This is a genomic window from Maledivibacter sp. (assembly GCA_025210375.1).
Classification (GTDB): Bacteria; Bacillota; Clostridia; order Peptostreptococcales; family Caminicellaceae; genus JAOASB01.
Window position 1 is genome coordinate 1 of record JAOASB010000025.1, and the last position, 57,671, is coordinate 57,671.

51 protein-coding genes, 1 riboswitch and 1 other annotated feature (1 of these 53 running past the window's edge) are annotated in these 57,671 nt (G+C 32.4%); of the genes, 13 read left to right on the forward strand and 38 right to left on the reverse strand.

Features of this window, described 5'->3' with window-relative positions:
* A partial coding sequence (locus N4A68_08535) for an FAD-dependent oxidoreductase (GenBank protein MCT4564348.1) occupies positions 1–246 on the reverse strand: 246 nt, incomplete at its 3' end.
* 308 nt (positions 247–554) lie between these two features.
* Between N4A68_08535 and N4A68_08540 the strand changes: the two genes are divergently transcribed.
* Positions 555–1,214, forward strand: a complete 660-nt coding sequence (locus N4A68_08540) for a TetR/AcrR family transcriptional regulator (GenBank protein ID MCT4564349.1) — start codon at positions 555–557, stop codon at positions 1,212–1,214.
* Between the two features lie 209 nt (positions 1,215–1,423).
* On the opposite strand, the gene asnA is transcribed toward N4A68_08540, so the two are convergent.
* The 11 genes from asnA to N4A68_08595 form a co-directional block, all read right to left on the reverse strand.
* Positions 1,424–2,446 (reverse strand): aspartate--ammonia ligase, encoded by a 1,023-nt coding sequence (gene asnA, locus N4A68_08545; protein ID MCT4564350.1) that lies wholly within the window; start codon positions 2,444–2,446, stop codon positions 1,424–1,426.
* Between the two features lie 129 nt (positions 2,447–2,575).
* Positions 2,576–2,837 (reverse strand) — a binding site (T-box leader).
* A gap of 105 nt (positions 2,838–2,942) precedes the next feature.
* Positions 2,943–4,121, reverse strand: coding sequence for an NAD-dependent malic enzyme (locus tag N4A68_08550; GenBank protein MCT4564351.1), 1,179 nt, complete (start codon positions 4,119–4,121; stop codon positions 2,943–2,945).
* A gap of 12 nt (positions 4,122–4,133) precedes the next feature.
* On the reverse strand, positions 4,134–4,691 hold the full coding sequence (locus tag N4A68_08555) for a Fe-S-containing hydro-lyase (GenBank protein ID MCT4564352.1): 558 nt from the start codon (positions 4,689–4,691) through the stop codon (positions 4,134–4,136).
* An 89-nt stretch (positions 4,692–4,780) separates the two neighbouring features.
* Positions 4,781–5,623: a fumarate hydratase gene (locus N4A68_08560; protein MCT4564353.1), complete on the reverse strand. Its 843-nt coding sequence runs from the start codon at positions 5,621–5,623 to the stop codon at positions 4,781–4,783.
* Between the two features lie 409 nt (positions 5,624–6,032).
* Complete coding sequence (argH, locus tag N4A68_08565; GenBank protein MCT4564354.1) at positions 6,033–7,430, reverse strand: argininosuccinate lyase; 1,398 nt, start codon at positions 7,428–7,430, stop codon at positions 6,033–6,035.
* Positions 7,431–7,488: 58 nt separating this feature from the next.
* Entirely contained in the window at positions 7,489–9,036 is a 1,548-nt protein-coding gene (locus tag N4A68_08570; protein MCT4564355.1) for a Na+/H+ antiporter NhaC family protein, read from the reverse strand.
* Positions 9,037–9,268: 232 nt separating this feature from the next.
* A complete protein-coding gene (locus tag N4A68_08575) occupies positions 9,269–11,335 on the reverse strand; it encodes a sigma 54-interacting transcriptional regulator (GenBank protein MCT4564356.1) in 2,067 nt (688 codons plus the stop codon).
* Between the two features lie 61 nt (positions 11,336–11,396).
* A complete protein-coding gene (locus N4A68_08580) occupies positions 11,397–11,960 on the reverse strand; it encodes a chromate transporter (GenBank protein ID MCT4564357.1) in 564 nt (187 codons plus the stop codon).
* A complete protein-coding gene (locus tag N4A68_08585) occupies positions 11,957–12,517 on the reverse strand; it encodes a chromate transporter (protein MCT4564358.1) in 561 nt (186 codons plus the stop codon). The genes N4A68_08580 and N4A68_08585 overlap by 4 nt, the downstream gene beginning before the upstream one ends.
* A gap of 142 nt (positions 12,518–12,659) precedes the next feature.
* Positions 12,660–13,988, reverse strand: coding sequence for a 4-hydroxybutyrate--acetyl-CoA CoA transferase (locus N4A68_08590; protein MCT4564359.1), 1,329 nt, complete (start codon positions 13,986–13,988; stop codon positions 12,660–12,662).
* Positions 13,989–14,008: 20 nt separating this feature from the next.
* Complete coding sequence (locus tag N4A68_08595) at positions 14,009–15,049, reverse strand: 3-oxoacyl-ACP synthase (GenBank protein MCT4564360.1); 1,041 nt, start codon at positions 15,047–15,049, stop codon at positions 14,009–14,011.
* Positions 15,050–15,783: 734 nt separating this feature from the next.
* Between N4A68_08595 and N4A68_08600 the strand changes: the two genes are divergently transcribed.
* Positions 15,784–17,088, forward strand: a complete 1,305-nt coding sequence (locus N4A68_08600) for a sigma 54-interacting transcriptional regulator (protein ID MCT4564361.1) — start codon at positions 15,784–15,786, stop codon at positions 17,086–17,088.
* Between the two features lie 182 nt (positions 17,089–17,270).
* Here the strand turns inward: N4A68_08600 and N4A68_08605 are convergent, their stop codons facing one another.
* The 8 genes from N4A68_08605 to N4A68_08640 all read right to left on the reverse strand — a co-directional run bounded on the left by N4A68_08605 (position 17,271) and on the right by N4A68_08640 (position 26,552).
* Positions 17,271–17,882: a flavodoxin family protein gene (locus tag N4A68_08605; GenBank protein MCT4564362.1), complete on the reverse strand. Its 612-nt coding sequence runs from the start codon at positions 17,880–17,882 to the stop codon at positions 17,271–17,273.
* Between the two features lie 30 nt (positions 17,883–17,912).
* On the reverse strand, positions 17,913–19,439 hold the full coding sequence (locus N4A68_08610; GenBank protein MCT4564363.1) for a hypothetical protein: 1,527 nt from the start codon (positions 19,437–19,439) through the stop codon (positions 17,913–17,915).
* Positions 19,440–19,892 (reverse strand): hypothetical protein, encoded by a 453-nt coding sequence (locus N4A68_08615; protein ID MCT4564364.1) that lies wholly within the window; start codon positions 19,890–19,892, stop codon positions 19,440–19,442.
* A gap of 300 nt (positions 19,893–20,192) precedes the next feature.
* Positions 20,193–20,351 carry a hypothetical protein gene (locus tag N4A68_08620; GenBank protein MCT4564365.1) on the reverse strand — a complete coding sequence of 53 codons (159 nt, stop codon included), beginning with the start codon at positions 20,349–20,351 and terminating at the stop codon, positions 20,193–20,195.
* Between the two features lie 125 nt (positions 20,352–20,476).
* Complete coding sequence (locus N4A68_08625; GenBank protein MCT4564366.1) at positions 20,477–22,087, reverse strand: HAMP domain-containing histidine kinase; 1,611 nt, start codon at positions 22,085–22,087, stop codon at positions 20,477–20,479.
* Positions 22,084–22,752: a response regulator transcription factor gene (locus tag N4A68_08630; GenBank protein ID MCT4564367.1), complete on the reverse strand. Its 669-nt coding sequence runs from the start codon at positions 22,750–22,752 to the stop codon at positions 22,084–22,086. Before N4A68_08630 ends, N4A68_08625 begins: the two co-directional genes overlap by 4 nt.
* A complete protein-coding gene (locus N4A68_08635; GenBank protein ID MCT4564368.1) occupies positions 22,749–25,340 on the reverse strand; it encodes a transporter substrate-binding domain-containing protein in 2,592 nt (863 codons plus the stop codon). Before N4A68_08635 ends, N4A68_08630 begins: the two co-directional genes overlap by 4 nt.
* A 36-nt stretch (positions 25,341–25,376) precedes the next feature.
* Positions 25,377–26,552: a hypothetical protein gene (locus N4A68_08640; GenBank protein MCT4564369.1), complete on the reverse strand. Its 1,176-nt coding sequence runs from the start codon at positions 26,550–26,552 to the stop codon at positions 25,377–25,379.
* Positions 26,553–26,873: 321 nt separating this feature from the next.
* On the opposite strand from N4A68_08640, the gene N4A68_08645 reads away from it, so the two are divergent.
* Complete coding sequence (locus tag N4A68_08645) at positions 26,874–28,955, forward strand: methyl-accepting chemotaxis protein (protein MCT4564370.1); 2,082 nt, start codon at positions 26,874–26,876, stop codon at positions 28,953–28,955.
* A gap of 182 nt (positions 28,956–29,137) precedes the next feature.
* Here N4A68_08645 and N4A68_08650 read toward each other — a convergent pair whose 3' ends face one another.
* The 7 genes from N4A68_08650 to N4A68_08680 form a co-directional block, all read right to left on the reverse strand.
* A complete protein-coding gene (locus N4A68_08650) occupies positions 29,138–29,560 on the reverse strand; it encodes a zinc ribbon domain-containing protein (protein ID MCT4564371.1) in 423 nt (140 codons plus the stop codon).
* Positions 29,561–29,575: 15 nt separating this feature from the next.
* Entirely contained in the window at positions 29,576–29,995 is a 420-nt protein-coding gene (locus N4A68_08655) for a zinc ribbon domain-containing protein (GenBank protein ID MCT4564372.1), read from the reverse strand.
* Positions 29,996–30,027: 32 nt separating this feature from the next.
* Entirely contained in the window at positions 30,028–30,846 is an 819-nt protein-coding gene (locus N4A68_08660) for a VanW family protein (GenBank protein MCT4564373.1), read from the reverse strand.
* A gap of 77 nt (positions 30,847–30,923) precedes the next feature.
* Positions 30,924–31,451 carry a hypothetical protein gene (locus N4A68_08665; protein ID MCT4564374.1) on the reverse strand — a complete coding sequence of 176 codons (528 nt, stop codon included), beginning with the start codon at positions 31,449–31,451 and terminating at the stop codon, positions 30,924–30,926.
* 395 nt (positions 31,452–31,846) lie between these two features.
* Positions 31,847–32,386, reverse strand: coding sequence for a hypothetical protein (locus tag N4A68_08670; protein ID MCT4564375.1), 540 nt, complete (start codon positions 32,384–32,386; stop codon positions 31,847–31,849).
* A 15-nt stretch (positions 32,387–32,401) separates the two neighbouring features.
* Positions 32,402–33,004 carry a hypothetical protein gene (locus tag N4A68_08675; protein MCT4564376.1) on the reverse strand — a complete coding sequence of 201 codons (603 nt, stop codon included), beginning with the start codon at positions 33,002–33,004 and terminating at the stop codon, positions 32,402–32,404.
* A 258-nt stretch (positions 33,005–33,262) separates the two neighbouring features.
* Positions 33,263–34,024: an MBL fold metallo-hydrolase gene (locus tag N4A68_08680; GenBank protein MCT4564377.1), complete on the reverse strand. Its 762-nt coding sequence runs from the start codon at positions 34,022–34,024 to the stop codon at positions 33,263–33,265.
* Between the two features lie 167 nt (positions 34,025–34,191).
* Here N4A68_08680 and N4A68_08685 point away from each other — a divergent pair, with 167 nt between their 5' ends.
* Positions 34,192–35,271 (forward strand): Fic family protein, encoded by a 1,080-nt coding sequence (locus tag N4A68_08685; protein ID MCT4564378.1) that lies wholly within the window; start codon positions 34,192–34,194, stop codon positions 35,269–35,271.
* A 118-nt stretch (positions 35,272–35,389) separates the two neighbouring features.
* On the opposite strand, the gene N4A68_08690 is transcribed toward N4A68_08685, so the two are convergent.
* On the reverse strand, positions 35,390–36,385 hold the full coding sequence (locus N4A68_08690; protein MCT4564379.1) for a hypothetical protein: 996 nt from the start codon (positions 36,383–36,385) through the stop codon (positions 35,390–35,392).
* A gap of 695 nt (positions 36,386–37,080) precedes the next feature.
* Positions 37,081–37,189, forward strand: a riboswitch (TPP riboswitch).
* A 256-nt stretch (positions 37,190–37,445) separates the two neighbouring features.
* Between N4A68_08690 and thiS the strand changes: the two genes are divergently transcribed.
* From thiS to N4A68_08720, 6 genes are read left to right on the forward strand one after another with little or no spacing between them, the layout of a single operon-like run.
* Positions 37,446–37,637: a sulfur carrier protein ThiS gene (gene thiS, locus N4A68_08695; protein ID MCT4564380.1), complete on the forward strand. Its 192-nt coding sequence runs from the start codon at positions 37,446–37,448 to the stop codon at positions 37,635–37,637.
* A gap of 1 nt (position 37,638) precedes the next feature.
* Entirely contained in the window at positions 37,639–38,445 is an 807-nt protein-coding gene (gene thiF / locus N4A68_08700) for a sulfur carrier protein ThiS adenylyltransferase ThiF (protein ID MCT4564381.1), read from the forward strand.
* A 4-nt stretch (positions 38,446–38,449) separates the two neighbouring features.
* Positions 38,450–39,217: a thiazole synthase gene (locus tag N4A68_08705; protein MCT4564382.1), complete on the forward strand. Its 768-nt coding sequence runs from the start codon at positions 38,450–38,452 to the stop codon at positions 39,215–39,217.
* Positions 39,218–39,229: 12 nt separating this feature from the next.
* Complete coding sequence (gene thiH / locus N4A68_08710; GenBank protein ID MCT4564383.1) at positions 39,230–40,333, forward strand: 2-iminoacetate synthase ThiH; 1,104 nt, start codon at positions 39,230–39,232, stop codon at positions 40,331–40,333.
* 53 nt (positions 40,334–40,386) lie between these two features.
* Positions 40,387–41,700 carry a phosphomethylpyrimidine synthase ThiC gene (thiC, locus tag N4A68_08715; GenBank protein MCT4564384.1) on the forward strand — a complete coding sequence of 438 codons (1,314 nt, stop codon included), beginning with the start codon at positions 40,387–40,389 and terminating at the stop codon, positions 41,698–41,700.
* A gap of 1 nt (position 41,701) precedes the next feature.
* Positions 41,702–42,304 (forward strand): thiamine phosphate synthase, encoded by a 603-nt coding sequence (locus N4A68_08720; protein ID MCT4564385.1) that lies wholly within the window; start codon positions 41,702–41,704, stop codon positions 42,302–42,304.
* Positions 42,305–42,399: 95 nt separating this feature from the next.
* Here the strand turns inward: N4A68_08720 and N4A68_08725 are convergent, their stop codons facing one another.
* Complete coding sequence (locus N4A68_08725; protein ID MCT4564386.1) at positions 42,400–42,729, reverse strand: YerC/YecD family TrpR-related protein; 330 nt, start codon at positions 42,727–42,729, stop codon at positions 42,400–42,402.
* Between the two features lie 346 nt (positions 42,730–43,075).
* On the opposite strand from N4A68_08725, the gene N4A68_08730 reads away from it, so the two are divergent.
* The 3 genes from N4A68_08730 (at position 43,076) to N4A68_08740 (ending at position 47,628) form a co-directional block, all read left to right on the forward strand.
* A complete protein-coding gene (locus tag N4A68_08730; protein MCT4564387.1) occupies positions 43,076–43,279 on the forward strand; it encodes a hypothetical protein in 204 nt (67 codons plus the stop codon).
* Positions 43,280–43,817: 538 nt separating this feature from the next.
* A complete protein-coding gene (locus tag N4A68_08735; GenBank protein MCT4564388.1) occupies positions 43,818–46,316 on the forward strand; it encodes a DUF2339 domain-containing protein in 2,499 nt (832 codons plus the stop codon).
* Between the two features lie 46 nt (positions 46,317–46,362).
* Positions 46,363–47,628 carry a hypothetical protein gene (locus tag N4A68_08740; protein ID MCT4564389.1) on the forward strand — a complete coding sequence of 422 codons (1,266 nt, stop codon included), beginning with the start codon at positions 46,363–46,365 and terminating at the stop codon, positions 47,626–47,628.
* A gap of 38 nt (positions 47,629–47,666) precedes the next feature.
* Here N4A68_08740 and N4A68_08745 read toward each other — a convergent pair whose 3' ends face one another.
* The 9 genes from N4A68_08745 to N4A68_08785 form a co-directional block, all read right to left on the reverse strand.
* The gene (locus N4A68_08745; GenBank protein MCT4564390.1) at positions 47,667–48,839 is read right to left on the reverse strand and encodes an MFS transporter; all 1,173 of its coding nucleotides are present in this window, start codon (positions 48,837–48,839) and stop codon (positions 47,667–47,669) included.
* Positions 48,840–48,936: 97 nt separating this feature from the next.
* Positions 48,937–50,625, reverse strand: coding sequence for an AarF/UbiB family protein (locus tag N4A68_08750; protein MCT4564391.1), 1,689 nt, complete (start codon positions 50,623–50,625; stop codon positions 48,937–48,939).
* A gap of 193 nt (positions 50,626–50,818) precedes the next feature.
* Entirely contained in the window at positions 50,819–51,475 is a 657-nt protein-coding gene (locus N4A68_08755; protein ID MCT4564392.1) for a response regulator transcription factor, read from the reverse strand.
* Entirely contained in the window at positions 51,472–52,431 is a 960-nt protein-coding gene (locus tag N4A68_08760) for a sensor histidine kinase (GenBank protein MCT4564393.1), read from the reverse strand. The genes N4A68_08755 and N4A68_08760 overlap by 4 nt, the downstream gene beginning before the upstream one ends.
* 474 nt (positions 52,432–52,905) lie before the next feature.
* Positions 52,906–54,009 (reverse strand): CoA protein activase, encoded by a 1,104-nt coding sequence (locus N4A68_08765; GenBank protein MCT4564394.1) that lies wholly within the window; start codon positions 54,007–54,009, stop codon positions 52,906–52,908.
* A complete protein-coding gene (locus N4A68_08770; protein ID MCT4564395.1) occupies positions 53,981–54,973 on the reverse strand; it encodes an acyl-CoA dehydratase activase-related protein in 993 nt (330 codons plus the stop codon). Before N4A68_08770 ends, N4A68_08765 begins: the two co-directional genes overlap by 29 nt.
* Before the next feature lie 75 nt (positions 54,974–55,048).
* Positions 55,049–56,035 (reverse strand): acyl-CoA dehydratase activase, encoded by a 987-nt coding sequence (locus tag N4A68_08775; protein MCT4564396.1) that lies wholly within the window; start codon positions 56,033–56,035, stop codon positions 55,049–55,051.
* Between the two features lie 231 nt (positions 56,036–56,266).
* Positions 56,267–56,947 carry a DUF421 domain-containing protein gene (locus N4A68_08780; protein MCT4564397.1) on the reverse strand — a complete coding sequence of 227 codons (681 nt, stop codon included), beginning with the start codon at positions 56,945–56,947 and terminating at the stop codon, positions 56,267–56,269.
* 195 nt (positions 56,948–57,142) lie between these two features.
* Positions 57,143–57,671, reverse strand: partial view of a DUF421 domain-containing protein gene (locus N4A68_08785; protein MCT4564398.1) — the 3' portion only. Its footprint extends 167 nt past the window's final position; the window shows 529 of its 696 coding nt (coding positions 168–696); the start codon falls outside the window, past its right edge — the gene reads right to left on this strand; its stop codon occupies positions 57,143–57,145.

The following is a 57,671-nucleotide window of genomic DNA, read 5'->3' on the forward strand; positions in this document are numbered from 1 at the left end:
TGCATCTGTTTTTCTTTCAGCTCCAAATTCTTCAGCTTGCTCTACCATTCTCGCTATAAGACTTGGTCCAGTGGCTTCTCTAACTGATCCAGGATAGTTAGCTACTTCATTTGTAGTCACAATCTGTCCACCTGTCTTACCTTTTTCTAAGATAAGGGTTTTCATTTTAGCACGGGCAGAATACAATCCCGCTGCAAGACCACCTGGTCCACATCCAATTATTATAATGTCATACAGATTTTCCATAAAGATTCCTCCTTTTTGCTTCATAATAAAAAATCGTTTGCCTGCATATTTTTAAAAAAATATTATAGACTAATTTAAATAGGTTTTATCAATTCGGAATTATTATATCACATTTTCGATTAATTTGTAAATTTGTTTATTATATAATCGTGATTATTTTTAGGAAAACCTTATTTTCCCTATTATATTTTATATTGTAGCGTTAATTATTTAATTATTCAATAACATACTACAATTTAAGCTTTAATATGCTATAATAGTTAAGGACTTTATATAACTAGAACTTATAGCAATAGATGGTGATAGAAATGAGAAAGAAAAAGAAAAAGATACAAAAAAGACGAATGATGGGATATTTTATCGATGCCGCAAATCAAATCATTGAAAATGAAGGCATAGAGTCAGTAACCATTCGGAAGGTAGCTGATATTGCTGGTTATAACAGTGCTACACTTTACAATTATTTTAATGATCTCAATCATTTACTTTTTTTTGCTTCTATGAAATACCTAAAGGATTATGCATTTAGTTTACCTGATTATATAAAAAATTCTAAAGATGATTTAGAGAAGTTCTTAAATATTTGGAAATGTTTTTGTTATCATTCATTTAAGAAACCTAAGATTTATCATATTATCTTTTTTGAAAAATATAGTGATTCCATTAGTGATGTAATTAAGGAATACTATTCAATTTTCCCCGAAGAATTAGGAGACCAGTCAATGGAGACCCTCCCGATGCTTATGGAAAAGAATATTTATGCTAGAGATATGGCTGTTCTTAGATCATGTGTTAATGCAGGATTTGTTAAAGAGGAACATTTAGAACAAATAAATGAAATGATACTTTTAATCTACGAAGGTATGCTTTTAAGGATATTAAATAATCAAGTTAACTATACTACAGATGAAGCAGTTGATAAAACAGTTAAATATATGAAACAAACCCTATGTGCCTTTAGAAATTAGTAATGTATTTATATATTACTAATTTTCTAATTTTAATTTTAAAAATTTGAAAATAATGGCTTTTATTTCTTAAAATTATTTGTGAATATTTTAACTCGAGCTTGATATAAACTACTATAACACATATCGTATTTATATAATATATATACCCATATCTGATTTTCATAAAATAAAATATAAAAAAAACAACAGATAAATCTGTTGTTTTTTTATAATAACATTATGTTCTCTTTTTCACATTCCTTAATCATTTCTTCAGGCCAAATTGCTGCTTGAACTTCTCCTATATGGGCTTTTTGAAGGAAATACATACACATTCTTGATTGTCCTATTCCTCCTCCAATAGTATATGGAAGCTTTCCTTCCAATAGATCTTTATGGTATGGAAGCTCTTTACGTTCCTCACAACCAGCCAATTCCAGCTGTCTTTCCAACGCCTCTTCATCAACCCTAATACCCATAGAAGATACTTCGAAAGCCATTTCTAAAACTGGATACCAGAAAAGTATATCTCCATTTAAAGTCCAATCATCATAATCTGGAGCCCTACCATCATGCTTTATACCTGATTCAAGCTCTCCACCTATGTGCATAACAAATACGGCACCCTTTTCTTTGGCTATTGCATCCTCCCTCTGTTTAGGAGTAAGTTGAGGATACTTGTCTTCAAGCTCCTGGGATGTTATGAAGAATATATCATCGGGTAGCTGTTTTTCAAGGGTTGGATAAAGGCTACATATTTCTTCTTCAGTTGACTTAAAAACACTATATATCTTTAATACTGTATCCCTTAAAGTTTCTTCCGTTCTGTCTTCCTTTGATATAATTTTTTCCCAGTCCCATTGATCAACATATATAGAGTGCAGGTTATCCAGCTCCTCGTCCCTTCTTATGGCATCCATATCGGTGTACAATCCCTTACCCATATCAAATCCATATTTATCCAATGCCATACGCTTCCATTTAGCCAGTGAATGTACCACCTGAACTTCCCTTCCGCCAATTCCTAACACATCAAAGGCAACGGGTCTTTCTACACCATTTAAATCATCGTTTAGTCCCGTTTCTGGTCTAACAAAAAGTGGTGCCGATACCCTTGTTAACTCAAGATTTTTTGCTAGTGTCCTTTGGAAATGATCCTTAATGCTTTTGATTCCAATTTCTGTATCTATTAAATTCATTTTCAATTCATATCCTTTTGGTATAATTAACGCTTTTTCTAAAGATTTCATAATAAAAGTCCTCCCTGATTTCTATTTTCTATTTATATTTTCTTAATAACGAAATTATTTTTCAATTTGAATACTAATTCCCGGTTATTAGCATTCAATGGGGCATATAAAAAAGCCCTTCATCCCTATACAAGGGACGAAAGGCTTGCTTCCGCGGTACCACCCAAATTAGCTAATTATCGCTCACTTTACAAGTACAGACTAGACATGATGCTACTACTCGATACTGTCCAATTGATAACGGTTAGGTGCCGTCTAAATCTACTCACCAATGGGGCTTTCGGTTAGAAACTCAGAGATGTTCTTCAATACAGACTTTGTGTTGGACTCCCACCATAACCAACTCGCTAAAACGCTACCTTGTATCTACTCTTCTCTTCATGGTTTTTGGTTTGTTAACTTGTTGTAATAAATTATAAGACATCTATAAAATGTTGTCAAGTATTTTTTTATATTTATTTATGTATATGCATGGATATTTGGTCATTCAAAAAAGTTACTTCTTTCTTGCAATGCCTGTTTCTATAGCCGCTTTTTTTACAGCTTCGGCTACATTTTCTGCTATCCTCATATCAAATGCCTTAGGTAAGATATTGTCTACATCCAATTCGTCTTCAGATATGGTGTTAGCCACAGCATGGGCCGCAGCTATCTTCATCTCTTCATTTATATCCGATGCTCTTACATCTAATGCGCCTCTAAAAATTCCAGGAAAAGCTAAAACATTATTTACTTGATTTGGAAAATCAGATCTTCCTGTTCCCATTATAAATACTCCACCTTTTTTTGCCTCATCGGGCATTATTTCTGGGACGGGATTAGCCATAGCGAAAACTATGGATTTGTCTGCCATTGTTGATATCATTTCTTTTGTCACAATATTAGGTGCTGATACTCCTATAAATACGTCCTTACCCTTTAATACTTCTTCTAGTGTTCCAGTTTCATTGTTTTTATTTGTTATTTTAATCATTTCTGCTTGTGCCCAATTGATGTCTTCTGACCCTTTATGTAGGGCCCCTTTTATTCCACATAGGACTATATTTTTAGCACCTAGCTTTAAAAGTAATTTCGATATGGCTATACCGGCAGACCCAGGGCCATTAACAACAACTTCAATATCTTCCATTTTTTTATCTGCTAACTTCAATGCGTTAATAAGTCCTGCCGCAACTACAATGGCTGTACCATGTTGATCATCATGGAATACTGGTATATCTAAGGTCTCCTTTAGTCTTGACTCGATTTCAAAGCATCTTGGTGCCGCTATATCTTCTAGGTTGATTCCTCCAAATACGGGTTCCAACAGCTTAACGGTTCTAACTATCTCATCAACATCCTTAGTGTCTAAGCATATGGGAAATGCATCTACATTTGCGAAGCTTTTAAAAAGCACTGCCTTTCCCTCCATTACTGGAATAGATGCAGATGCCCCTATATCTCCTAATCCCAGTACAGCCGTTCCATCACTTACTACTGCTACCAGATTTCCCTTAGATGTATAATCATAAACCGCTTCTTTGTTTTTATCTATTTCTCTACAGGGCTGAGCTACCCCGGGAGTATAGGCTGTGGATAGGTCATCCTTATTTTCAACCTTGACTTTACTTACAACTGATATTTTCCCCATATTTTCTTTATGTAATTTTAGTGCCATTTCATTGTAATTTACCATGATCACAGCCTCCTATTTTTTATACTTTTCTCTTTCTGTTTCATATAAATTATTACCTTCACTATCTATAACTACTATCACAGGGAAATCCTCTACTTCTAATTTCCTTATGGCTTCGGGGCCTAAATCATCATAGGCAATAATTTTTGCCCTTTTTATTGAATCTGCAATGAGAGCCCCGGCACCACCTATGGCGGCAAAATATATTGCTCCATGTTCTTTCATTCCCTCTATTACTTTTTGACTTCTACTTCCCTTCCCAATCATTCCATTCAATCCAAGCTTAAGCAGTGGAACTGTCAAGTCATCCATTCTATAGCTAGTGGTAGGTCCAGCAGAGCCTATGGCTTGTCCCGGCTTTGCTGGAGCTGGCCCCACATAATATATGATTTGATCTTCAATATCAAAGGGGAGTTCTTCTCCTTTTTTAATTGAATCCATTAATCTTTGATGGGCTGCATCTCTACCTGTAAATATGGTTCCACTTATATACACTGTGTCCCCTGCCCTTAAAGCTTTGACTTTTTCTTCGGTCAAAGGTGTTGTTATTTTTTTTATATTCTCAGACATATCCTGTCTCTCCTTATTTTATCCCATATTGTTCATAAAAGTTTTAGAAATATACAAGGGATCTCAAATTTCCCATGGACTATATGGGTTTATATAATCCTTTCTTCATGTCTAGAAGCATGGCAATTTATATTTACCGCTACAGGCAATCCTGCTATATGGGTTGCAAAAACTTCAATATTAACGGCGAGGGCAGTAGTGCTTCCCCCTAGCCCCTGTGGCCCTATACCGAGATTATTAATTTTTTCTAAGAGTCTTTTTTCCATTTCTTTTATATACTGGATCTCATTATGTTCACCAACAGCTCTTGTTAAAGATTTTTTAGCCATATAGGTTGCTTTATCCAAGGTTCCTCCAATTCCTACTCCTACAACTATAGGAGGACATGGATTAGGTCCCGCCTGGGATACTGTTTCAACCACAAAATCCTCTACACCCTTTATTCCATCAGAGGGCTTTAACATTTTGGTTTTACTCATATTTTCACTACCAAAACCCTTAGGTGCTATTGTTATTTTCACCCTATCTCCTGGAACTATATCATAATATATTATTGCAGGTGTATTATCCCCTGTATTTTTTCTTAGCAAGGGGTCTCCTACAACAGATTTTCTAAGATATCCTTCGCTATACCCTTGTCTAACTCCTTCATTTATTGCATCAGTAATATTTCCACCTATAAGCTGAACTTCTTGTCCTAGCTGAACAAATATCACGGCCATACCAGTATCCTGACACATGGGCATTTGGCTTTCCTTAGCTATTTTAGCATTCTTAATCAAGTTCTCAATTATCCCCTTACCTACTGGAGACGCTTCTTCTGCTTTAGATTTTTCAAATGCACTCAAAACATCTTTTCCTAGATTATAATTTGCACTGATACACATTTCCTTCACAGCTTCAACAATTTCTTTTACATTTAATTTCCGCATCCTTTAAATTTTACCTCCTAATTAAGTAATTATCATTATTATAGTATATATCCCTTCATTTTCACAATAGGGGAAATTACATAACTCTGACTTGGCTAAGCCTAATATGGGAATATCATCCTTAATTTAATTACTTAAGATATAAGCATATTTGATGGTATAGCTTTGGAGATTTTAAAATTATATATAGTATATTTTCAAATAAAAACCCCATAAGCTTTCCTTTATAGCCTCATCCATGGGTGGGCCTAAATCGTTTATATAAATCCCAAAATTACTATCATATCTTGAAATTTCCTATAAATGATCTAGGCTTAGTTTTCCCCAGCCATGAAAAAATAAGCTAGGTTTTTCAAATGGGCGAAAAGGATTGTCATAGGGTTCTATGGATATGCTATAAAGATTTGTTTTATAGCGTATTCATGTTTTTTATATTTTGTAAAAATCTTTTCCCTTCATTAATCTGTCTTTCTACTTCTTTCGGAGCTGTTCCTCCAAAAGAATTTCTATTTTTTACACTGTCTAAATATCTGAGACTGCCAAAGGAATCCCTTGATAATGGGCAATCTATTTTAATCAAATCTTCATCCGTTAATTCATCAATCTCAATATGTTGTTCTTCACAGTATTTTACCATCTTACCAACAATCTCATGGGCCTTTCTAAAGGGTATACCATTCTTCACAAAAGTTTCCGCAACATCGGTGGCGTTTAGAAAGCCCTTTATCATATGTTTTTCTATATTTTCATAGTTAAAGGATGTCTTTTCAAGCATTTTTGTAAATATTAGTATACAATTCTTAATCGTCTTAACCGTATCAAACATAGCTTCCTTATCCTCTTGAAAATCCTTATTAAAAGCTAATGGTAATCCCTTAACCACAGTAAGTAGGTTCATTAAGCTTCCATAAACTCTACCTGTTTTCCCCCTAATTAATTCTGGTATATCCGGGTTTTTCTTTTGAGGCATAATACTACTACCTGTACAAAAGCTATCATCGATATTGATGAAACCAAATTCCTGTGAGTTCCAAAGTATAAATTCCTCAGAAAATCTACTTAAATGCATCATACACATAGAAGCAAAACATAAAAATTCTATTATAAAATCTCTGTCACTAACTGTATCCATTGCATTTTCGCTTACATGTTTGAAGTTTAATAACTGGGCTGTTCTTTGCCTATTGATTGGCAAGGTCGTTCCTGCCAATGCACAAGCTCCCAAGGGACAATAATCCACTCTATCATAACATTCTATCAACCTATCTATATCCCGTCTAAACTTTTGAAAGTATGCCATCAAATGAAATCCTATGGTAACGGGCTGAGCATGCTGTAAATGAGTAAAACCAGGTATAATCCATTCTTTATTTTCATCTGATTTTTGAAGAATTGTTTCCTCTAGATCAATTAAAAGCTGTAATATGATTTTAATTTGCTCTCTTAAATACATTCTAGTATCTAAATTGGCTTGATCATTCCTACTTCTAGCGGTATGCAGTTTCCTCCCAACATCCCCTAGCTCTTTAATCAAGACAGATTCCACAGCCATATGTATATCTTCCTGGGCCGTTGTAAATTTTATATCGCCCTTGCTAATACCTTCTTTAATTTTTCTTAAAGCAACAATAATCTGTTTGCTTTCATTCTCTGTCACTATCCCCTGCTCTGCAAGCATTGTGACATGGGCAATGCTTCCATCAATATCATATTCATAAAGATTGATATCAAAGGTAATAGAAGCATTAAATTCCTCAACTAGTTTATCCATGTCCTTGGAAAAACGGCCTCCCCATAGATTAGCCATAATATCCTCTCCTCTCAATAGTCAAATTATTAAAAAACACAATTTATATAAATAAATTTTATAGTTTTTCTCCTTTAAGGGCTTCTATTTCATCTATAGTCAGATTCTTTATTCTTGTCCCTTTAGTCTTAGATAATATAATTATTGAAATAACTAATAATACTATGGAAATAAATAATACAATTACGCTTCCAGTTATTCCTGCAATAATATATCCAATAAAACTTACGGTTCCATTTATCAAAGCATAGGGCAGCTGTGTCTTTACGTGGTCAATATGGTCACATCCTGCACCGGTTGAAGATAATATGGTGGTGTCTGATATAGGAGAACAATGATCTCCAAACAATCCACCGGAAAGAACCGCCCCAATACATACATACATTGGTGAACCCAAGCTAAATGCCATTGGAATAACTAAAGGCATCATTATGGCAAAGGTACCCCAGGATGAACCCGTTGCAAAGGACATAATCCCACCAATAATAAATACGAGGGCAGGAACAGCCCATGCCGGTAAACTACCTTGAGTAATATCAATAATATAGTTTGCAGTTCCTAGACCCTTCCCAACTGTACCCAAGGCCCAAGCCAATACTAGTATTACTGAGACATTCATCATTTTACTCATCCCATAATAATATATCTCTAGACTCTCACTCCAGTTTTTAACCCCATAATACACCATCAAGATCATAAGTATAATTGCTGCAAATAAATACCCTGTACTTAGTGCTGTTCTAAATGCACTTCCTGGTACTTTTTGAAATGGGAAGCCTAGGGGAGCCAATATCCCTACCAATGTTAGGAAAAGTACAATCAATGGCAGCCAAATCAATATGGCTTCACTACTGTTTTCCATAGTATCTGTTGATTTTCTAATTGGATTTGAATGGGGCCAATATATCTCGCCGGTTTCTTGTACCCTCTTTTCGGCCTTTGCCATTGCACTAAATTCAAAACCCGTATATGCCACTATAGGCACCATTAACACTGCCATAATTGGATAAAATTGAAATGGTATTGCTCTAATAAATGCAGTCCAATCGGATTCGGCAATGCTTAATACCTCAAACTCTTTTTGTATTAATCCCATCACATATACTCCCCAACCTATGAAGGGAACTAACACTGCTACCGGTGATGCGGTTGAATCTAAAATCCACGCAAGCTTCTCTCTAGAGACCCTCAGTTTATCCGCTAGGGGTTCAAAGATAGGCCCTACAATAAGGGGTGTTCCCAAATCCGAGAAAAATACGATAATACCTCCGAGCCATGCCGAAAGCTGCACCTTAAATCTGTTATTAATCACACCTGCCACTTTCAGTGCAAAGGCGGCGGCTCCTCCAGATTTCTCCATTAGTCCCACAAATCCTCCGATAAATACTAATAGCACTAGAACCCCTGCATTGTAGCTGTCGGTTAATTGTGTAAATAGATATTCTTTAATCATGGTCGTTATGCCTGTAATAGGATTTCCCCCCACAAGAATTAATACTCCTGTAAATACACCTATAAACAAAGCTGGCACTACATTTTTAGTCTTGATTGCAATAATAATAGCCAATATAACTGGTAAAATAGATAAAATTCCCATATGTTCCATAGATACGCCCCCTTGTCTATTTTTATAATTATCAAAATTACTTAATAAATCCTTTCTACATTTCCACCTCCTTCATCCTACTTTTTATCGAATGGGTAAATTATATATCCTCTATCCTAATAAACAAGCAAATAATATGCCAAACTTTAAATAGCTAAATTCCCTTATTCCTATTAAATAATATATATAAAACATTATAAAAAAGGTATAAATGGGATTAAATTAATCCCATTTATACCTTTACTTCTTTTAAATGATTGAAAACAGTAATACCAAAATCAGTGATTTTTGTACCACCTCTGCCTTTATTGATGATGACCATTCCGTATATTTCTAGCTTTAATAACATTTTCCTAATTTCTTGTTCTGATAAATAAATTCCTCTTTCATCAGCGGCACTAGAAATACTTCTTCGCCCTACTCTTCTACGATTTAAATAGCCCTCATGCAATATCTGCAATATAAATATATAATCCGAAACATTTCCATTGACCATAACCCTATCAATAATTTTCTTTTCTTCACTCTTTAGATCATAATTACTTCTGTTATATAAATCTGTATCAAAGGGAAGATCCTTAGGATAGATGATTTGTTTCCTTAAATTTGCTAAATATTCAACATAATTTTTTAGTTCCCTGATATTACCCTCCCAGCTATGGTTTAAAAACTTATATTTAGCTTCCTTAGATAGTGAAAAATCCGTATTAAACTCTTTTTTGAATTCATCTATTAATAAGAGAACATCTTCTTTTCTATGTTTCAGCCCTGGTATTTTTAAGGGTAGTACATTTAGTCTAAAATATAAATCATTTCTAAATCTCTTCATTTTCACTAATTGTTTTAGATCACGGTTTGTTGCTGCTATGATTCTCACATCTATGTCTATTAAACTGTCTCCACCTATCCTCATGACTTTTCTCTCCTGCAATACCCGTAGCAATCTTGACTGTAGTTTGTTTGGCATCTCTCCAATTTCATCTAAGAAGATGGTTCCCCTATGGGCCAATTCAAAAAGTCCTAATTTTCCTTCCTTTTTTGCTCCTGTAAAAGCCCCTCCCTCATATCCAAACAGTTCGCTTTCCAATAGGTTCTCTGGCAAAGCCGCACAGTTCACTGCCACAAATTGATAACTTCTCCTGGGAGATTCATTGTGTATTGCTTGAGCAAACAATTCTTTTCCAGTACCACTTTCCCCTGTAATAAGAACAGATGAGTTGGATTGAGCCATTCGTTTTGCTATATCTATAGTATTTTTTATTGAGTTACTTTTACCTCTGATATAATCAAAGGTATATTTTGCTTCATGTCCTTTATTAATAAGCTGCTGCCTTAATTTATGTTGATTTTTTTCAATATCCGTAAATCGATTTATAACTGCAACAGCCCCATTTAGAATATCACCATTCATTATGGGAGCTATGGTTAATGCAATATCCTGTCCATTAATATTTACCAGATGGTTTCTTATGGGTTTACATGTTCTTAATACCTGTGAATAGGGAATCTCCGGTAATACCTTAATTGAATTACAGCCAACTACTATCTCTTCCCTATATCCAATTATATTTTCAGCACTTTTATTATACGAATAAACCAAACCGTTAGAATTGGTGATAATAATGCCTTGATTCATAATGCCTAATAAAGCCTCAAACTTACTATTAAGACTATCATTGGTACTTAGTACTTTTTCTAATCCGAAGCTGATAGGAACAATATCGTTAAAGTATTTTCTAATCTTTGAATCTCCCAATTTTTCGTCTATGCCCAGCTTAACCGCAATATCTACTATAGTACTCATATCAAATATTCTTTGTCCAATATCGATGACTTTGTCTACACAATCAGGCACATATCTTGATTCTCCCGGAGTTACGGCTAAGGAAATATCTGGTATATCAGTCAAACCTGGGTATACTGGGATCAAATCTACATTCTTACACCCTAACTGAAAAATTAATGAAATGGTTTCCATGCAAACCTTAGGATTTATGTTTACAAGAATTGCTTTAGTATCCTTAGGCAATCCATTAATTTTATTCATTCCTTTTTTTGTTAAGGTGTAGTTGGCTATTATAATCTCTGCATCACTGCTTACATATTCTTTAACGGCTTCAAAGATAGTAAAGGAAGATATTAATACAATATCTTCCTTTACACCAGCCTCAATAGTACCACTATCAAAGCAATAATTTTCTATCTCAATACTCTTACCGAATAATACTTGAAGCTGTTTACTATAGAACTCTGATATATATTCATTAATGGAAATTACAGCTAACTTTTTTTTAATCATCATAATCACTCCAGTGGCAAATTTAAAACAAATACCCTAAACATATTCAAGTATTCCATGGCTAAAAGATAAATAGTCCAACTAACCCCGCCATAGCTATATAGTATATGGGGTGATACTTCCATTTATTTGTAGCATACATAAAAACTCCAAATAAAATTAGGGCTTTAAAATTAAATAAATCTATTATATTATCTGTGGATTTAAAAAGATCTACATTAAACATGGAAATTAAGGAGATACTAAAGGCCGCTGCGGCAATAAGCCCCGTTACGGCTGGCCTTAGACCTACAAAAATCCCTTGTACTATCCTATTTTCATTAAAATGCCTTAAAAACTTAGCAATAATACAAATAATAATAATGGAGGGCGTTACCATCCCCAATGTAGCAACCACAGAACCCAAAGTTCCCATCTGGTTGAAGCCCACATAGGTAGCCATGTTTATACCAATTGGTCCCGGTGTAGATTGGGAAACGGCAATCATATCTGCAAATTGTCCCTTGGTCACCCATCCCCGGGTCAAAGCTTCATTTTGTAGTAAAGGAAGAGCTGCTAAACCTCCCCCAATAGTAAATAAACCCACTTTAAAGAAAATCCAATAAATCTTAAATAACTCAATCATATCTGCTTTCCCCTCATTCTTAGGGTATTTAACAAGATGCCGATAACTCCAGCAGTGATAATAACATAAATTGGGGATGTATGTAGAAATGCAACTACTATAAATGCCATGATTCCAATAGTCATCCCAATCCAATCCTTAATAGCCTTTTTCCCCATTTTTATGACTGCATTTAAAATAAGTACTACCACTACAACACGTATGCCGGAAAAGGCTTTTTGAATCCACAAATTATCTGCAAACTGTTGAAAGAAAGCCGCTATGGATATTATTATAAACCAAGAAGGAACAACCATACCCAATGTAGCTATTATCCCTCCAATGACTCCTTTTTCTTTAAATCCAATGAATGTAGCCGTATTTATGGCAATGATCCCAGGTGTGGATTGCCCTATGGCATAATAGTCCATTATCTCCTCTTCAGTTGCCCATGCATGTTTTTCCACCACTTCTCTTTGGAGCATAGGGAGCATAGCATAACCACCACCAATTGTAAAAAAACCTATTCTGAAAAATACATTAAACAATTTCCACAATATATTCTTATTGTTTCCCATTGTCATCCTCCAAATTTATTTAGTCATTGGTCTCTAGTATCTATTATAGTTTCTTTTTTTATAAAAAAATTCCTCTTTTAAGCAAATAATTTTTTGTTTCAAAAAATATAGGGAGTGTCTTTTAAAACACTCCCATTACTATTTACCACATCATAAGCCTATCAGCTTCAAACTTCAATTCATCTCTAAAATTTGGATGGGCTATTTTTATAAGTCTTTTTACTCTTTCACCAATACTTTGTCCCCTAAGCCATGCAACACCATATTCTGTAACAATATAATCAACATCGTTTCTAGATAGGGTTACTATAGCTCCTGTCTTTAATGTAGGTACAATTTTTGATACTGTTACCCTTTCACCTTTTTCATTTTTAACCTTCGCGGTGGAATAAAGGGCTATAAAGGATTTTCCTTCTGGACAATTTTGCGCGCCTATTGCAGTATCCGCTTGACCACCGGTTCCCGAGAACTGCTTATGTCCTATTGATTCTGAACAGCATTGACCTGTTAAATCGACTTCTATTGTAGTATTTATAGAAATCATTTTATGATTCTGTCCTACAATATAGGGATCATTTGTCCATTTACCCTGCATAAATAGTACATTAGGATTTTCATCAATATAGTCATATAACTTTTGACTTCCAAGGGCAAATGTACAAACCGACTTATTTTTATAAAGTGTTTTCATAGAATTATCTGCTGCGCCACATTCTATTAGATCCACCATACCATCAGTAAACATTTCTGTATGAATTCCCAAATGTTTTTTTGTCTCTAAGGCTTTGGCCACAGCATTTGGTATTCCGCCGATACCAAGTTGAATAGTTGAGCCATCCTCAATTAGCTCTGCTATATAATCACCAATTTTTCTGTCCTTTTCTGAAAGAGATGCTACTGGTAAGGAAATAATCGGTCTATCGGTCTCAACAATTGCATTAACCTTGCTTATATGGATTTGATTATCCCCAAAGGTTCTAGGGTAATTTCCATTGACCTCTACAATCACTACAGCATCACCGGATTCAATTAATTCCATTTCATAGGTATTGCCTATAGATAAGCTTAGATAACCGTGTTTATCCATCTTTGAACATGTTGTCAATAAAACCTTCCTTCTACCCTTCATAGCATATAATCTCTTATTTAAGGATAGATGTAAATGCTGTGGCTGAAAGGATAAATGTCCCTTTGGATGGTTCTTCCTTAAAAATGGTGTGTAAAACCATCCATTCACATGGATAACCTTTCTATATTCGGGATTCCCCATAAATTCATAATTTCCAAATGGTAAAGTATTACTAAGCTCACAGTCTCTAACTCCATTTTCTTTTATTGTATGGAGTTCATTCAATATATCTAAAGGCTCACTACCACCGAGACCACACAATATAAAATCATTTGACTGTATAAGCTTTAAAGCTTCAGATATTGTTTTTTTCTTACTCTTGTATATTTTATTTATATTCATATATTTTACCTCCTCAACTATTACTGAGTTCTACCCCACCTAATCATTGTGCAGCCAAAGGCATATCCCGTTCCAGCACCTAGTAAAGCACAAATGTTTCCATTTTTTACTTTCCCTTGTACTAATCCATATTTCAATGCTATAAATTGGTCTGCATGACCGCAATGTCCATCATCGGCTAAATATACAGTTTTTTCTTTATCAATGCCTAAATTAGCCATAATAGCATAATGAGCCTTTGGATTTATATGATTTATAGCAATAAAATCTACATCTTTTTCTTTTAAATTAGAATTCTTAAGGGCTTTCCTAACTGTTCCTGTAAAATCTGGCAAAGATCTTGTCGCTAGTCTTTTCTTCATTCCCTTTGGGTCTTCCAAATGAAGTAATCTGGCTTTTCTCAATTTTTCAGGATCTTTTGCTATATCATCAGTTATTGGGTATAAGGTTCCTCCCCATTTTCCGATTACATCATCACAAAATATATGATCTGTTATAATCCCAGTCCCTAATACTTCATTTTCCATATGATCTCTTTTAAGTAAAAGAGCTAGTCCTGCCGGTGACATGTCAAACATAAAAGATTGATTTTTGTCTTTATAGTCTATTAAGTATGCATTTGTATTTCCCCCGGCTATTAATACGGTTTTTAAACTACCATCGGACTTCATCATATCCTTTGCTATCTTCAATGCTAAGGGTGTACCTGCACACCTAAATCCTAAATCCCATGCATATGCATTATCTGCACCTAATTCATTTTGTATTTTTATAGCCGCAGTCCAGCATACATATTCACAGTAAGTTTCACCTGCGAATAGTATCATATCAATATCATTTGGATCTATATTATTTCTTTGCAACAGCTTTTTTGATGCTTTTGTAGCCATCATTGCCGAATGATCCTCAGGTCCTCCTATATGTTTTCTATTAATTCCCATTTTATCTCTCAATATTTCTGGTGGTATATCTACGAGCTTTGATAGTTCCTGGGCAGTTATTGTTTTTTCTGGTAGATATGTCTCAAAGTCTACAATCCCAACATGAAAATCTCTAGTCATTAAAATTCCTCCTTTAAATAGTACTACTTTAATCATCTGAGCAAATTGCATAATTACCTTCTGCAAAAACTATCTACTATATATAGTTAAAAAACCTTAAGAACTATACCATCAAATATGCTTATATCTTAAGCAATTAAATATAGGATGATATTCGCATATGCAATTCTGCCAAGTAAGAGTTATGCAATTTCCTCATCTATATATATTTCTTACTTTAAGTTAATCGCAAAAGTCTTGCCAATTTTTAGGTATTAGGAAAATAAAAGGTGTATTTTGAAAATCAATACAGAACAATATGCTTATATGTATGTATTTCTTAGGGTTTCAAAGATCTTTAAAGCTTGTTTTTTTACTATAATTACTTCTAAAAATAAGGTTTTTAGAATAATTTTAAATTATAAATCTTTTTAAACTAAAATCCTTATTGTATCAATTAGTTACTTTTATAAAAATAGAATTTTATAAAAAATTGAATGAAGCTACTCTTACCAAATGATGTATTCAATAGTTACACTTCGCAAAAATGTTACATATATTTAATCATTTTCTAAAATGACATTAAGTTCATGATATAATAATGAGGAAAATAATAAATATCAGGAGGTGATGATCTGTTTAAATTTAATCATACTAATCAAGTAGATAAATTTTTTAATATCATACCATCTTCTCTATTTAATAAACTACCTCTCCCTATCAATTTCGTAGACAGTGAATGTAAAGTTATTGTTATGAATGAAGCCTTCTTAAACTATCTAGAAACACCATTAACTGAAGTGGTTGGAAAACATCTTTCTGAAATCGATAATACCACTCGACTACCAATAGTTTTAAAAACGGGTATCCCGGAAATAGGTCAAAAGCATGTTTTTCAAAGCGGAAAAGAATCAATTGTAGATAGAATACCTATTTTTGATGGTGATGAAATAATAGGTGCGGCTGGAATAATAGTACTAGATGATATTAAATCCTTAGATAATGCAAATAATATTAGAAACTCCATAATTAATTCTATAAAACCTACAAATCATACTAATCCAAAAAATCTTAACTGTAATTTCAAAGCTAAATATACATTTGATGATATAATTACTCAATCCTCTTTAATAAAACATTTCAAATCTCGCGCTCAATCTTTTGCAGCAACTAATCTACCTGTATTAATTACTGGTGAAAGCGGCGTTGGCAAAGAACTTTTTGCCCATGCAATTCATAATAGCAGTGATAGAGTATATAAACCATTTGTAAGTATCAACTGTGCTACAATCCCTGAAACATTATTGGAATCCGAACTCTTTGGGTATGAAAAAGGGTCTTTTACGGGGGCAAACAAATCTGGAAAATTAGGTAAGTTTGAATTAGCTCAAGGTGGAACAATTTTTTTAGATGAGATTGGAGACCTCCCTCTTAATATGCAATCCAAACTTCTAAGAGTACTTCAAGAAAATCAAATTGAAAAAATAGGAAGTAGTAAATCCATAGATATTGATGTAAGAATTATTGCAGCGACAAATTATGATTTGCTCAAGCAAGTAGAAAGCAAAAGATTTAGAGCTGACTTATATTATAGATTGAATGTTTTAAATCTAAACATCCCATCATTACGTGAAAGATCCGAAGACATTCCTTTATTAATCGATCATTTTATATCTTCCTTTTATCAAAAAAATGGAATATACAAGAAATTTTCCATTGGAATTATATCCGCACTATCTAATTATAGCTGGCCTGGAAATGTTAGAGAGCTTAAAAACATTGTTTACCGTTTGATGGTAATCGCAACCGGTGAAGAAGTGACAAAGGCTTCAATACCCACGAATATACTGGAGAACAGTTATAAAAGTATGGCTAATTCCTACAATATATCAGGACTATTATCTCAGAAATGTTCCCTAAATAATATACTTAAGGAAATTGAAATTAAAATAATTGAAGATACTTTGAATATCTGTAATAATAATAAATCTAAAGCAGCAGAATTATTAGGTATTAAAAGAATGACTCTTTACAGAAAGCTTAAGAATAATGATAAGTAGAGTTTTAAACCTCTTCGACACTTTATTAGAGATATTATTAATTTTCTTAGTCCCATCTCTATATAGAATTTATTATAGTAGAACTTAATTTATACGTATCAAAGTACTCAGTGTTTTAAGGAGTTTTTGATGCGTATAAATTAAAGTTTCTACTTAAATCCCTATGGTTCTTATTTTGTTGCTTATGCATTTAATTTTTTGATTATATGGTTCATGTTTCCTGCTAAATGCTTCATTATGCTTATACCCTCTGTATCTTCATTGGCATTTATACTGCCAGATGTTCCTGCGGAACCAACGGTCCAATAATTTGAACCTATTATAATAAAATCATTTACCGCTGCCCATAAGGCTAACTGTGCGTAGGCAAATGTTTGACCTGTTTTTCTCGCAACAGTTATTGGTGCAAAAACTTTTCTTGAAAAGGGCATTTGACCCCAATCATATTTCCCTTTACTGGTTTTCAAATCATTTTTCATCCAGCGTGAAGAAAATCCTGCTCTATCTAAAAGTGCTTTTAACCTAGGCGTTATTGACCCATTATATACTGGTGACCCAATAATGAGTCCATCTGCCTCCAGCATCTTATTGAAAACACCTTTAAAATCATCATTTACTACACATTTTTTGTTCTCTATGCAACCATAGCACCCTCTGCATTGATCAATATTTTTATCCTTTAATCTTATGAATTCTACTTCAAATTCCTTGTCCTTTAATTCTTTCAAAACAACATTAATATAATATTCTGTATTACCTGCTCTAGGACTTCCACATATCCCTAAAATTTTCATGCATTTCCTCCTCAAGCTGAAAATTGTTTATTATAGATCTATAACCGCCTCAACTCTCTTATCAAGCTCTTTTTCTGTGGCTCCTTTAGTAAATAGTGAAACAACTACTGTTACTACTAGTGCCGCAGCTATTACATTAACATACCAAGGTAAACCTCCAGGCCATTTAAAGCCTGTTCTATTTAAAACTAATGCAGTAACATTTAAGATTAAAGCTGTTATCAAACCTGCAAAAACACCTTGGCTGCTTGCTTTTTTCCACAGTAGTCCTGTTATAAAAACTGGAAAAGTAGCAGACATTAATGTCCCCCATCCAAATGTCCCTAATATAGCTACTGCTTCACCACTGGTTAGTGCAAACAATATTGCCAGTATACCTATTATAAAAGTAATGATTCTTGAAATCTTTATCTGTTTTTTAGAGTCTAATTCTTTACCAAGTGCATTAGGGAGGTCCCTTGAAATGATATTAGAGGAAAGTGTTAAGAACATGCTTGCAGTTGACATTGATGCTGCAAGTATGGCTGCATAAACAAATAATTGAGCATATACTCCAACATAATCAGCAACCGCAAATATAGCATTGTCACCTTTTACTAAGGGAGGTATAATACCTTTACCAACAAGATAAAGTGCTGCATATGCCATTGTTACAGCAAAGAAACCAACAATCATATGTCCTAATGCTGCATATAAGCCAAGCTTAGGCATATCCTTAGGATTTTTTAAAGCATACATCCTTGTTAAAACTTGAGGTTGACCCATTGTTCCTAGAATAGGAATAAACATCCATGTCATAGCAATAGATCCTGGAAGCACTCCCCACGCATTCATCATTTCGGGACTAAATGCTTTAGTTACTTCCTGCCCATTTACTGTAGCAGTTACCTTCCCTACAGTGGACACAACCTCCACTACATTCCCAAAGCCTTTTGTAATAGAGAAAAAGGCAGCTATCATTATTATTCCTGCAACTACCATTACCATCCCTTGAAATGCTTGAGTAAGCACTCCACCAACTTCACCACTTATGGCAGTATATATAGTCAATATACCGAAGATAAAAAATCCTGCTACCATTGGGTCCCACCCTAATAAATGGGCAAATAATGCAGAGGTTGCACTAATCTGCGATGCTAAATAAGCTATAGCTCCTATAAAAAGTACAATAGATAATGTGGCCTTTATACCTCTATGATTGTTATATCTTAAATCTGCAATATCCCCTAGGCTTGCGATGGGAGCAACTTCTGCCATAGCCCTAATCTTTTTACCAATTGCAAAATAAGCCATTGCAAATGCAGCAGAGGATAACATCCACAATGTCATTGTATTCCCAAAGGAATAGATAATACCTGGTACGCCAACTACAGCAAAGGCACTCGCTACTGCTGCAACAGTGGATAAGCTAACTGTAATTGGTCCAAAAAGTGCGGTTCCACCAAAGAATGATTGAGGATCTGAGGCTTTTTTCTTTGCTGTCCAACCTATGAAAAATGAAACAATAATCATTCCTAAAGAAAAAGCCATTATTAAGTACTTAACTCCACTTGCCATCTACAATTCCCCCTTTGCAGTATTAATAGCTTCAATTTTTTTCTTGAAATTATCCCATCCTTCATCGGACAACCAATGATCTGCAAAAATATAAAAACCTAAACTAAGTGTAAGTACTCCTCCTACCCAATAGGTTAATATAGTAAATGCAAAGGAAGGGTGGAAGCCCATAATTGTAAATTCAGGCATTCTCCCGGTAAAAACATCAGCATAATATTTTGAAAAATAGAAACCAACAATCCATAATACTGCCCATGATAATAATGGATATAAAAATAGCTTTTTATTTAGCTTCCCATTCTGTGACGCTCCAAGCATCATATAAAGCAGCATTAATACAACGCTAGATATCAATCCAGCAAACCAATTACCATTCCACCCACTGATAGTAATGAATATCCAAAGCATGGTTATAATAATAATAATACCTGTTCTTTTACTGCCTATCTCCATAATAACCCTCCTCTTAATTTAAATTTCTACATCCTATCCTCCCTTTATTATTAATTATTTATATTAAACAGCAAATTTCATGCCAATATAACATTCAATATAAATAGCTATTCTTATCCATTGCTTTTTCAACCCTATGTAACATTTCATTGTTTATCATGTGAAAATAATCATATGAATACCAGATAAACTTGTTTTCCGAATAATGTATCATATTTGTTACAATTTTTTATTATGTTACATGAATATTAAACCATATAAGTGTACATCTATATTCCTGCTGGAATATATAATACCTTCTTAACCATACTTTCCAACATAAAAAAATTTCCCATATAGAATAAGATTTATCTTATCAGCTATATGGGAAAACTGCTTTTTAAAAATGAAATTAATTTTTACAACCACAAATATTAGATATTTTACAATCTCTAACAACTCATCAAGTTCTCCTTTCATAGGAAATCCTTGGTAATATTTGTAAACTAAGATTAATTGAAGACATATAAACTCTCCTCTCATAATATAGAAATCAAAACCAATGATTTCTATTATTTTATGTTTAGGCACATTCAAAAAATAAGCTATATTCTAATCGTAAATTTAGTATATACTCCGAGTTCAGAATCTATTTCCATATCGCCATCTATTTTGTCCACTATGGTTTTTACAATCGATAGACCTAATCCTAATCCCGATATACTTCTAGACTTGTCTACTCTATAAAAAGGTTCAATAACTTTTGACTGCTGCTCTAAGGACATACCTATCCCATCATCTTCTATGGATAACACAATTCTATGTTTTTCTTTTCCTAAAGTTATTAAAATTTGTCCATATTCATCCGTGTATTTATAGGAATTATCCACAAGATTATAAATCAACCTATTGAGCCAGATTCTATCAATTGGTAGATACAATTCTTCATGACAAAGGTTCATGCTAATTTCTATTTTCTTTTCATTATTTTTAAAATAGCTTACTGTATGCTCTATACAATCTTGTATGCTTGTCTTAAGTTTGTGATCAACATAGTTATCCTTTGAGATATAAGCCGTTAGACTAGATGTCATATTAACAAGATCATTTATTGCCTCCTTTGTGACATGAAGAATCTTACTTTTATTAATCTCACTTTTAAAATCATCTTTTTCAAGTAGCTCTGTGTTAAGCTTGATGGTCGACAGCGGTAAGCGTAAATCATGGCTTACCCCCCTAAGCAAGTCCACTCTCACCATTTTCTCTTTTGAAAAATACATCTTTAGTTTTAAAATACTATTGATTATCATAAATATAGCTACAGCGGTAATAAAAACATCCCTATAATATAATCTAAAAATACTGCATACAATGTCTATTCGAGCCAGTCCAAAAATAAAAACTAAAGCAATCAAGCTTATAATACTTTTTATATTAGGATTTCTAAAGTAATTTATTAAACCTAGTAATGCGAAAATAAAAGAATAGGCAGCAAATAAATTATATGACAATAGAATAGACAATATCATAACTAATGGAAGCATGTATTTTTTTACACGTTTTTTCAGTAGCTGATCAGCCATTGAATAAATCATTATCACGGCAAAAAATATTCCTACTTCAAAGTTATAAATCATGAGCAATGACCCTAATGAAAGCATAATTGTATGGATTTGTTTGCGATTTGTCATTATCATAATCAGGGTACTTATTAATAATAGAAGCATCACCATCACATTAATACACTTTTTTGAAATAATAAGATTATTGACACTGCTATAACTTCCTACAAAGTAGTTATTACCATACTGTAAAAACTCTGGTTTCTCTTCAATACCTTCTACATAGAAATCTACCCTATTGTTAATATAGTCTTCCCTATCTACATAAAATACAATGTGATCTTTGTTTTCATACATAGGATAATTAGGGGACTGATTTTGCATAACAAATTTTTTATTTTTATATAGTGTGAAGCCTTTGTAGGGGTTGATAACAGTAAAAAATATTTCTTTTTTATCCTCTGAATAAATTTGAACTACTTTAGAAAAGCTATGTACCATGGTTATTTTATTGAGGTCTAAATCATCGACATTGATGAAGTTATTCGATTCAATATGATGAACAACTTGATTAGAAATAATTTCTTCTAAGCTTTCCATTCCCATTAATAGGGCAATAATACTTATAACTATGACAAATAGTTTTCTTTTCATTTCATCACCACTAGTCGATAGCCTTTTCCATAAACATTTTCAATTATTACTTTATCACTTTCTAATTCCTTTATGGTTTTTCTGAGCCTAGAAATAAGGGTATGCACCCTAAAATCATGGATTTTTTTAATCTCCTTTAAACCTGACAACTCCGTTTTATATAATATATCCCCTTTTTTATATTTTTCAAAAAGCATTTTGAGAACTATGCCCTGGGAATTCTGTATGATTATGGAATTATAATCCGTAGAAAGAGTTGAATTTTCAAGATTTAATATTAAATCACCTATCCGATACACTGGACTTTCATTGTACTTTCTTTTATTTATTGCCTTTAATTTATATTCAAGTTCAAACAATGTAACGGGCTTTATCATATAGTCATCTGCACCTTTTTTATAAGCAATACGTCTTGTTTCCTCTTTTTCTAAGGCGGATATAATAATAACAATGGCATTTGACTCATTTTTTATGAAAGGAATTATTTCATAACCAAGACCATCGGGTAGCATTATATCTAAGAGTACAACATCAATTTTTTCACTTTTTATGACTCTTTTTACATCCCTCAAATTCTCCGATATCATGATATCAAATATGCTACTTAAAATATTCCTATAGGTGAGCGCCAGTTTTTTATCATCTTCTACAATTAACACCTTCATCTCATATCCCCCTCAATATAATAGTCTGCTTTTTCAAAATGATGGTTTGTAGTAATTATCTTCTTATTGTTTTTAGAGGCGAAATCAACTATAAAATCTAGGACTTCTTCATTCATTTCCAAATCGTCAACTAAGGAATAATCTACTAATAAGTACATAATATCATAATATTTAACCAAGCAATCTACTTTTAAATCATTACCAAAGTTCTTAACCACATAATTAAAATTTCCTTTTTCTTCTAATATGTCCATATTTCTATCCAAAACATCAAACCCAACGATAAAATACAAAGAAATATTATTATTTAACAGCTTACTATCTATCCAGTCGAAAAATCCATCTGCTAAAAGTGTTTGTTCATTTACATCAATAAATATGTTTTCCGTATCATCATGGCTCCCACTAATAACAGCTTTAATAATGATCTTATCCAATTTTGTCATTAGGTTTAATCGATTTATGCTGTGATAAAATGTTGTATGTGACACCCCTTCAATGCAGCCTCTTACATATTTACCAATATCATTTCCATTTTTATCCTTTATATCTTCATATCTTAGTTCAATACGACCTTCATTAACCATGTTCTTTATGTTCTCATCCCTAGCAATTTTATTTTTGTAAAAGTTTTGCATTTTTTCGTCAAAGTAGATTATTTCCCTTCTTTCCTGGGCTAAGTGAAGTCCAAGCTTTAGCCTATTCAAAGCTATATCCAGATTGTTATCTTGATAATCTATATAAGCTATGTCTAAGTCATAATTCAATCTAATATTTCTAAGCAAAACATCTTTTTTAATAGTTTTACAAAAGCCTAACACATCTTCAGTATCTTCTTTTAATATTAAATATCTACCCTCATCCACATAAAATATGGATTCTGTTTCTAATAGGGATTCTTTAACTTTGCGCAAAAAATTTTGTATATATTTAGTATAGATTTTTTCTCCATAGTAATAGCCTATGTCATCACCATTCTTCATTTCTAAGAGAATCAAATAGCCACTTTGCTTTTTGATTTTTTTCTGTAAATATCTTACATTATATAACCCATAGTTATTATCTACATAGTATATTTTTAAAAAATAAACGTACAGCCTTCTTCCACCAATCAACAAACCTAAGGGAATAGCCATGATAAAGGCATAAACATAGGGCCTCTTTTCCGTCTTCGGCTGCTGCATCTCATTATGCAAAACTTTTTGAGTATCTATAATAGATAAGCATTTATTAATAATGTCGATACAATTCTCATCATTACTTACAAAACGGTTTTCATTACTTTCTAATTCCCCACATATTTCTAAGAATTCTGGTGGCACTATACTTGAAAAAAAAAGTTTAGGAAGAATTATGTAATCTAGTTCATTGTTTTTCATAGCTTTAGTTGCTATTTCAAAGTCCATATAATCTGTTACATTGATATTTGGCATCTCCTTGAGGAGGTAATCCGTAATATTTGGTACGCCAAACACTCCTACTTGATAGGGGGCTAATTCATAGACTTCATTTATTATCTTTTTATCAGAAGTGCTTACTACGATTATTTCATCTTCAAACACACTTTTTGAAGCGTAGTCCTTTGTTCTATTGTTATCAATATAAAAATCGATATCGTTTCTAAGTCTAAGATTTTTTAGACTATCAAATAGAAACACAAAATTCCCATCACAAATAAAACCCATCTTTTCTACAATATTGGGAATTACCCCTTCAAAAGAGTTTTCCTCACCATAGGCATATAGAAAGTACTCCTTTGGCAAACCTACTACAATAGTTTCTTTTTCATTTAGATAATCCATTTCACTTTGGCTAAACTCAACTAAACTCTTTTCTAGCTCAAAGCTAAGAATATCAAAAATAATAACGTCAATATTTTGCTCCTTTAAGTAGCTAACTTCTTTATTTAAAATGGAATAAAGAATAGGATAGTTTTTGCTTACCCCTATATGGTTTGTTTCCTTTGTTATGCTATCTATCTTAAAAAAATGTAATCCTCTAACATTATGGTCATAGCTTTTTGTGGATAAAAAACAATCAATTTCACCATTGGCAAAGGCTTTTCTAGTGTCTTCAAATGTATCAAAGGTAACCAACTTATACCCTAGGTTTGGATAATCCTGGGTAAAGGATTCAAATAAAGCAACTTCTTTTTCCACTCCTATTACTTTACCCCTTATGTCTTTAAAGGATCTTACACCATTATGAAGATTAGAATAAATCCCACATGGAATAGGCATAAATGACTCTGTAAAATAAGTATAATCTTCACGTTTTTCTATTCTATTCATGTTCATGACAACAGGCAAAGTCCCCTTTTTCAACATATCCAGGCTATTATTCCAACTTTCATCGTATATTCTTAATTTTAACGAAGTATCCTCCTCTATTTTTTCACACATTTTTTTAGAAAATCTTCTCTCAGCGGGAAAATAGCCAGTCCAAAACACTGTATCCTTATTTTCCCTAATAAATTTTAATTCTTCATCGGTGAATTTCGGCTTTCCATTCTGATGATTCATTTCAAAAAAAGCAAAGGTGATAGGGACTAAGAATATAAGAAATAAAAGTGTTAATTTTTTTTTCACCACGCTTCACCTCAACTCTCTATGCAATGGTTTATTTTATATACCCCCAAAATATCCAGGATTTACGATTCTAATTTTTTGAACCACAGTATCATCTGTAACGTCTTCCATACTATTGATGTTCCCATAATTATCAAAACATAAGCTTAAAGCGGAACCATCTCTAAACTCATATGCACCAAATAAATAATCATCTTCACCTATCCCATGGGGATTTTCAACCTTCTTATAATTGCTATCACAATAATCAAGGGCATCCTTAGCACTATCTCCCACACTCACCTCAAAAGGGCCAGTTACTTTATTAGTAGATATGGTGATATAGCTAACCTTTCCACTATAATCATCAATGGTTAAGTTAACACCATTATAGTCCATGGTCGTATAATTCCCACCATCTTCTTGATTTTCAAAACTACCCTCAGCATAATCACTACCCATAATCCCTATAACTTCATCCTTTGTCATACCAATATCAATGACCTTTACCTCATAGCCCTCGGGTAATTCATCGATTTTGAATTCAGGTGCATACTCCCCATTATATACATCCTCTTGTATCTGAGACATGACATCAATATTCGTAATCCTATTAGCAGAATACACAGGATTATCAGAGAATTCAAAATAATACTGGGCATTATCACTTTTTTCTGTACTATTCGTATCCATTCCAAATCCAATACCCCCAATGCTTACTTTAGGATAGCGAATAATTGTCTCATTATCTCCATCATATAGATTGTCAGCAATATACAATCTAATGGCTACAATAATATCCTTAGTCAATCCTGCCTTTTCATGGTCTTCCTTGTAATTATACTGTCCACCATCACTCGTTCCAATATATAAATCATAATCTTCACATGAATACCTTATAAACTTGTTTTGGTCATCTTCTTCCAGTTTGAACTGTGGAAATGCTTTACATAGCTCATTAATATCCTTATTCATATAACCTAGTAAAAAATCAAGATTTCCACCGGCTAAATCAAAGTTGTTTGTTTCCTTAGATGTTTTTCGTGAATCGGCAGGTTCTTCTCTATTGTTCTCCTGTGACTTAGCCCCCTGGGAAGCTTTTTCAGCCTCAAGTTCGGCTCGTATCTCTTCCCTTAATTTTTCTTCTGTTTTTTGATTAGCTGTCTCCGATGAACACCCTGGTAGGCATAGGATCATCAGTGACGCACATACCATCACTAATAGCTTTTTCATATTTTCCTCCTTTTGTATCTCCTATCGAGCTTTAAAAATGCATATGGATAGGATTCTACATATCACTTCTAATTTTATATAAAATAACTTTTATCATTATAGCATTTATTTCAATTCTTTCCGCTAAATCTGACCTATTTGTTAGATTTAAATTTAATATTCTGCCATGGCGTAGTCTTTCATAATCAATTATGAATTTATTTTCATTGGCACATAGATTTATGTCTTATTATGGGATGATTTTGAAACTACTACCAATTTGTTAAAATGTTTTGAGTTTTGTTTGAAAAAAGGTATAATTATGTAGAAGGAGGTCGAAAAATGATAAAAAAAATACAAACAAGAATTATTGGTGCTATGGTTGCTTGTACTATATTAATAACAGGTATAGTTGCAACTGTGTCTTTAAGTATGGCTTCAAGAGCTGTTGAGACGGAAGCTGCTAATCATCTTCATACTTTGGCAAAACAAAGAGCCCAAGAATTAGATGGAAAGTTCCATACCATAGAAAAGGAAATTATGGGCTTACAGAACTCTGTAGGTGTATTGCTGCAAGATAGTAATTATGAAAATTTAGATGATGTAGAGATAAGGAAAAAGTTGAGAATAAACATTGCAAGGTTAGTAGAAAAGTATGCTCATACTATGGATGGAAATGTAAGTACATATATGGTATTCAAGCCGGAATTTGCGAATACCGATCTACAGGTTCCCTATTTTAAAGAAAACAATAAATATGTGGATATGGGGGAAGTTGCATCTTACGAGGATTTAACATCTGAATCCCATGACCTAGCATGGTTTTGGGATGCCATAGAAGCTAATGGTGGTGTTTGGAGCGAACCCTATCAAGATAAATATTTCAATGTAAAGCTAGTCACATTTTCATACCCTATTACTTTTAAAGATCAAATTATTGGGGTGGTTGGTACCGATATCCTATTTGATGATTTTGAAAAAATGATTAATGATATCAAGGTCTATGATACAGGATATGCATTTTTACTATGTGAGAAGTTTGAATTTTTAATTCATCCAACCTATACAATTGAGGACAATATAGATTCAGTTGCTAACGGAGCCCTAAAAGGGGTTAAAATAGATATGTCTGAAAACCCTGATGGAATAAGCTTCTATACTGTCAATAATACAGAAAAAATTATGGCCTTTTCTAAGCTTAGGAATGGATGGGTATTAGGTGTGGCACCCCCTAGAGGTGAAATATTTGATAAAATTTACGAACTACGAAATTACATATTATTAATAGCTTCAGTGGGACTTCTTGTAGCTATTTTTATTTCATTGATTGTTGGAAAAAGGATATCAAAGCCAATTGTATTCGCAACAAAATTTGCAAATACAATGTCTACAGGAAACTTATCCGAAGATATTCCTCAGAAATACTTAAACCAAAAAGATGAAATAGGAATACTGGCTAATTCATTGGATACATTAATGAAAGAATTTAGACAAATAGTTACAGGTATTGTAAAATCATCGGAAGAAGTATCTACTTCATCGGAAGAATTATATTCTATGAGTACACAGGTATCCCAGATATCTAACGAAGTGGCTGTTTCAACAGAAGAAATAGCAAAGGGAGCCACAGATCAAGCTCAAAATACAGAAATCGGGGCACTAAAAGTATATGAGATAGGAACTTTAATAGAAAATAACAAGGAATTAATGGATAATATCAATACAAAAACCAATGATGTATCTAAACTTATAGGTGAAGGACTAATAATTGTTGAAGATTTAACCAATAGAACCACTGAAACAGAAAATGCTGCTAGAGATATTTCAGAAATAATTAACCAAACAAACGAAAAAGCTAGTAATATTGGAGAAGCAAGTAATCTAATAACATCTATATCAGAGCAAACAAATCTTTTAGCCTTAAATGCAGCAATAGAAGCAGCTAGGGCAGGTGATGCTGGTAAGGGATTCGCTGTGGTTGCCGATGAGATAAGAAAGCTAGCAGAGCAATCAACACGATCATCGGAAAAAATAGATGCTATGGTTAAGGAATTAACACAAAGTTCTATTCTTGGAGTAAATACTGTTAACAAGGTTCTGGATATTGTAAAAAATCAGGTTGAAAGTGTGGAAGAAACAAAGGTAAAATATAATGAAATATCCGGTGCCATAGAGACATCAAAAGAAGCTATAAACAATTTAAATGATTCTGAATTAGAAATGAATAATAAAAAAGTAGAGGTTATGGATACAATACAAGGACTTTCTGCCATAGCTGAACAAAATGCAGCGGGAACACAGGAAGTATCTGCTGCTATAGAGGAGCAAGCTTCTTCTGTTAAAAATATAGAAGTTTCTAGTGAACAGCTTTCCAAATTAGCCGAAGAACTAATAGTATTAATCTCAAAGTTTAAAGTTAAGTGATAAAATGGTATGCAATTTGTTCAAGTGAAAGAAGAGCAAAAAACAATATATCTGTGATTTAATCAAAATAGAAACTCCTTTTTGGTAATAGTAATAATAAAACCAAAAGGAGTTTCTTACTGTTAAAGTAGTAAAAAGTCTTATGGAAAGTAATTAGGAGTAGATTCACCACTATCATATGATCACTTTATAGGCTTCCCACATTTAGGGCAAAATGAAAAATTATTATCAAGTGAAGCTCCACAATATGGACAATAATTTTTTTTAGTATTTAGACCTTCTTTATCTCCTTGTCTAACATTAGTTTTGGGATTTGTTTGAGCCCATCTATCAAGGGGGTCATCTTCTTCTGAGGAATCCACTATATCAAATTCAGAAAAACGATTCTTCCCTGTGGCGTTTTTATAATGATATGATGCTTGGATAATGCCCATGATTATAAAAACTATACCAAATAAAGGAAATATCTTGCCAATAATTCCAAATGGCGCATTTGCAGTCATGGTGAAAGCTACAATAGTCCAAAAAACACCAAAAACCACTGCGACTATGGAGCCCATAAAGGACATGCCAGAAGGCCCACGTCCAGGTTTAATACTTTTCATTTTATATTCCTCCATTTACTTATTTGATTTAGACCTATTTCTTTGTTTTGCTATTTGGGAAATTTTATCATATTCACTATCTACAAATGTAATACCACAATCCGGGCATTTTTTTTCATATATAGACACTTGCGCACCACATGCGGGACATGTTTCAAGTAAACCCACATTCTTCTCTTTTTCCTCATCAAACAAATGCTTCAAATTCTCTAGCTTTACACCATCTACTTCAATGACCCTAAGCTTATCTGGGGAAAACCAAATTATATTGCCATCTTTATCACATACTGCCACTATCCTTGTTTCTCCCTCTTCTTCATCGGGAAATAGATTCCCACCTATAAAGCTTGGCCTCGTTGCTTTATAGGTACCATAACCAGCTCCTAAAAAAATAAATTTCTTAAGGGTTTTTTTATGTCTTACTATAACAGCCATATATAATCCCTCCTAAAATATATTCAAAAATCTTAACCTATATCCTTCACAGTATTCTGTTCTAGAAATGGCTGATACATCATAAGCGCATGGTTTTCTGTAATGTATTCATCATCTACAATATTATTATTAAAATCAAGAACATTCCTATATATCACATTATGTCTGACATATCCCCCCCAATATTCATGGGTAATCTTATGTTCTTTTTCATATACCTGATATGTAAATAGGGGTTTCTCCATTGCTCTCCATTCTCCAACTAAATAGTCATCCCTTAGGTATACCTGTAATTGATAGGGTTTATTTGTACCATTAAATATCTGCAAATCCCTATAATTATACACACATGTGGCTCCACTACCAAAGGGCTGAGTTCTTTTTGAATCGGGAAATACATCGTAGCTATGCCTATATCTCTCCGTTACCATTAAGGGTGTATGTAAGGTCATCCAATATATCATATTTGATAATTGACATAATCCCCCTCCAACACCGGACTTAAACCCACCATAAAAGAGTATCATTCCATCTACATATCCTTTTATTCTATTAGGTTTACCTATTAACTTCCAATATGAAAATGTTTCTCCTGGATTTATTATTATCCCATTTAACTTCTTAGTAGCTATTTTCAAATTAGTAACCTTGTTGTGCTGCATCCACATGTCTACATTTTTTAATTTTCTAAATAATGGAGTTTTATGGGTAAATACCATCTCTGGTAACAGAGTTTTTGAATATACCCTAGAATATTTTTTACTACTAAAATACCACTCAAAATATCTTTTATAGGTATAATATAGTTTTCCCAGTGCTATCCTCATCCTAGATCTTTTAATTGGCTTCATATTTTCCACCATTTTTTCACGCCTCGCTTTTCATACGATCCTATTCCATGGTTCCCCCTTGGTTTTTTATATAATAATTATTCTTTGATTATATTCTTTTGTTTTAAAATGTTATAAATTCTTTGATCATCTCTTTTATCAATGACATTGCTGCCCTCTATATCATTAAAGGTTATTTGTATACCATCTTCTAAATCCACCATAGTTGCTCCTACAGGATAAAATGAAGACAATACCGATTGCATATAGAACCCTTCATATACCAATTCCTTATTCACATATACAATGAATTTATCCATTAACCCGGTATTAAACAATTTAGATCCACCTATATACATCTTAGTATCATCATTATTGTTTTTTGCTTTTAATTTATCAAAAAAATCTTTGTCGAATATAATCTCATGTGTATTCCAATCATAGGTTTGTATATCAGCATCTGTGAATAAAGGTTTTTCGCTTATTGAATAATTTTCTACATTAGTTCCATATACTTTACCAAGGTACACTTCAAAACCTATATCCTTTGAAGACTTGGTGCAACCCTGCAATAATGTTATACAAAGTATCATAACTAGTATGCATATATTTTTTGCTATCTTCAATTTAATTCCACACCCTTACTTATTTTTTAGTTCTTGCTCCTAATAGTCCCAAATATCTTACCTAATATAAGAATATACCATCAATCCTATTTCATTCAAAATTATAACATTTTTTATCTAAAATATAAAGAAAAGGCTTTTATATAGTATTATTTCATCACTATATGACCCTCAAATTCATAGTCATTATATTAACCTTTAAAATATAATATTCTTTGGTTATATACAAAGACACTATTACTTCTTCTCCTCCATTAACTTATGGGGCTTCATTTGCAAATCCTTTATTGCTCATTTTCTCTGTTATAAAATTTGATGTAAATAAGCTGCACAATCAGTATTTATTAAAATAAATATCCTACACTTACTATGTAGTACATATTATACATCAAAACCTATAAATCAATAATTTCTTCCTTTGTTTCATATTTATTTCCTTCAAGATACTTAAATAAAAGTTTATTATCATCTAAAAATTTCACATTACTAACTACACTTGATGAATTTGCAGTTGATGAATAATTTCTTGAAACCTCCTTGTAGTACACTGACTTATCAAAAGCGTCTGATATGATTAACTTTCCGTCTTTCATGTATATAACCTTCCCATATTCATAAAGCAAATAGTTAAAGTAAATCTTAGATATTTTCTCAGAAATAGGCTCAAACAAAATAGCATATCTACTTGGATTTCCAGTACTTATAGATACTTCAATGATTTGATTTTCATGCAATTTAATATATGGTTGTTTTGGATAGCTAAGTTTTTCTACAATATCATTATCACTACCATATAACACAACCTCATATTCTGATTCACTAACTTTATGTACATCATAATATTTCCTTGAATCTACCACTTCTTTCTTACATCCAGCATAAAGAAACATTATTACTATAATGATTATAATAAAAGTGAAAATCTTCTTATTCATCTTTCCCCCAACATGTTATTTATTCCTAAAATATATTGCTGCCAAAATTGCTATTGGAATAAAATATATGCACCATATAAGCAAGGCAATTATACCTATTAACGCTGAACTGTCCCCACTATTTTGAAATAGATTAAGTATAGGCATAGCAATACTAGAAATTAAAAATATCCCATGTACCATCAGTAATGTCTTTAGCCATTTATCAATCTTACTTCTTGAATTTATTGAAATACCAACCAAAAAAGTAGATAATGCCATCATTCCATATCCAAATAAATTTAAATTAAAAAATAGACTTCCTATTGACTGATATGATAATACCTGTATCACATTCTCTGTTGCTGTTTTATTGGCAACAGTAGTAAGTTGAGTAAAATATACTATATTAATTAATACTCCATATATACATCCAAAAACAACCCCGCCTAGTGCTACTGATTTTCTATCTTCTATAGTTTCAGTATAGAATGCGCAAGTTAATAGTATATACCCCCAAGAAAGTATCATACAAACTAAGTATCCTAAAGATGGATTTCCTACAATCATTGATATCCCAAAAAGTAGTGTTGTGATACTAACTATAACTGCCGAGTAAAACCCTAATTTACTATTCATATGTTTCATCACCTCTTTCAAAATAGTACACTGGAATCTTCTTGTTCTATTGTTCTAAGATGAGGGGCCCTCTAGAGTCAAAGTCGTTATTCAGCTTTGTAGCCATTTACCTAGATTCTTGTTTAGTATTATAATTTACTAATTTTATGCACTCTACTTTATCTTTACACCAACTACCAATTATACTCACTATGTTCGCCTTAGACATCAAAAGCGAAGTTAGTAAAACGCCATACATAAAAACATGGGTATAGTTAATTATAGCCATATGGCAAAATTGCTGTATTCAAAAGTACCACTTCCATGATGCAATTTGTCATCCATTTTCAGTTCAGTAAATGCTTTCTTCATATCTTGAAGTATAGAGGGCTTAATATTTAAATCATGGTGAGCGGGAAACACCCTTTTTACAGGCAAACTTGCAACTCTCTCCATGGATGATAAATATGCTTCGGGATCGGTTGATGGGAAATACGCAAATAATGTTCCTTTGTAAACCAAATCGCCAGTGAAAAGATATTCCCGATCCTTTTCATAAAAGCACATATGACCAGGTGAATGACCGGGGGTGTGTAGGACTTGTATAGTACGTCCTCCAATATTAATAACATCATTATCCTTTAAAACTCCTGTAGCCGTACCTTGAAACAACCTGTAATCATCGATATTAAAACTTTCTGGTAGCTCACAGTCCTCAACAACAAAGGCCTTTATTTGTTCCAAGGTTAATGGAAACTCGCCTTCAAGCCAATTCACCTCATCTTCATGTACATAAAAATTGGGAAAATACTCATGTCCTCCAATATGATCCCAATGTACGTGAGTAGCAACAGCTATTATAGGTTTATCTGTTAATTTAACGACTTCATTATAAATATTCATAATACCAAGACCTGTATCAATTAGTAAACTAGAAGTTGTCCCATTTATAAGATACGCATGGGATTCCTCCCAGTGTTTATACTCGCTAATGATATGAGTATCTTTGTCAATTTTTTCAATAGTAAACCAATCGCTCATAAATTTTCCCCTTCTCTATTGTTTTATATTAATAGTTTTTCCTCCTTATTTCCTTTAAGCATACAATAATTAGACGATTATCATTAGCATCTTATTTCATTTTCAGTATATTTATTGAAACTATGTTCATAATATGGTAATATAAGCTCAATAAGGAGTGACTAATTATGTTAAAACCCTTTACACCTAATTATTTACCTATTTCATTATCTGAAGATAATATTATATATTTATACAAACTAACAATTGATGCTAGAGTCAAAATAGAAAGATTTAATTCTCTTCTAGAAAGATCTATCATTAGTGACGAAGCTTTGGTTTTCTTCTCTTTACATGAGTCTATAGAATCCACTAGAATTGAAGGAACTCAAACAACATTTAGTCAAATTATGGAATCTGATATTACTGGTGAAAGCAATAATGATATTCAAGAAGTTAAAAATTATCTTGATGCTCTTGAATATGGTAAACAAAAACTTAAATTGATTCCAATTTCAACAAGAATGTTTTTTGAATTACACTCTATTATTCTTAAAGATTCTAGAGGTCAAAACCGTTCTCCTGGTGAATATAGAAAAATTCAAAATTTTATTGGTCCTACTTCAAACATAAAGGATGCTACATATATTCCTCCGGAACCTAACTTAATAAGTGATTATATGTCAAACCTTGAGAAATATATTAATGATGATTATGAAGATAACTTAGACTATTTAATTCGTGCTGGTATTATCCATGCTCAATTTGAATCTATTCATCCATTTCTTGATGGCAATGGAAGACTGGGTAGAATCCTCATAATGTTATATCTTCTTGATAAAAAAGTAATTTCAAAACCATCATTTTTCCTTAGTGAAGAGCTAGAAAAAAATAAATATAAATACTATGGTCTATTAAATAATCTAAGGACTACTACACCAAAGTGGAAAGACTGGCTTGAATTTTTCCTAATTTCTTCTGCTAAACAGGCTAATAAAAATATTGAGAAACTAACAAAAATTGAATCACTATCTAATAATTTATTAAATTATGCAAAGGAACATGGCATTAGAAAAGACTTAATTGATTTCATATTTAGAAAGCCTTTTTTTACCGTTAATGACGTGCAAACTAATTTAAATATTAGCTATAATACTGCTAATTCACATATACAAAAACTACTTGCATCAAATAAAATATTTCCTGATGATAGAAAACGTAATAGAATATTTAGATTTTACGAGATCCTCGATATACTTGAAAGCTAGTTTAATAATGTCGACTAACGCTGCCACAGTTCGTAAATACTCACATAAGGGTTTCGCTAACTGGCACGTTAGTCCTAGTTTTCAGTTGGATTTATATATTTTTATGATTTATATATTTTTATTGTTTCTTGCTTGATAGAAGGTCGAATATATGCCCATATGCCTTCAGATAGTTTGATTCTAAATCATAATAATCCCCTTTTGACCAGTTCCCGACTCCACTTCTACTCCTTTCTATAATTATTACATTATCTTCAATATGAGAATCTTCGAATAAATCTGGGTTTTTGAATGGATTTATAATAAAAACATCCCAATTATTCATTACTAATTCATCTAGCATCTTCTTATCAAACATCCCATTGGAAATATCACTATTAATGAATAGGGCATCGTATTTTTCAACATCCAAATTATGAATTTCATTTAAGGAAATATTATCTATAAATATACTATCATCTGTTTTGAAGTTAAATGTGCCTGCAACTGCAATATTCAAATGCTTATCTGATTTAAAAATAAAATCATTGGTATTATATTTTATTAGCTCCTCAAGTTTTTCGTCTTGCCATTCAATGACCATGTTATCATATCCGTCGGACTGTGTTTTGATTATTGAGAATAGTTGCTGCACTTCGCTGAATATCAATTTTTTATTTTCAGGCAATTCAAATCTAAGTTCATTTGATCCGTTGTCAAATTCAAACGAGTTAATATTTATATCCTTAACATAGGAAATTATAATATCTATATCTTCAACAAATGATTTTACTCGTAACAGTCTATATTGATAGTCGATGTCTTTCATAAAAGAATTTTTAACTGTATCAGTTTTATTACATAAAGCATGATTTCTCACCTTATAAATACCATATTTCTTTTCTAAATAAACAATACCTATCATTTGCTTATCTTCTACTACTACTAATTCCCCATTTAGCCATTCAGCAGTATCATGTATCACGAACGTAGTCTTACTATGATAGGAAATATCTTCAAAGTATTTGCTAATTGTATACTCTAACTGATTTGGTAACAATGCTTTCCAAAAATAAGCACCTACTAAAAAAATCAATATAAGTACAATAGATATTTGAATTAGTTTATTCTTCATATTAATCATCTCCAAAAATTTAAATTAGTCACTTAAATGCTACAGCTTAAAAATACTTATAACTAAGAATTGCGTCTACGGTTTCGGCTTGACGACGTGCCCAAACTGAACCACCATACCCCTTCTCCATGACGGTGATTGTACCCAATGAAGGAATGTCCGTAGCAAACAGAAATATATTATTATACGATGTCCTACCAACTTCTAGTCATTAAGATAATGTATATATAAGATGTGGTGTATGGTTTATAAGAATATCAACTATATTTTACCATTTTGAATAGGATATAGTAAGAAGAATATATAAAAAATATCAAACAAATTTCAGTATCAAAATCAATAAAACTTATAAAATCCATATATACATTATGCAGACTAAATTATATATCTTTAGAAAATAGGGATTTGGAATATGGAAAATTAGATTTAAGAATAGGACATATCAAAGAAGAAAAAATGCTAGACATAAATAGAAAACTTCTTAAACAATTAGATGAGGAAATTGCATAACTCTTACTTGGCAGAATTGCATAATACATATGGTATAGCTTTGAAGAATTTTAGACTACATATGGTAGATAGTTTTTGTAGAAGGTAATTATGCAATTTGCTCAGATATAAATTTTATCTTTAAATTCCATTATTCATATTGTAAAATATTTTAAGCCGTGTTATAATTTCCTTGAAGAAAACTAAATATTAACTAGGGGAGCCTGTATGAATAGGCTGAGAAAGAGATGTTATCTCTGACCCTCATAACCTGACGTGGTTAATCCCACCGTAGGGAAGTGTGTTATAGTAAGTATTTTACAATATATTTATTTATCGTATACTTATCACAAATTCTCTAGAATTTGTGATTTTTTATTACTTACTATTCTATTTCTAAGAGTGTTATGAGGGAAGCAGATAATCTGCTTCCCTTTTTATTTAATTCAAGTTAATGTTTAACTCTAACATTTAAGCTCTCTGTTCTCAACCGTTTCATAAATATCTTTAGTTCAACATTAACTTTAACTATTGGATTTTGATTCCATCATTAAGGAGAGGAGGATTCATTATGCTAGTTAATGGAAAGTATATGGACTTTGAAAATATTTCAATTCTTCAGCTACTAAATAAATTAAAGCTTGATATGAATAAGGTAGTTGTAGAAGTCAATTTTGACATAATTTCAAAGGAAAGCTACTGTGATTTTGCTTTAAATAAAGAAGACAAAATTGAGATTATTAGCTTAGTAGGTGGTGGTTAGATTGAAAATCTTCTTAAACGAAAAAAGTGTTGACGTGGATAAATGCACTACAGCTTTTGGGATAAAAAGGAGCTTTAAACCTAACGCTGATATAGTGATTCTCAATGGTTTTATCATAGGTGAAGATATTGTTGTTAAAGAAAATGATAGAGTAACGCTTATTAGAAGAGGTGAAATCCCATCTAAAAGTGAGCTTGAGAGTCTTATGATTTCACGCCATACCCCGGGAGTTCATGAAAAGATAAAAAAGGCTAGAGTTGGAGTTGCAGGTCTTGGAGGATTAGGGTCAAATGCTTCTATTTCATTGGCAAGGATTGGTATAGGCTATCTAAAGCTAGTGGATTTTGATGTGGTTGAGCCTAGCAATTTAAATAGACAACAGTACTTCATAAAGCATTTAGGAATGAATAAAACTGAGGCTATGAAGGAATTAATCTCCCAGATAAATCCCTTTGTAAAAATAGAGACTGAAAATGCTTATATAAATAAAAACAATGTGGAAGGTCTTTTTAATGATGTGGATATTATAGTTGAAGCCTTTGACAATGCTAAATCTAAGGCTGAACTTATTAACGCAGTACTCAAGAAGATGCCTGAAAAGAAAGTGGTAGCAGCTTCAGGAATGGCAGGATATTTTTCAAGTAATACAATAATCACAAAAAAAATAAGGGAAAATTTCTATCTAGTGGGTGATGATGTTTCTGAGGCAAAAACTGGTTGTGGTCTCATGGCTCCTAGAGTTTCAATTGCTGCTAATCATCAGGCAAATATGGTTTTAAGAATAATAATGGGTGAAAAGGATGTGTAGCGGAATGGATAAGTTAATTATTGGTGGAGTAGAGCTTAACAGTAGACTCTTAATAGGTACTGGAAAATTCCCTAACAAAAAAATTATTCCAGATGTAATCAAAGGCTCTGGAGCTAATGTAATTACTATGGCACTTAGAAGAGTAGACCTCAGCTCTAAGGAGGAAAATATCCTAGAGTACATCCCAAGGGATTGTATATTACTTCCTAATACTTCAGGAGCTAGAAATGCCAATGAAGCCATTAGAATAGCAAGACTTGCAAGGGCAATGGGCTGTGGAGATTGGGTTAAGATTGAGGTTATCTCAGATAATAAATACCTTCTACCCGATAACTATGAAACTATAAAGGCAACTGAAACCCTAGCTAAGGAAGGATTTATTGTACTTCCATATATGAGCCCTGACCTAATGGCCGCAAAAAGCTTAGTCAGTGCAGGAGCAGCCGCAGTTATGCCTTTAGGCGCTCCAATAGGTACCAATAAGGGGCTTCAAACAAAGGAATTAATTAGAATATTGATAGAAGAAATAAAGCTTCCTATTATTGTTGATGCAGGAATCGGTAAGCCTTCCCATGCTGCAGAGGCTATGGAAATGGGAGCAGCCGCGGTTTTAGTCAATACTGCAATTGCCACTGCTGGTGATCCCATAAGGATGGGGGAAGCCTTTAATCTAAGTATTAAAGCCGGAAGGATGGCTTATCTTTCAAAGCTTGGGCCAGAAAGAAGCTATGCTGAGGCATCTTCTCCATTGACCGGATTCTTGAATATATAGGGGTGGTATAGAATGTCTTTTTATGATGAGTACCTTAAATTTAAAAATCTTGATTTTATGAGCTTCTTTGAAAAAACAACTAAATCAGATGTGATGAGGGCAATTAATAAAGATCATTTAGATAAATATGATTTTTTAACACTCTTATCCCCTGCAGCTCAAGATGTACTTGAAGAAATGGCACAAAAATCCCATAGGCTTACAATACAAAACTTCGGCAAAACAATGAAGTTATTTACCCCCATGTATATTGCTAACCATTGTGTAAATAAATGCTCCTACTGTGGATTTAATGTTGCTAATGATATAGTTAGAAAACAACTGACCTTAAATGAAATTGAGGATCAATGCAAGTTCATTTCTTCAACGGGTTTAAGACATATTTTAATCCTGACCGGTGAATCAAAACAGAAGACTCCTGTTTCATATATTACTGATGCCATAAAAATTATAAAGAAATATTTTGATTCCATTGCCATAGAAATTTATCCATTAACTGAAGATGAATATAAAGAGGTTATAGCAGCCGGGGCCGATTCCCTTACAGTATATCAAGAGGTATATAACGAAGAAATATATGACAAGGTTCATATTTCTGGTCCTAAGAAAAATTATAGGTTTAGGCTAGATGCACCGGAAAGAGGCTGCATGGCAAAGATGCGTGGTGTAAATATTGGTTCACTTTTGGGACTAGATGATTGGAGGAAGGAAGCATTTTTTACTGGGCTTCACGGGGAGTACCTTCAAAACAAGTATTGCGATACTGAGATTAGCATATCTCCACCAAGGATAAGACCCCATGTTGGAAGTTTTAGTGACATCTATCCAGTAAATGATATAGATTTGGTTCAGATAATGCTTGCCATAAGACTTTTTCTTCCTAGAGCTGGTATAACCATATCTACAAGGGAAGATCAGAATTTTAGAGATAACCTTATTCCCCTAGGAGTTACAAAAATGTCGGCGGGAGTATCTACAGAGGTTGGAGGACATTCTTCTGAGACAAAAAGCGACAGTCAGTTTGAAATCTCCGACAAACGAAGTGTAGAAGAAATACGAAAACTATTATTAACTAAACGATATCAACCAGTATTTAAGGACTGGATGCATATATAATCCATTATGTAAAAATTTTTAAATCATAATTATTATAGAGAGGATGATTAAGTATGAATTATACAACTCAAATGGATGCTGCAAAGAAAGGTATTATAACTAAGGAAATGGAGACAGTAGCTAAAAAAGAAGGATTAGATATAGAATTATTACGTAAAAGGGTTTCCGAAGGAAAGATCGTTATTCCAGCAAATAAAAATCATAAATCCTTAAATCCAGAAGGTGTAGGCGAAGGACTTAGAACAAAAATAAATGTAAACCTTGGTATCTCTAAGGATTGTTGCGATATAGAAAAAGAACTTGAAAAGGTAAGGGGAGCCCTTAAATTTAATGTAGAAGCAATAATGGATTTAAGCTCCTATGGAAAAACAGAAGAATTTAGAACAAGACTTGTTGATATGTCCCCAGCAATGATAGGTACAGTACCTATTTATGATGCCGTAGGATTCTATGATAAAGAGCTTAAGGATATTACAGCTGAGGAGTTTTTAGCAGTAGCAAGAAAGCATGCAGAAAATGGTGTAGACTTTATGACAATCCATGCAGGAATCAATAGAGAAACTGCACAGATTTTCAAAAGAAATAAAAGACTCAACCATATAGTTTCAAGGGGAGGTTCTCTTCTTTACGCATGGATGGAATTGAATAATAAGGAAAATCCATTCTTTGAGTATTATGATCAACTCCTTGATATATGCGAAGAATATGATGTAACCCTTAGCCTCGGAGATGCTTGTCGTCCTGGTAGCATAAATGATTCAACCGATGCAAGTCAAATCCAAGAATTGATTGTTCTTGGTGAGCTAACTAAAAGGGCATGGGAAAGAAATGTTCAGGTTATAATTGAAGGGCCAGGTCATATGGCTATAAATGAAATAACTGCTAATATGGTTATTGAAAAGAAGCTATGTCATGGGGCTCCCTTCTATGTATTGGGCCCTATCGTTACAGATGTAGCTCCGGGTTATGATCATATCACAAGTGCTATCGGTGGAGCCATTGCGGCGGCTAATGGTGCTGATTTCTTATGCTACGTTACCCCGGCAGAGCATTTGAGATTACCTGACCTGGATGACATGAAGGAAGGTATCATTGCTACTAAAATTGCTGCCCATGCCGCTGACATAGCAAAAAACATACCCGGTGCAAAGCAATGGGATTATGAAATGAGTAAAGCAAGACAAGAGCTTGACTGGGAAAAAATGTTTAGTCTTGCTATTGACCCTGAGAAAGCTATTAGATACAGAAAAGAATCTATGCCTGCCCATGAAGATAGCTGTACAATGTGCGGAAAAATGTGTTCGATGAGAAACATGAATAAGGTAATGGAGGGAAAAAATATCAACATTTTGAGAGAGGACGATTAATGTGCTTTATCTCATAACCAATAGAAAAATAATAGGATCTGGTAATTTGTATAGCATAGTTTTAGAGGCACTTAGGGGTGGAACCAAGGCAGTCATACTTCGTGAAAAGGACTTATCCTATGAGGAGCTTCTTCCAATAGCATTTAAACTAAGGAATATAACTAATTCCTTCGGTGCAGAGTTAATTGTTAATGGAAGCTTAAGGGTTTCTGAAATTTCTAATGCCCATTACTTTCATATAGGCATGGAGACTTTTGAAAAACAAAGACCAGATTTAAAGGGAGTATTATTTGGATTATCGGTTCATAGTGTTGAAGAAGCCATTAAAGCACAGCAATATGGAGCTAAGTATATTTTAGCTAGTCATATATTTAAAACTAAATGTAAAAAGGGTCTTGACCCTAAGGGCATTAAATTAATAAAGGATATTAAAACACGGATAAACATACCTGTAATAGCCCTTGGTGGAATTAATGATAGAAATATTCAAGAAGTGATTGAAGCTGGTGCTGACGGAATAGCCGTAATGTCCTATATAATGTCATCCCAGGACCCTTACGCATCTTCTAAAAGACTCACAGATAAGATTAAAGCCATTTGTTAGATTTCAGCCATAAGGTATAGAGCAGCATTTGGGGTCTATTCTATGACCCCAACTTTTTCATATAACTTTTTAACTAACACATATGAACCAACCCTCTATTTTTCTACTACCCCATCCTTATTATTTCCTTGGACTTCATTGATCCTATTGAATATTATATTGTATCCATCGGCTCCATATAAAAGACATCTGTTTACTCTACTGATTGTTGCCGTACTGGCTCCAGTTATTTCCTCTATTTCATGATAGGTTTTATTATCTCTTAAAAGCTTTGCAACTTGTAATCTTTGAGAAATAGCCTGCAATTCCTTTATAGTACAAATATCTTCAAAAAATCTGTAGCATTCTTCTTTATTTTCCAGCTGTAAAATTGCTTCAAAAAGTTCATCTAAAAATTCCGTAGCTAGTTTTGAGTTATATGTCATTTTATTCACCCCTAAAAATTTGTAAAATCAAATATAGAGAATCCCAAGTATCTTAATTTATACATATGGAAATATCCAATGTTCGATATATATATATTATACCAAAATTTTCTCAATTAATAATTTTTGCACTAAAAGAAATAATATATTTAGGCAGGTTCAAAAATAAACTGGTCATCTTACTCGTCCTTTTAATTTTTTTCCCCCACACTCAATCACTTACATATAGTGAATATGTGCGTGACTGAGTACCTAGAAAATAATAAAAATTGCTTCGAAAACTGACTTGCTTTATTTTTTTCATATGCCTTATGTGAAAAATCTTAAAGGTTAAGAGGTGAATATAATGGACAAACATAAAAAAGCAAAGGAAGATGCAGCAAATTTTAGTGCTGAGGAAGCCATGAATCTAATAGATAAGAGCTATAATTCCAATGACTATAATATTATTCCAAAACAAGAAAATGCTTATCTGATGCCTTGGACAATGAAAGGCGGCATAGATATGATAGATTCATCGAAATTTTATGATGATAAAGATATTGAATAAAGGATTAATACCCTCAAAATTAAAGGCCTTTTTAGGCAGCCCGCCATCCTGTTGACAAACCCGAATTTCTTCGTTGTTGCTTCAACCAAGAACCCTTACGTATGTCTGTATACGCTACGGCCTCTTGGTTTCAGCACGCCTCGAACTTCGAATTTCTCAACAGCCTGCCATCTTGTTGACTTTGTCAACAATCTGAGACCTCAAAATGAGAGGTCTTTTTTACTTTTAAATCAAATTCATTCTCTAAAAGGCTAATTAAAGTATTTATAGCTTCTTTTTAATGGGCTTTATCACCTATAGCTGTTTTATCTTGTAACGGTAAAGAAAAAAATTAGTTCTATTATATTATGGTAAAATTTTCATATTTCTATTATAATATAAGTTAATATCTATTACGGCTAACTATATAGATTCCCAAAAGTTAAGCTTAATTTATACATCTCAAAATATCCGATGATTCTAGGGAGTTTTGATGTGTATAAATTAATTGTTTAACTGGAATATCTATACTTTTTATTAGCCTATAAGGGAGGTATCTATGGAAATAAAAGATAAAATGGATAGTCTGTTAAATAATCAAAAAAAAATTATCAAAGACTATGAGGAACTTATCAAAGAACTAAATATTGATAATTCCATCAATGAAAATCTCAAACTTAAAAAAGAAATTGAAGGTCACAAGAAAAAACTGAGGGAAATACAGTCCCATTCTAAAAAAATATCCCAAGAAAATATGAGCTTAAAGGCCGCTTTAACTGATCAAATATTAAATGAAAAAATTAGTATCTTAAATGCCTCTAGAAAAAAAATGGAGCTATATTTTGATAAGAAAACAAATTCAAATCTAAACAAACTACAATCCATAGAGACACAAGCCATTACTAAACTCAATAATATATCTAAAATAATTGACTCCCAGTTAGATAATGATGAAGAAGATATTCTTGCTAATATAAACGAAATTAAGTTGAAAATAAATAATAGAATTCAAGATAAAAAAAATAGACTGAAAGATGAAAAAAATAGTATTATTGATGAACTAAAAAGAGAATATGAGGAACTTAAGAATGAAGGAATCAGTGAAGAAATTATTGAGAAAAAAAGAAAGCATAATGATATAGAAGTAAAGATTGGACTAAACTGGATAAATAAAGCTGGGATAATTCTTCTCTTATTAGCCGTTGGTACAGCAATGAAATATACATATTCAACATGGTTCAATAGTTATATGAAGGGTATATCTGGTTTTATTTTTGGGGCACTTCTTCTAATAGGTGGAGAATTGTTAAACCGAAAGGGTAAAAATACCTTTGCCCTTGGTTTATGCGGTGGAGGTACGGGGGTTTTATATCTTTCAGTTTTTAGCAGCTACTTTATTCTTAAAATATTAAATATGCCTGTTAGTATTTTGATATCGGTTCTCATCACAACCGTATCCTTAGTATTGTCCCAAAGATATGTTTCAATGACCATATGTGGCATTTCCCTTGTTGGGGGTTATCTACCATTTTTTAGCTACGTTCTATTTGAAAACATATTGGGAAATCAGGTCTATATAGCCATGGGATATTTGCTTCTATTAAATCTATTGGTTCTTGCATTATCCTTAAATAAACGGTGGATATACATAAATTATTTGAGCTTTATATTAAATATTCCTTGTCTTGTATATTTATCCTTTGAATCCCCAAGTCAAATAATAAGCATAGGATATGCAATTTTAACATTTGTTATGTATTTAGGGATTACACTTCTTTATCCAATCAGAGAAAAAATCAAACTTAAAATTATTGACGTAATATTGTTAGGACTTAATACCGTAACTAATTGTCTACTTGTCTATGGACTCTTTGATATATCCGGATACCATTCGTATAAAGGTTTCCTTGCATTAATCTATGCCCTCACATATTTGGTGTTTGGGCAAATTATAAGAAAAAATGCCTCACAAGAAAAAAGGACTCTGGCTTTATTCTATATAACTTCCATGACCTTTGCAATACTTATGATACCCTTCCAATTTGGTATTGAATGGTCATCCCTTGGCTGGTTAATAGAAGCAATCTTAATTATAACCTTCGCCTCAAGAGCTAATGAAACCAAAATGGAAATAGCTGGATGGTTTGTTTTTACTTTATGCTTTATTAGCTTTATGATACTAGACTTCTTTCCTTGGATGGAGGTTGAATATTTTGATTTAAGATATACTTTAATGAGCCTAGGTGTCGTTTATGTTCTTGCCTTATATATACGCGAACTCAATCAAAGCGAATTATTCAAATATAGTAATAAAGGAAAATTTCTAACTTACTACAAATACTTCGCTACTATAAATAGTTGGATTTATCTTTTAAGAATAACCTATAGACTTTATGATGGATATATAAATCTGTATAGTTATTATTATACCTTTTATATATTAGTTTCAATGGCCCTAGTAACAATCCTATTCTCTTATGGAATATCTAAGGTAAAACTCATCAAGGATAAGATAATTACTGGTATATCTATTGCCTTATATATTATTGCCGATTTACTATGTATATTCTTAAACATCTTTGCCTATAATCCCATGGAAAACAACGCACAAAAAATTACAGCAATAATAATTCTTATCACTTATAATATTTTTGTTTTCTTTAGTGTGAAGGACCTAATCATAAGACTACTACGAAATAAAGGATTTAGTTTAGATTTTTATCCACTATCCATGGCAATTTATTTCCTAGGAGTTGTTACCTCTTTTCTCATATATCAATTTGATCTGAATAATATCAATCTAATAATAAGTTTATTTTTTATAGCAATGTCATTAATCTATATAATCTATGGTTTCAAGCAAAGATTTATGATGCTAAGAAGATTTGGCCTTGGACTTTCAATATTTGCTACTGGAAAGCTATTTATATTTGATTTATCCTATTTAGATACTACGGGTAGGATTATTGCATACTTCTGTTTCGGCATAATATTAGTAGGAATTTCATTTATATATCAAAAACTCAGAAGTTCTTTAGATAAACAACCTTCACCATAAAGAGTAAAAATACTTGATTCTAATTTATTGGTTAGGGGGTCACACCATGAAAAGAATATTATTCTTAGTCGTTTCTATACTTATGTTATCATCTCTTTCTATAAGTTTTGCAGATGAAAACATAGATAATTGGAGATATCATAAAGAAATCAAACATGAAGATAAGAATTTATATAAATCCTTGTTTTTAGATGAGGAAATCTATAGATACTCGAAAAACAATTTATCGGACATTAGAATTGTGAATGAACAAAATCAGTATCTTCCCTATTATATTTATAATGAATATATTAATAATTCAATAGAATCTCTTATTGAACATACTTCTGAACAAGTCCATTCCCATATGGATACTAAGTATAATAAAAAGTACATAGATTTTAAAGTTATCCCAAATGATGAAAATATTGATATATTGGGAAGTAAGATAATCTTAGATATTAATAAAAATAATTTTTTAAAAAAAGTAGAAATTTATGGTGGCTATGACAATATCAAATGGGACTTTATAAAGGAAGATACTGTGTATAGAATAAATGATCTTGAAAAACTTGATATACAGCTCAATAACATTTTTAAATACACATATTATAGAATTATTTTTCTTGATGATATGGAAAACACTATCATTGACAATTTAAAGCTTATCTATAACCATAAAGAAATTACATATAGGGAATATACAGATGAAAAGAATGCCCATTATGAAATAAAAGTAGATTCTAAAGAAAATAACACTATAATATATTTAAACAATGAAAATAGTCTAAAGCTAAGGGATATATCAATTATAAGTAAGGATGCTTTCAAAAGGAAATACTCTATTTTCTATAGGAATAATAATCAAGAAGAATTTAAACAATTTAGTTCTGGGGAAATTTATCAAATAGATTTAAAAAACTTTAAAGCTACAAAAACAAATATAAACCTAGGAGTATATGAAAATTATCAACCCTATCCTACATCTATAAAAATAGTTATCTACAATAACGATGATGTCCCCATAAATATCGATAATATCAAAACCCGTTATTTAGTGGATAAGATAGTTTTTAAAGGTGATGGGACTAATAGTTATAAAATTTTATTCGGCAATATAGATGCACATAGACCTTACTATGATATAGAAGCCTATAAAGACCATATTGAAAACGAAGACCAGGAGCTTTGTACCCTTCTAAACATAGTAAAACGGGATATTCATGAAAAAAAGACTGATAAGGAAATAAACTACAATCTCATACTCAATATAACCATTGTCGTTATTTCAATTTTATTAGTCTTAATTATTATCAAAAAAATCAAATTTTAAAGACCTCTGATACGGGGGTCTTGATTTTTGCCTAGTTCCTAGATTTTTAATATATCCCTACCGGAAACCCTATTATCTATTTTAATAAAAAATCCAATGCACACTATTGCTATCAAAAGCCCTACTGCTTCTATAAAAAATACTATATCTTTATTAATATATTGATATATGCTACCCCCTATTAGCGGTCCAATTATACCTCCTAAGCCAACAATCAAATGATATAAGCCATATGACCTGCCCCTATTGCTATCTCCAGTTATTTCACTCACTAATGCCCTTTGTGCTGGAACACTCATCATACCTGAAGCAGTTATTAATGTATATAGAATGATAAAGGAATAATAATCTCTTGTAAAGGGTATTGAAAATGTAAATACTGCTTCCAATATCAATCCACCAATCATCAGCTTTTTCCTACCAAAGTTATCGGCCAATTTCCCAAGCTTTGAAGGAAGATACATAGATAATATGCCTCCGGGTATAAACATAAAGCTAATTAAGCTTAAATCCTTAGTAATATGATCCTTTAAATATATTACAAATATAGGCGTAGTTATTCCATTAGCCAAGGCCAAAATACCTATTATTATGAGATACTTAATAAATGTTTTATTGATCAAGACCTTAGCTTTTGTTTCTTTTCTTCCCTCTGTTAGGGTTTCTTTTATATCCTTTGAAGAAAAATAAAGGGCTAGTATGGAGGCAATAAAATATATGGCAAATATTAATTTAAAGGGATTATTGTCACTATGACAAAATAATATTGTGAATCCAATGAAGCTACCTATAAATCCTCCCCTATTGCCTTGTTGAGATATCATACCAAAATTAGTACTTCTATCATTGATATTACTAACATCCGAAACCATTGCATCTAAGCTTATATACATAAATGAAGCTGCTATACTTTGAAATATTCTGGCTATAAATAGAAATACGTAGGTCTCCCCCACTAGAAATAATAATCTAGTGAAGGCATATGTAGCCATACCGATTATGACCCCATTCTTTCTTCCCCTTTTATCTATCCATCTACCAACTAAGGGTCTCATGAAAATGCTAAACAAAGAAAAAACAGAAAAAAGCATACCTATCTCAACTGCATTAGAACCTAGTTTTAATGCATATATAGGTAGTACTAAACCTAAAAAAAAGTTGGGAAGAGATACTAGGTATAAGGGCTTTTTTAACCCTTTTAATCTATCCATAAATTACACCTCCAGCTTTTATAGGTTTAGTATAATATACGAATAGTTATTTTACATCTCACTAAAGTAATGGTTTTGGTCACTATTACTTCTTATATTAAAATCGTCCAGTTTTAAATATAGAAAATATCAACCATAAATACATAACTACAGCAGCAATTAATCCAAGCTTTAAAATCGACAAATTAAATAGATATGCTTCTGTTCCAACACTGGCAGCCATTCCAAAACCTATAATGAGTCCTGCTATAATAATACTTAAGGATAATAAAGCGATACTAAAAGAAACCTTATTGGTTATTTTATCAAACCGTTTTAAAATTTTATTAGTGCTTTCAAGCTCAAAATGCAAAGTATAATCTTCATCCTCGATTTTTTTAAAAAAATTGAGAATAAAATTGGGGAAATCCTTTAAAAGACTACTATAATCCAATATCCCCTCTTGTATATCCTTCTTGATTGTTTTTGGCGAAAATATGTTGAACATAAGTTTCTTAGCAATGGGCTCAGCAACTTCTAATATATTTAACTCTGGGTCAAGTCTTTCAACAACACCTTCCGTAGTCCCTAAAGTTTTTACTAACATGGTAAACTCATTAGGCATTTTTATGTTATATTTAAATGCCAAGTCAAAAATTTTATTAAAAATCTCAGTTAGCTTTATTTCATTTAACGGCAATTCAATATACTCATCCCTTAGACTGTCTATTTCATATTGCAGCTTTTTTATTTCTGAGCGTTTAGTCATTACATTTAACTCCGTTATAGCTTCAACTATAAGCTTACTATTTCTAAAAGCGACTCCTAATAATATCTTTAAAAACTGCTTCCTTCTCTCCCCCTTTAATTTCCCAATCATTCCAAAATCCAAGAATGCAACTTTGTTATCAGGTAAAACCATAATATTTCCTGGATGGGGGTCCCCATGATAGATTCCATCCCGTAATATCTGCTCAAGTATTGATTTTGAAATGGTTCTTGCAATACCCTTAGTATCTATATTTTCTTTTTTTAATAATTCAGCTTTACTTAAGCTAATCCCATCTATATATTCTAGGGTTAATATACATCTGGTTGTATAATCCCAGTAAACCGACGGAATAATAATTTGTCTATCCTTTGATAAATTTGCTTTAAAGGTCTCTGTATTTTCTCCCTCTACTCTAAAATCTAATTCATTCTTTAATATATTCTCAAATTCCTTTACCATAGTAGTAAAATTATATAATTTGCCATACTTTGTATGTGTATCAATAAACCCGGCCAAATCCTTTAGTATTCTCATATCCTCTTCTATCTTTATTTCTATCCTCGGTCTTTGTATCTTTACCACGGCTTGTTTGCCATCCCTTAGTTTTGCTAAATGTACTTGACCTATGGAAGCCGCTGCCAAAGGCTTTTCATCAAAATTAATGAAGATATCTTCTAACTTTTCCCCTAGTTCATACTCAACACATGCTTTAGCTTCTTCAAAGGAAAAGGGTAAAGCATTATCATGAAGTTTTTCTAATTCATTTATAATATCTTCAGATAATATATCTGGTCTGATACTCACTATTTGACCCAATTTTATAAAGGTTGGCCCAAGTTCCTCTAATGCCAATCTGAGCCGCTGGCCAATTGATTGTTGTATATCTTTCTCTTCTTTATTCATTATTTTCTTTTTTATATCTAGGTACTTTAAAATTCCCAGTTGATCTAACAATGTCCCGAAGCCATGTTTTATAAAAACTCTAGCTATTTCTTTATATCTCTTTATATGTTTATATCGATTGATTTTTATCAATTCTTATCACAACCTATTAATAAATAATATCCAATAATTCTCATATATGTCCTAAGAGCATTATAGTACTTTATCTAAGACACTTTGGATTATTATCCTTAATATTATCTTCATTTCGGAAAATTATTATATCATTTAGTATATTAGCATAAAAAAATTTTGATTTTTTGTTTTATATAGTAATTTACTTTGATCATTTCATATTTTTATTAATATAAAGGGCCAATTGGGTTCTATCCCTTAGCTCCAATTTACCTAATATTCTCGTTAAATGATTTTTTACAGTTCCTTCAGTTATAAAAAGCACTTTACCAATCTCCCTATTACTTTTTCCATCGGCTACCAGGTTTGATATTTCTAGCTCCCTTGGAGTTAGATTCTTTATGGATTTTTCAATTTCTCGATTATCATCTATTTCATTATGGTTGCTTATATTATTAAAGGCCCTTACAACCTTTGTGGCTATTTCTGGCTGTAAAAGTACATTCCCTTTATATACCTCTTTTATAGCCTTTATAATCTCATCGGATTTTACATCCTTTAGCATATATCCATCGGCACCATACTTTAAACCTTCAAAAATATATTCATCTTCATTAAAGGTAGTCAATATCAGAATCTTAACCGCCGGAAATTTTTCTTTAATAATTTTAGTGGCTTCAACTCCATTAAGCACAGGCATCCTAATATCCATAAGAATTACATCGGGATTAACCCTACTTAACATATCAATTGCTTCCTCACCATTAACAGCCTCTCCAACAACCTCTATATCCTCACTAAGACTTAATATCATTTTTAAGCCATCCCTTATAAGCCCTTGATCATCCACAATCATAACCCTTATCATACTACTGTCTTAACCTCCTTTAAAGGTATATAAGCATCTATCGAAAATCCTTCATGTATCCTGCTACTAAATGTGACCCTTCCACCTACTAAATCTATCCTTTTCTCAATATTACCAAGGCCATTTCCCATGGCTATTTCTTCTAATCCCACGCCATTATCCTTTATTTTAAACTCTATACCATCATTTTTGTAAAATATATCTATTGAAATTTCTGTGGCTTTTCCATGTCTAATCCCATTAGTCAATCCCTCCTGAACAGTCCTATATATTATATTTTTTATATCTGGAGAAATGTTTTCTATGGATTCTTCTAAAGCAAGTCTTATTTTTATACCTTCATTAATTATAAAATTATCTATTAGTTCATTTATTGATGTCTTCAAACCCTTGGAATGTTCTTCCTCCTTTAGTGCATAAACAGCCCTCCTTAACCCCTCCATGCTGCCCCTGGCTAAGCTTTGACATTTTGATATCATGACTTTAGTTTTTTCAGTATCTTTATCCACTACATTTTCCAAAAAATCTAAATGCATTATAAGTGCCGTAAGAGAATGTCCCAGTGAGTCATGTATTTCAGATGCTACTCTATTTCTTTCCTTGGCTATGGTTAATTCTTCAACCTTTGATGAATATTCTTTGAGCTTATCATAGGCCCGATTAAGCTCATCATTTAGGTTCTGTGCATCAATTCTTCCCTTCCATTCAGCTCTAATATATAGGAATATACAAATACCCATTATATAGAACAATGTGCTTTGCAAAAAATCCAATCCATTTTTTCTCCAATAATCAGCTAAAAATATATGGTATATTACATCATTTGAGTAAATATGTCTACTACCTAAGAAAATGAGAATATGGGTTATCAGAAATATTTTTAGAACTTTTTTATTGAAGAATATTAACATTTCAAAAAGAAGGGCATAAAAATAGAAATCATTATATGTAAACAAAAACCATACTCCAATAATAAATGAAATTAAAAAAGAAATATAATATTTATTATAGTATCTATAGAAAAATTTATATCTAAGATAATCATTTATGATTAAAGCAATAAAAACTCCTATCACACAAAATGCTTTTAAAGACATATATTCAAAACTTAAAAATAAGTTTATACAAATTATACATATTATTACATTCTTAATATAAAAAGCATATCGACTATACTTGTACATTTAAATTCTCCTTTATATAGCTTTACTTTATTATATCAAAATTTCTAGTTGGCTTTTAATTTAGCTTTGATAAATCATAAAAAGGAGTGTCCCAGAATGACGAATTTCTTTGTCATTTAAAATCCTACCGACTTGGCGGGTACATCAGTACTAGCTAAGGGTTAAAATTTCAAAACATCGAACTCGATTCATTCTAAAACACTCCATATCTAATCTCTGGAGATTATCCTTTAGAAATTATCAAACCTAAGATAAAACTTCTTCATATTGCTTTTTTTCCTTTCTATTTCTCAGTAAATCAATAAATGCCTCTAGTCTAGTAAGATATCCTCCTTCTCCAGTCATTTCATCTATAATTAGGGTTAAAACAGGAATATTATTATCAACTTGTATACTTGGCATAAGGCTCATTGCAACGATCTCCGGCATACAGGTAAAGGGCATCAATTGTATCACTCCATCGTATCCCCTTTGAGAATACAATACTGTATTCCCTACGGTTTCCCTGGCATGACCTCCAATACACGTTTTAACATAGGGCTTAGCAGCTTCCCATATTTTTGCTTCCTTTGATAGCCCTAGGCTTCTGTAAAATAGCATATCCGTAATCCACTCCCCTGTTGAAAGGGATTTATGAACCTCTACTCCCATCTTGTTTAACTTTTTACCTATATCTAAATTAGAGAAATCCTCTATGACTGTATATATCTCACCAACTAGTCCTATCTTTAAAACATCTCTATTTCTATCTAATGGTACTTCTTGTATTGCTCCTAAAGCATTATTCAAATGATTTATCATTTCCTTTGAGCCTATACTTGCCTCTAGATTTTTAATAACACCATTATATATATCATCAATTTTATTTTCACTAATTTCATAGGGTCTTATTTCAAGCACCATTTCTTCAAGTTTATTTAATTTTTTCAATATAGTAATTGCATTTTTTAGGCTTTTCCCTATTTTTATAACATTTTTCGTATTAGCTAGTTTACTAATACGGCGAAGAAGCTCGCTTTTATCTCCCTGGGGAGCTTCTATGACAACTATGTCCACATCGTATCCTAGATCCTTTAGTATCTCCCTTTGAACCTCACAATAGTAACCAAATCTACATGGCCCACAGCCCCCGGTTATAACTATTGTATCTGCTCCTTTCTCTATACTCTCTAAATAATTACCCAGAGTAATTTTGAGGGGTAAGCATATCAATTCTGGAGAATATTTTGTTCCAAGTTCTAAAGTTTTTTTACTGCATCTTGGGGGTACTATTGTTTCTACTCCTAAATCATCAAACATTGCTTTAATGGGTATGTACGAATTACCTATATGCGGAAAGGTTATTTTCATGCTTTTTCCTCCATCTAATCATATCTACAAATGCTTCGATCCTAGTATCCACTCCTGCTTCTCCAGTATGTTCATCTATAGTCAACAAAGTAAAGGGCTTGTTGCAGCTCCTTCTTATTTTTCTTTCTACAATATCTGCTATAACAGAATCTAATCCGCATCCAAAGGATGATAAGTAGATAATACCGCAAACTTCATTATCCTCTATAGCATGAAGTGCAGTCCCAAATATTATTCTTCCAAAGCTCCAAAACATCTTCTTATCTAAAGTCTGTGCTTTTTGATTAATAACGTCTTTATCTAAAGTTTCACAAGTTAAAACCGAAAGATTATATCCCCTAAGCTTTTTGATTATATCCATACTTGAATATGGATCATATATATTGTAAGGATGCCCTAGGATTAAAACTTTTTCTTTATTATTCACTTTATTTTCTTGCCTTGTTCTATGATTATTTAGTATATCCATAGGCAAAAGTCCTTCTTTTATCAGTGAATTATATTCATTATATTGTTTAAGGGCCTCTTCAAAGGCTTTTTTTATTTTATTTTTATCCTTAGTAATATACCGCCCTATTTCTATGATAGTTCTATTCAAACTTTCATTAGATTTTCTAAAATCTATATCAGTATCAATAATCTTAGGTAAATCCTTTATATTATACTTTATCATCTCGGGCAGACCACAAAATTTTGGACATATATATTCGTATTTATTAATACTTATTATCCTTGGTATAAAGATAAAATCCACTTTATCCTTTAAATATAAAACATGCCCATGAAATATTTTTACAGGCAAGCAAGCTTCATCAACGGTGCTTTTTACTCCATTATCTATAATTCCCTTATTTGTTTTTTTTGATATTACAACCTGGGCACCTAGGTTCTCAAAAAAGGATATCCATAGACTATGGTACTCATAAAAAAGAAGTGCCCTAGGAATTCCTACTTTTATAGACATAACTTACCTCCATTATTCTACTTAGACTGTTGTTTACTTTACTGACAACATGAATATATTAAAGCTACCACCTATTTATGCTAGTTTTTCATCATCTTGTCTAATCTTAGCATTGCTCCATCGACCGCATTTATCTCCCCACCTAGCTACTAGCTTTCCATCCCTATAAAATTCAACTACCTCACACATATTAGGACAGTTTTCACATTCAAAGCTTTTAACATTGAAGCTACTGTCGGCTACCTCTAATCCTAAAAATTTGGTTTTCCCTGTTTTATCAACTTCATTCTTAGCTAAAAGACATGCCCCAATTGCTCCCATAACCTTGGCAAACTTAGGAACTATAATCTCACACCCAAGCATTTTTTCGAATGCCCTTTTTATTCCTATATTAGCGGCAACTCCTCCCTGAAAAATGACAGGAGCCTTTATCTCCTTCCCTTTCCCAAGATTATTTAGATAGTTCCTTGCCATGGCTTCACAAAGTCCATTAATGATATCCTCTTGATTGTGTCCAAGCTGCTGCTTATGTATCATGTCTGATTCTGCAAACACTGCACATCTACCTGCTATCCGAACTGGAGCCTTAGATTTTAATGCAAGGCTTCCAAAATCCTGTATAGGAATACCTAGTCTTTCCGCTTGTCTATCTAAAAATGATCCTGTCCCCGCTGCACAAACTGTATTCATAGCAAAATCATATACAATTCCATCCCTTAGTAGAATAATTTTTGAATCCTGTCCACCTATTTCAATGATAGTTTTCACATCAGGTATAATATTTAATGCAGCTATACCATGGGCTGTTATTTCATTTTTAGCTATATCAGCCCCCAGCATAGTAGCAGCTAAATATCTTCCGCTACCAGTAGTTCCCAGTCCTAGTATCTGAATATCCTTATCCAATCTTCCCTTCATTTCCTTCAATGCATTTTTCAAAGCTTCTATGGGTTTCCCCTTTGTTCTTATATATAAAGTATCCATTATATTTTTATTTTGGTCCATAGCAACAATATTTGTGCTGACCGAACCCACATCAACGCCAAGATAACACTCTTTCATCTTTGCTACCCTCCATTTTATTTATATCATTAGCTTTAAGCACATTCAAAAAATAAACTAGTCATCTTACTCGTCCTTTTGATTCTTCTCCCCCATATTCGATTACTTACATACAGTGAGTATGCATGTGACTGAGTACCTAGAAAATAATCAAAATCACTTCCCAACTTGACTTGTTTATTTTTTCATATGCCTTATATTATTGACAAAAATACAAAAATTAATCATCCTCTACTTTTTTAATGGTACAAAATGCATTCCCTCATCATCTTTCCATTCAGCATAGAATACTTCCTTGGCATCACTAAAGCCTTGTTGATTCAATTGATTTTGCAACCATTTTTTGTCGAATCCAGAATCCATAACATTATCCCATAGAATTTTTCCATCACTAATTAATGTAACCGGTAAGCATACGGGTTTTTCAGCCAAATTTAAATCATCGGCTGTAGGCTGAGTATATTTAAAATTTTTGAGAACACTTAGTTTCCCATTTGCCTCTAATAAAGCATATTCTACCTCACGTACAGAAAATACATCCTTCTGCCTAAGTAGGTTTTCCAGTTCATTAATATCTATCTTATTCTTCTTTAGCTCCTTTCTATCGATCATGCCATGACGTATGACTATGGAAGGATTTCCTTCTAAAAATCCCCTGAGGCTTAAAAACTTTTGTGAAAGTAATTCAACCAAAAGCATTAATACCGCCCATAGGGATAGCGTGCCTAGGATATAGGTTATCCCAATATCCCTATCATATATTGCATTGCCTAATAATTCCCCCAGTACAATTGCAGAAATAAAGTCGAATGGAGTAATCTGGCTGAGCTGTCTTCGTCCAATAACTTTGGTAATAAGGAACAGTGCCATGAATCCTAAAATCAATTCCCCAGCTGTATTCATAAACCTCATATTTGCCAATATCTCCTTCTTTAAACCCATATTATTCATAGAATGTTTGAAAAAGTGCAAGTAGTTTTGATTTCTAAGAGGTTTATCAAGTTCGAAGGCATACCTAGACGGTACGTTGAGAATTTGATGGATGTCTTAGAAACAAAAGGACGTAGCAGAGTTTTAAATTTTCTATGAATAATATGGGTTGAAATATCATTTTTTTTCTTTAAAAGTCACAATATGTAATCCTTCATCACATTTCCATTCAGCAAAAAAAACCTGATTTATATCATCTATACCATTATTCCTCAGCTCATTTTGAAGCCACTCTTCATCAAGTCCACAAGTCTTAAGATTATCCTCCATGATTTCTGTATCTAATATAAATGCTACGGGTAAATAAGCTGTTTTATTAGGTAGATTCAACTCAGCCTTAGTTGGTGTATCATATTTAGGCTTTTTTAATATGCTTAATGACCCATTGGGTTCTAAGATGGCATATTGCACTTCTCTCACGGAAAATATATCCCTTCCCCTTAATAAACTCATAAGTTCATTTATATCTAGTCTTTCCTTCTTAAGTTCTTCAAAATCAATTTGACCATCTCTAATTAAAATCGAGGGACTACCTTCAAAAAACTTTCTAGTTTTTCTAAATTTTTGAGTAACTATTTCGATCATATATATTAAAAATGTCCATAAAAATACGGCATATAAAATCATAAATAGATTTATGTCTTTA

Bases quoted from the DNA above. Each gene is read 5' to 3' on its own strand.
- N4A68_08540 (MCT4564349.1), top strand. From the start codon at position 555: ATGAGAAAGAAAAAGAAAAAGATACAAAAAAGACGAATGATGGGATAT.
- asnA (MCT4564350.1), bottom strand. From the start codon at position 2,446: ATGAAATCTTTAGAAAAAGCGTTAATTATACCAAAAGGATATGAATTG.
- N4A68_08550 (MCT4564351.1), bottom strand. From the start codon at position 4,121: ATGGTAAATTACAATGAAATGGCACTAAAATTACATAAAGAAAATATG.
- N4A68_08555 (MCT4564352.1), bottom strand. From the start codon at position 4,691: ATGTCTGAGAATATAAAAAAAATAACAACACCTTTGACCGAAGAAAAA.
- N4A68_08560 (MCT4564353.1), bottom strand. From the start codon at position 5,623: ATGCGGAAATTAAATGTAAAAGAAATTGTTGAAGCTGTGAAGGAAATG.
- argH (MCT4564354.1), bottom strand. From the start codon at position 7,430: ATGGCTAATCTATGGGGAGGCCGTTTTTCCAAGGACATGGATAAACTA.
- N4A68_08570 (MCT4564355.1), bottom strand. From the start codon at position 9,036: ATGGAACATATGGGAATTTTATCTATTTTACCAGTTATATTGGCTATT.
- N4A68_08575 (MCT4564356.1), bottom strand. From the start codon at position 11,335: ATGATTAAAAAAAAGTTAGCTGTAATTTCCATTAATGAATATATATCA.
- N4A68_08580 (MCT4564357.1), bottom strand. From the start codon at position 11,960: ATGATTGAGTTATTTAAGATTTATTGGATTTTCTTTAAAGTGGGTTTA.
- N4A68_08585 (MCT4564358.1), bottom strand. From the start codon at position 12,517: ATGGGAAACAATAAGAATATATTGTGGAAATTGTTTAATGTATTTTTC.
- N4A68_08590 (MCT4564359.1), bottom strand. From the start codon at position 13,988: ATGAATATAAATAAAATATACAAGAGTAAGAAAAAAACAATATCTGAA.
- N4A68_08595 (MCT4564360.1), bottom strand. From the start codon at position 15,049: ATGACTAGAGATTTTCATGTTGGGATTGTAGACTTTGAGACATATCTA.
- N4A68_08600 (MCT4564361.1), top strand. From the start codon at position 15,784: ATGAATGAAGCCTTCTTAAACTATCTAGAAACACCATTAACTGAAGTG.
- N4A68_08605 (MCT4564362.1), bottom strand. From the start codon at position 17,882: ATGAAAATTTTAGGGATATGTGGAAGTCCTAGAGCAGGTAATACAGAA.
- N4A68_08610 (MCT4564363.1), bottom strand. From the start codon at position 19,439: ATGGCAAGTGGAGTTAAGTACTTAATAATGGCTTTTTCTTTAGGAATG.
- N4A68_08615 (MCT4564364.1), bottom strand. From the start codon at position 19,892: ATGGAGATAGGCAGTAAAAGAACAGGTATTATTATTATTATAACCATG.
- N4A68_08620 (MCT4564365.1), bottom strand. From the start codon at position 20,351: ATGAAAGGAGAACTTGATGAGTTGTTAGAGATTGTAAAATATCTAATA.
- N4A68_08625 (MCT4564366.1), bottom strand. From the start codon at position 22,087: ATGAAAAGAAAACTATTTGTCATAGTTATAAGTATTATTGCCCTATTA.
- N4A68_08630 (MCT4564367.1), bottom strand. From the start codon at position 22,752: ATGAAGGTGTTAATTGTAGAAGATGATAAAAAACTGGCGCTCACCTAT.
- N4A68_08640 (MCT4564369.1), bottom strand. From the start codon at position 26,552: ATGAAAAAGCTATTAGTGATGGTATGTGCGTCACTGATGATCCTATGC.
- N4A68_08645 (MCT4564370.1), top strand. From the start codon at position 26,874: ATGATAAAAAAAATACAAACAAGAATTATTGGTGCTATGGTTGCTTGT.
- N4A68_08650 (MCT4564371.1), bottom strand. From the start codon at position 29,560: ATGAAAAGTATTAAACCTGGACGTGGGCCTTCTGGCATGTCCTTTATG.
- N4A68_08655 (MCT4564372.1), bottom strand. From the start codon at position 29,995: ATGGCTGTTATAGTAAGACATAAAAAAACCCTTAAGAAATTTATTTTT.
- N4A68_08660 (MCT4564373.1), bottom strand. From the start codon at position 30,846: ATGAAGCCAATTAAAAGATCTAGGATGAGGATAGCACTGGGAAAACTA.
- N4A68_08670 (MCT4564375.1), bottom strand. From the start codon at position 32,386: ATGAATAAGAAGATTTTCACTTTTATTATAATCATTATAGTAATAATG.
- N4A68_08675 (MCT4564376.1), bottom strand. From the start codon at position 33,004: ATGAATAGTAAATTAGGGTTTTACTCGGCAGTTATAGTTAGTATCACA.
- N4A68_08680 (MCT4564377.1), bottom strand. From the start codon at position 34,024: ATGAGCGATTGGTTTACTATTGAAAAAATTGACAAAGATACTCATATC.
- N4A68_08685 (MCT4564378.1), top strand. From the start codon at position 34,192: ATGTTAAAACCCTTTACACCTAATTATTTACCTATTTCATTATCTGAA.
- N4A68_08690 (MCT4564379.1), bottom strand. From the start codon at position 36,385: ATGAAGAATAAACTAATTCAAATATCTATTGTACTTATATTGATTTTT.
- thiS (MCT4564380.1), top strand. From the start codon at position 37,446: ATGCTAGTTAATGGAAAGTATATGGACTTTGAAAATATTTCAATTCTT.
- N4A68_08705 (MCT4564382.1), top strand. From the start codon at position 38,450: ATGGATAAGTTAATTATTGGTGGAGTAGAGCTTAACAGTAGACTCTTA.
- thiH (MCT4564383.1), top strand. From the start codon at position 39,230: ATGTCTTTTTATGATGAGTACCTTAAATTTAAAAATCTTGATTTTATG.
- thiC (MCT4564384.1), top strand. From the start codon at position 40,387: ATGAATTATACAACTCAAATGGATGCTGCAAAGAAAGGTATTATAACT.
- N4A68_08725 (MCT4564386.1), bottom strand. From the start codon at position 42,729: ATGACATATAACTCAAAACTAGCTACGGAATTTTTAGATGAACTTTTT.
- N4A68_08730 (MCT4564387.1), top strand. From the start codon at position 43,076: ATGGACAAACATAAAAAAGCAAAGGAAGATGCAGCAAATTTTAGTGCT.
- N4A68_08735 (MCT4564388.1), top strand. From the start codon at position 43,818: ATGGAAATAAAAGATAAAATGGATAGTCTGTTAAATAATCAAAAAAAA.
- N4A68_08740 (MCT4564389.1), top strand. From the start codon at position 46,363: ATGAAAAGAATATTATTCTTAGTCGTTTCTATACTTATGTTATCATCT.
- N4A68_08745 (MCT4564390.1), bottom strand. From the start codon at position 48,839: ATGGATAGATTAAAAGGGTTAAAAAAGCCCTTATACCTAGTATCTCTT.
- N4A68_08755 (MCT4564392.1), bottom strand. From the start codon at position 51,475: ATGATAAGGGTTATGATTGTGGATGATCAAGGGCTTATAAGGGATGGC.
- N4A68_08765 (MCT4564394.1), bottom strand. From the start codon at position 54,009: ATGAAAATAACCTTTCCGCATATAGGTAATTCGTACATACCCATTAAA.
- N4A68_08770 (MCT4564395.1), bottom strand. From the start codon at position 54,973: ATGTCTATAAAAGTAGGAATTCCTAGGGCACTTCTTTTTTATGAGTAC.
- N4A68_08775 (MCT4564396.1), bottom strand. From the start codon at position 56,035: ATGAAAGAGTGTTATCTTGGCGTTGATGTGGGTTCGGTCAGCACAAAT.
- N4A68_08780 (MCT4564397.1), bottom strand. From the start codon at position 56,947: ATGAGGTTTATGAATACAGCTGGGGAATTGATTTTAGGATTCATGGCA.